We start from the raw sequence: 57,671 nt of genomic DNA, 5'->3' as shown, positions 1-57,671 counted from the left end.
CCGCCGCCTAAATGAAGCGTAACAAGTTTTAAGTCATGATAGTCCTTATTTAAAAAACGAGCGGTTTCGTGCAAAATATAACTGTGGCTAATGCCGTGTTCACCATATTTACGAATTTGATAATTCTTGGAATAATCATACGGAATCGCATAAAGGGCATTTTGTTCTGGCATATCTAGGTAAAATTGACTGTCAAAAACGGCAATTTGCGGCGTTGATTCTGGTAGAACTTGCATTAAAGTTTCGATGCACGCAACCTGAACGGGATTATGAAGCGGGGCATATTTATTTAAAGCCTTTAAACGGTCTAAATTTTTAGTAGTGATTTGGGTAGGTTGCTTGAAGGTTGTGCCTCCAGCAACCACGCGATGTCCGACGGCAGCAATGTCAGTCACATCTTGAATTAAGTGAAGGTGTTTTAATTGATCGAATAACAGCTCCACGCCTTGTTGGTAAGTTAAATTGGCGATTTGTTGAGAAATTTTTTCGCCATTGCGAATAATAGTAAAAACGGCTTCGGGTGTTTGCATGCGTTCCATGGCACCCTTATTAATGAGAGTAAGGCCTTCAATATTAAAAAGTTGCCATTTCAATGAAGAACTCCCAGCGTTGATAACTAAAATTTTTTTCAAATCTACACACTCCTAATTATGCGATCGGTATCTAAACGCAATCAATTTTAAGTTTCCTGAACTCATGTAAAAGTGTAGCACAAAATAAGTGAGGATAAGTGGAACTTGGAAAAAGAAAGTGAAAATAACCGGTTTAAAAAAAAATCGATTTCGTAAGGGATTACTTGGTATAATAAATATATTAGTTAAAAAATTGGTAAGGGGGAGAGACCAAATGGCAACCTTAAATGATGTCGCAAAATTGGCAAATGTTTCAAAAATGACTGTGTCCCGCGTGATCAATCATCCAGAAAAAGTAACGGATGATTTAAAGCAATTAGTCTATCAGGCCATGCGAGAAATAGATTATCATCCCAATGTGGCTGCTAAGGCCTTGGTAAATAACAGTACACGGATTATTAAATTCTGTGTGTTGGAAGATATTGATACGACGGAACCTTATTATATGAATTTGATGATTGGGATAGCCAGAGCACTGGATGCGCAACAGTATTCCTTACAGTTAGTTACACGTAGAAACTTTGATATTGGTAATTGTGATGGTTATGTGGTGACCGGCATGCGAAAAGATGATTTTGAATGGGTTGGAAAATTAAAAAAACCACTTGTTATTTTTGGAGAAAATCGGTTTGGATTTGACTATGTGGATACTAACAATAAAGCGGGAACCTTTATGATTTCCAATTTAGCTTTAAAACGAGGGTATAAACGATTGATATTCATTGGTATGGATAGTCGAGAATCGTTTGAATATTCGCGTGAGGCAGGTTATTTACAACTTTTGCAAGAAAACCAAATGTTGCCGGAAATTCATCGCTTTGACAATCATAGTCACCTCTCTCAAAAATTTGTTGTTGATAACTGGGATAAGTTTGAACCCGATACTTGTTTCATTTGCGCGTCTGACCGATTGGCTTTGGGTGCTGAACGGGCAATTGAAAGTTGTGGCGGCCTAATTCCTAAAGATTATGGGGTTACGGGGTTTGATGGTGTCTTTTTGAATCAGGTGGCATTTCCACAAATTACAACCGTTAAACAAGCCATTGTAGAAATGGGAATGGCTTGTGGAGATCGGTTACTGGATAAGATTATGAATCATGTTGATTCAGCTGGTTCACTGATGTTTGAACCACAAATTAGTATGGGGGGCACGATTCGCGATGCAGCAAAATAATGTTATCGGTAACATCCAAAATAAGCCTTGCATTTGATAGGCTTATTTTTTATGCTTGCAAATGAAAAGGTTTTCAAAAAAGGAGGAGCTGCGATGGGTAACTGGTATGAACAAGCAATAATTTATCAAATTTATCCTAAAAGTTTTAAAGATTCTAATAATGATGGCATTGGGGATCTAGTTGGAATTACCCAGAAGCTTGACTATGTGCAAAATCTAGGAGCAAACACGATTTGGTTAAATCCCATTTTTGTTTCCCCACAGGTTGATAATGGCTACGATGTTTCGAATTATTTCGCAATTGACCCCTTATTGGGGAATATGAATGATTTTAAAGAAATGGTGACACAGATTCATAAACGCAATATGCATTTAATTTTGGATTTGCCTATCAATGATACTTCAGATCAGCATCCTTGGTTCCAGGATGCTATTGCAAATAAAGATAGTATCTTTAGAGAATATTATATTTGGCAGGAAAAAGACGGACAGCGACCTAATAATTGGGGATCATTTTTTGGAGGTAGTGTTTGGGCACCAGACCCTAAAGGCGGTTCTCAATATTATTGTCATGTTTTTGATAAAAAAATGCCTGATCTTAATTGGCAGAACCCTGAAGTTCGAAAATCGATGGCCGATATTGCTAAATTTTGGGTTGATAAAGGTGTAGATGGGTTTCGATTGGACGCTTTTATTCATATTGCTAAGGCAAATTTTGAACAACAAATTCTAAATCAAAAAGAAAAATATCCAGTTGATTCGGCTTTTTATGCCAATTTACCTGAAGTTAAAAACTATCTTAAGGATTTTGTGAAGGCAGTAAAAGCATATAAACCAGACGTCTTTTTCTTGGGAGAAGCTTCTTCCGCCGATGCGTACCAAGCAGCTGAATATACCCGACCTTCACAATTTGGGTGTGATATGGTGGTGACTTCCGATAATTATGGTGAGGTTTACCCATTAAAAGATAAAAAACTGCCAATGTTTTTCCAACCTCGGTATTTGGATGTTAAACGATTGAAAGAAACTTTCTCGATTTGGGAGGCAGTGTTATCTCAAACGAGTTTGCCCGCGTTAACCTGGGGTAATCATGATATTAGTCGCGTTTTGGATCGCCTGCACGTTGATGAAAGTGATCAAGATTTACCCAAAGCGTTGGCCGCCTGCATGTATTTGCAACGGGGTGTTCCCATTATTTATTACGGTGAAGAGATCGGCATGCGTAATTTGAAGTATAAAAAATTAAAGGATTTTCATGATCAAAGGGGCGTAGATTTAATCCAGTTTATGCAGGAAAAGGGATACTCGGATCAAGAGATTATTGATCTTTTAAATCAACAAGACGAAATGACGGCTAGGGGACCCTTCCAATGGCAGAATGACAAGTACGTCGGTTTTTCTACCCATCATCCGTGGAATTGGGCAGAACATAATGAAGTGACGGCGGCAGAGTCATTGCGGGAAAGTGATGGTCAGCTGGAATTCTATAAGGCACTATTGAAAATCAAAGCTTCGCCACTTTTTGAGGCAGGAAGCTATTTGTTACTAGATACGCAGCCTCAAATTTATGCCTATGAACGAAAGTTAAATAAACAAAGGGCCTTTGTTATTGTGAATTTTGGTACGCAGACGGTGAAATATCGTATTCCAACTCTGAAAGTTGTGCATACGTTACTTTCCAACAAAGCGAGTTCACTAGTTGACAATGTCGTCACAATTGAAGCACATGGCAGTATTGTAATTGAAGAAAAGTAAGTGAGGTAAAAGTAATGGCTGATGATACAAGTGTTGAACTTCGTAAGTTGCAAATTTATAGTGTGTTTGTTAGAAATCATACCAAAGAGGGAACTCTAAGGGCATTAGAATCAGATTTACCCAGAATAAAAGAATTGGGAACAGACTTTATTTGGTTATTACCTATTAATCCAGTTGGTCACACGGGCCGCAAGGGAACTGTAGGCTCACCCTATGCCATTCAGGATTATCGTAAAATTGATCCTGCTCAGGGAACTTGGGATGATTTTGTTCACTTGGCGGAGCAAATTCACCGCCAAGGAATGAAGTTAATGATTGACATCGTTTACAATCACACTTCACGTGATTCGGTGCTATTAAAACAACATCCGGAATACTTTTTGCACGATAGCCAAGGAAAATTATTTAATAAAAATCCAGAATGGTCGGATGTGGCTGAACTTGATTATTCTAATCATGATTTATGGCATTATCAGATCGAAACTCTAAAACAATATGCAAAGATCGTGGATGGCTTTCGTTGTGATGTAGCGCCGCAGGTTCCCTTGCCATTCTGGTTAGAGGCACGCAAAGAAGTGTCGGAGGTAAAGTCTGATTTAGTTTGGTTGGCAGAATCAACGGGCGGTGACTACATTCGTGAAATTCGTAGTAAGGGTTATTGGATTTCTTCAGATGGCGAAATTTATCGCGCGTTTGATCTTGCGTATGATTATGATATTGATCAAGATTGGCATGATTATCTGGCTGGAAAAATCTCATTGAATGAGTATGTAAAGACATTGAATCGACAAGACATTATGTATCCAGCCAATTATGTGAAAATGCGTAATCTTGAAAATCATGATAATCCGAGAGCACATGAATTAATAAAAAATGAAAATGATTTGTTGAATTGGACTGCTTTTTCTGAATTTCAGAAAGGAGCCACTTTGGTTTATGCGGGGCAGGAGTTTGGGTTGTCCCACACACCAAGTTTATTTGAGACAGACAAATTAAATTGGAATACAACTATCGATCTGTCGAAATTAATTAAACAAATGCATAAATTAAGCCAAGATACCATTCAAGTTGAGGGGACTTATCAACTAAAGGATGCTGGTAATGATATTGTAATGGTTGACTATAGTAAAAATGAGAAACAAAGGCTGGGAATTTTTTCTTTGCATAGCAATAGTGGCATTGTTAAAACTAGCTTTCAAGATGGAAACTATCGTAACACTATAGATGGAAGTTTGGTCATGATTAAAAACGGCATTATTCACGTTAGTGGGAGCCCAATTGTGATTGAAAATATTGCTATTTAGAGACGAAAGTCTGGGTAAACGATTTAAAGAGTGAAAAAAAGCTGTTACCGGTAACACTCAGAAAGCGCTTGCATAACAGTAATTATCCTGCGTACAATGAAATGCGTAAGGACGAAATAAAAAAATTACAGGGAGGTTCTTATTATGAGTCATAAGTTTTGGAAACATCTTGCAACAGTTACGATGGTGGCTGGCGCAGCACTAACATTGGCAGCTTGCGGAAATAGTAACGCAAGTAAAAAGAATGTTAAGATTACCATTTTACAAGGGAAGGTAGAAAATAATAAGCAATTTAAACAAATTGCTTCTCAATACGAGAAATCACATCCTAATGTAAAAATTGAAGTTACTTCTATTGGCGGTGGGACACAATATGATCCAGTTCTAAAAACTAGAATTTCATCTGGTAATGCGCCGACGATCTTTAGTTTAGCAGGTCCGGCTGATGTTAAACAGTTCAAAGCTCACGAAGCTGATTTGTCTGACACAAAGGCTGCCAAAGCAGCTCAACCTGGAACTTTAAGTTCTGTTAAGACTGACGGGAAGACGGTTGGCTTACCATTTAACGTTGAAGGTTATGGATTTGTATATAATAAGAAAGTCTTTAGAGAAGCAGGAATTGATGCAACAAGTTTAACAACCTATGCTAAATTACAGGCGGCTGTTAAAAAGATCGATTCCATGAAGACTAAGTTAGGAATTAAGGGTGTCTTTGCTTTACCTGGTAAGGAAGCTTGGATTATGTCTGACCATTTAGCTAACTTGTACATTGGTCAAGATTTCAAAGGGAATGCTTTGAAGCTATACAATTCTAAGACAATGCCATTTACCAAGAATGCTGACATGAAACAAATGCTTGATTTACAGAGTACATACTCTATCAAACCAGTAATGCAAATGGATTACTCAGCACAAGTTAACCAATACTTCTCACAAGGTAAAACAGCTATGATTCAACAAGGTGATTGGATTTATCCTACTATTGCACAAATTGATAAGAAATTTGCTAAAAATGATGTTGGCATGATTCCAATTCCTGTTAAAGGTGAAGAAGGTAAATTACCAGTTGGAACATCATTATACTGGGCCGTTAACAGACAAAAATCTTCAGCAGAACAAACAGCTGCTAAAAACTTCTTGGATTGGTTATACACCTCTAAAGCCGGTAAAAAAGATGTTGTAAATACATTACACTTTGTACCAGCTTACAAAGGTTACAGCAATTTCAAGATGCAAGATGCATTGACACAAACTGTATTTAAGTATTCAAATGAAAATAAGACCATCGGCTGGGCATTCCCTGGATATACTGGTACTTCATGGGATCCAGATGTTGCACAACCAAACTTACAGAAGTATCTATCAGGCAAACAAGGCTGGGCTGCTACTGTAAAGAATATGCAAGATGGTTGGAAGAAACAACAAGCAAGCAGTTCGAATTAATAAATAAAAGAGGGTAATGTAACATGAAAAACCGTAGTCTTTCATTTTGGCTGTTTCTGACGCCAACCCTCGTTGCGTTAGCCTTGGTTGTCTTTATTCCAATGTTAGAAGGATTGTTTTATTCCTTTACAAATTGGGATGGATTGTCATTTACCAAAATGGTGGGATTTCAAAATTACATTACGTTACTTCACGATAAGGCGTTTGTTAACGCCTTTTGGTTTACAGTTGCGTTTGTAATCGTCACCGTTATTGCACTTAACGTAATCGGGTTAGGTTTAGCACTTTTAGTTACACAGAAGTTTAAAGGAAGTAACTTCCTAAGAACCGTATTCTTTATGCCAAATATGATTGGTGGATTGATCTTGGGATTTATCTGGCAATTTATCTTCACCCAAGGATTTAGTGCATTAGGTAATGCACTTCATGCTGGGTGGCTACAGAATTGGTTGACAACCGAGCACACTGGATTTTGGGGATTAGTCATTGTAACGGTATGGCAAATGAGCGGATATATTATGATTATCTACATTGCTTATCTACAAAATATTCCTCAAGAAATTATCGAGGCCGCCGAAATTGATGGCGCTTCCGCATGGCAAAGATTTACTAAAATTACTTTTCCAATGATTGCACCAGCTTTTACCGTTTGTATGTTCCTGACACTTTCTAATGGATTCAAAATCTATGATCAAAACCTTTCGTTAACTGGTGGTGGTCCATACAATTCAACCCAGATGTTAGCTATGGATATTGTAAATACTGCTTACAATTCTAGTAATTTTTCTTTAGCAGAAGCAAAGGCGATTATCTTCTTCATTATCGTCGCAGCCATTTCGCTAATCCAAGTCTTCTATAATCGTAAACGGGAGGTGGATATGTAATGAGTAAGAAAAGTACACATTTGGTTGCTATTTTTGGTGCTTTAATCGGATTGTTATGGTTATTTCCCTTCTATATGATTGTGACTAATTCCTTTAAGACACCAAAGGGAATCTTTGCTTCCGTACTTGCATTGCCACATCCAGCAACCGGACATAACTACGTAAATTCGTTTAAGGCCTTGGATTTTATTGGATCATTAACTAACTCGCTCATCATTACCGTTTGCAGTGTGTTGTTAATCATCCTTTGCTCCTCAATGGCAGCTTATGCATTACAACGTAACCACAGCAAATTAAGTAGTGGTTTACTGTTACTCTTTATTTCAGCGATGCTGATTCCGTTTCAGTCAGTTATGATTCCTTTGACTGCCAATTTTGGTGGTGTACACATGTTAAACATGTACGGTCTAATGTTCATGTACTTAGGGTTTGATTGCAGCCTATCTATTTTTCTTTACCAAGGCACACTATCAAGTATTCCTTTCGCAATGGATGAGGCGGCCGAAATGGAAGGTGCCAGTCGCTGGCAAATCTTTTACAAGGTGATCTTTCCAATGTTAAGTCCGATGACCGTGACAGTTGCAATTTTGAATATTATTGCGATTTGGAATGATTATTTGTTGCCATCGTTGGTACTTCCACAAATTCAATATACCATTCCGCTTCAGATGTTTAATTTCTTTGGTGAATACACTAAGCAATGGCATTTAGCGTTAGCCGGCATTACGCTTTCAATTATTCCAGTTATTGTCTTTTATCTGGCAGCACAGAAATGGATTATCAAAGGTGTCACTGACGGAGCTGTTAAGTAGAATGAAAATGAGGAGTTGGGATTTACAGTGATTAATTTAAAAACAAAAGGTGGTCAAAAAATTTTAGCTGCAGGCAATTGGGCTTGGTCGCTCTTTACAATTAATTTTGCATGGTTTTTAATTAATTTTTCCGTAATTCTAACACTCATTGTTTTGGGAAGTTTTGAATTAAATGTTGGATTTATAATGATTAACCTGATTTTAGTTGTGATGTTGACGATATTTACGGTTCCTAGCTTAATGGCAACTTTTCGAACGGTTGAGGATTGGCAAGTTAATGGAAGTGGCTCGTTCTTTAAAGAAGAAATTATGAATTGGGTGCAGATGTTGCGCAATGTCAAACTCAATTTATCTTTTGCGGGTGGTTTGGGACTTTTGATTTTCTTTAACAAATTATCTTTTGGACTAGTACTCCCACACATGTTTGTGCTAACTTCTTCAATAATTCTGCTAGCAATGTTGCTGATAACAAGTTTTAAGGTAGGTACTGAAGCAACACAATCTTTCACAGAGTTGTGTTTAGACTTTCCAGTGAAAATAATTGTGGCAACGGTCATACTGATCACATTATTAATTTTAAATTTAGTTTTACAATTAGCATTCTTGATTGTAATATGCAGTGTTTCTCTTTCGGTTTTTATCGCATATCGAATGTTTGGCGGAAGAGTGGAAAAGAATGATTGACTTTGGGATGTGAATGACCACATCTAGATTGGTTCATAGGTTTACCTATGATTACTGAAAGTCAAAAAATCAAAATGAGGGGCGTTTCAAATGGTACAAATTAATTTAGATCACATTTATAAACGCTATCAAGGCAATACTGACTATTCAGCTAGCGACATCAATTTAGCTATAAATGATGGTGAATTTATAGTCTTTGTTGGGCCTTCCGGATGTGGAAAATCAACCACATTACGTATGATAGCAGGCTTGGAGGATATTACTAAAGGCGACTTTAAGATGGACGGTAAAGTCATGAATAAAGTGGCACCTAAGGATCGAGATATTGCGATGGTGTTCCAAAATTATGCGCTTTATCCACACATGTCGGTTTATGACAATATGGCCTTTGGATTAAATATTCGTAAAAATGATAAGGCAGACACGAAAAAACGGGTTGATAACGCGGCTAAGATTTTAGGATTAACTGATTATCTGAAGAGAAAACCAGCAGCACTCTCTGGTGGACAACGCCAACGTGTTGCTTTAGGAAGAGCGATTGTACGTGATGCAAAACTATTCTTATTAGATGAACCTCTTTCTAACCTGGATGCTAAGCTTCGTGTTCAAATGCGAACTGAAATTGCACAACTTCATCAACGTTTAGGCAGAAACTTTATTTATGTGACACATGATCAAGTTGAAGCTATGACTATGGCAGATAGAATTGTCATTATGAATGAGGGACGTATTCAACAAGTCGGGACACCTGCACAATTATATAATGAGCCAGTCAACAAGTTTGTGGCTGGGTTTATGGGGTCTCCTGCGATGAATTTCTTTGAAGTCAAAATAGATGGTGGTTATGCAGTCGGCGAGGGTGGACTCAGAGTTGCCATTCCTGGTGGCCAACTTAAGACATTGCAGTCAAAGGGCTATGATGGCAAGACAGTGACCTTGGGTATTCGTCCAGAAGATATTCATGCTGAAGAAGTTGCCTTACAAACTTTCCCAGATGCAGTTATAGATGCTACAGTTGAAGTTTCAGAGTTATTGGGATCTGAATCGATGCTTTATTCACGCACGGGATCAACTGATTTTATTGCTAAAGTTAATTCCAGAGATTATCACGAACCTGGTGATACGCTGAAAATGGCATTTGAAATGACGAAAGCTCACTATTTTGATGATGAGACTGATAAAGCAATTATTTAGATCGAATACAAAAAGGGATTGGGCGTAAGTCTTGCCTGATCCCTTTTTAATAGAGGAGGAGATTCATTCATGCAACGAACTTTTGAGATCGATCCATGGAAGATCGTTACCCATAAACTCGATAAAGCGAATAAGCGACTTCAAGAGTCCATGACCAGCATTGGCAATGGTTACATGGGAATGCGAGGAATGTTTGAAGAAGACTATTCTGCTGATACGCATTCTGGGATATATATTGGTGGTGTATGGTTTCCTGACAAAACGGTTGTTGGGTGGTGGAAAAATGGTTACCCTAAATATTTTGGTAAGGTGATCAATGCCGTAAATTTTGATAAAGTCAATGTTTGGCTAAATGACCAAAAATTAGATTTGGCTACGACGCCTATCAAGGACTTTGAATTGTCTCTCGATATGAAGACCGGTATTTTGACCCGTCAATTTACAGTGGACAATCAGGAGACACAGGTGCGCTTTACAATTCAACGCTTTGTCAGCGTGGCACAAAAACAATTGTTTGATGTGTCGTATCAGGTTGAAAACTTGGGATCACAGCCGGTTACCATTAGAATTGTTTCTGAAATAAATGCGGATGTTTCTAATGAGGATGCTAACTATGATGAAAAGTTTTGGAATGTCAAAACGAAAGCCCAAACAACGGACAGTGGGTATTTAATTGCAGAAACGAAGCCAAATGACTTTGGTACACCGCAGTTCACTGTGGGGACGCAAATGACCCATCAGACTGATCTTAAGGCCGTTCAGACAGCAGAAACAGAAAAAAATGTTGTGAATACTTTTGAAGGCACATTGGCAAATCAAGAATCAAGTCAGTTTGAAAAACGCGTGATTGTGGTTACTTCTCGTGATTATGATGACGATGCGACGCTCAAAGCTGGCATGGAAGTTCTTAGCCAAAAAGTAGCTGCTCAAACTCACCAACAACTGGTGACAGAGCAAAGTGTTGAGTGGGCTAAACGTTGGGCAAAAGCTGATGTTCAAATTTCAGGAGATGATGCTGCGCAACAAGGCATTCGTTTTAATTTGTTTCAGCTATTCTCAACTTTTTATGGTGAGGATAAGCGGCTTAATATTGGACCAAAGGGCTTCACAGGAGAAAAGTACGGGGGTGCCACTTATTGGGATACGGAAGGTTTCGCACTACCTCTTTACTTATCCTTAGCGGATCAAAAAGTCTCAGAAAACTTGTTAGAATACCGCCATAACCAGTTGGCAGGCGCGTTCCATAATGCTCGTGAACAAGGGCTTAAAGGCGCACTGTACCCAATGGTGACGTTTAATGGTATTGAAAATCATAATGAATGGGAAATTACCTTTGAAGAAATTCATCGTAATGGCACAATTGCGTACGCAATATACAATTATACACGTTACACGGGGGATGAGACCTACCTTAAAACCAAAGGGATTGATGTTTTAACCGCTATTTCACGCTTTTGGGCGGATCGTGTGCACTGGTCCAAACGGAAAGGTGTCTATATGATCCATGGTGTAACTGGCCCCAACGAGTATGAAAATAATGTCAATAACAACTGGTATACCAATCTTCTTGCTCAATGGACGTTAAAATATACGCTTGAATCTTTGAAAAAAGTAAGTGATAAAAAAATTGCCGATTTAGCAATTTCTAAAGAAGAAGAAGCTCAGTGGCAAGATATCATTCATAAAATGTATTTGCCAGAAGATAAAAAGCTCGGTATTTTTGTACAGAACGATTGTTTCTTGGATAAAGATTTGCAACCGGTTACATCAATTCCGAAAGACCAGTTACCTATTAATCAACATTGGTCCTGGGACAAAATATTGCGTTCACCGTACATCAAACAAGCTGATGTGCTACAAGGAATTTGGTACTTTATCGATAAATTCCCAGAAGACGTGAAGAAACGTAATTTTGACTTTTATGAGCCTTTGACAGTCCATGAATCCAGTTTGTCGGCCTGTGTTCATGCCATCTTGGCAGCTGATTTACGATATGAACAAAAAGCAGTTGAAATGTATGAACGAACCGCGCGACTAGATTTGGATAATTATAACAATGACACAGTTGACGGCTTACACATAACTTCAATGACTGGTAGTTGGTTAGCAATTGTGCAGGGATTTGCCGGGATGCGTGTGTCAGGCGATCAATTGTCGTTTAAACCGTTCTTACCAAAAAAGTGGACCGCTTATCAGTTCCGGATCAACTTCCGCGGTCGGTTGATTGAAGTCCGTGTAGATACGACAGGAACTAAAATTAATTTATTAAAGGGGCAACCCTTGAAAGTCCAACTAAATCAAGAAGTTGTTGCGCTTAAAGGAGGCGACTAGCATGCAAGGTGTCCTATTTGATTTGGATGGTGTAATTACGGACACGGCAAGATTTCATTTTAAAGCGTGGAGTCGTTTGGCCAAAGAAAAATTGAATGTGACCCTGCCGGCCAGTTTTGAGAGTGACTTGAAAGGCATTAGCCGGATTGATTCTATGAATCGAATCTTGAAATTTGCTGGGATGAAGAATGAGTATACAGCTGAAGAAGTTAATGAACTTGCTCAGACTAAAAATGAGTTGTATTTAAATGAGATCAGCAAGTTGACGCAGGCCGATATTCTACCTGGAATTGAAAATTTACTGGACGAATTGGCAGCTAACCATGTGAAATTGTCGGTTGCTTCTGCAAGTAAAAATGCGCCGTTTATTCTTGAAAAGTTAGGGTTGAAACAACAATTTGATGCCATTGCCAATCCAGCAAAAGTGAAACATGGCAAGCCAGCTCCAGATATTTTTATTGAAGCGGCTAACCAAATTCATTTGACACCTCAGCAATGTGTGGGGATTGAAGATGCCAAAGCTGGCGTGGAAGCTATCAAAGCAGCGGGTGCCGTGGCAGTTGGTGTGGGCGATGCTAACGAACTGCATGAGGCAGACAGTGTTGTGGGCAACACCAGTGAGCTGACTTATTCAGTCTTGAAACAAGCATTTGAAAAATAAAAAATGAAGTTGTGGTTGAAAAAATCACAACTTCATTTTTTTGAAATACAATTTAATTTAAGGTGTAAGCTGTTTGATAAATCATGGGATTATCTGGTGTGATCACAATATTGCCAAAATTAGGATGGTTGGGCGCATCTGGCAGCATTTGTGGTTCAATTGCAAGCCCTAACTGAGAAGTCATTTTGCGAGTCCCATCAACTAAAAAGTCACCTTCAAAACCAGTTGTGGAAAAGACAATAAAAGAATTGGCATTTGTGTGAATTCCCAGTTTTCTTCCTGATTCTGGATCTTTCAAGCTTAGTTGTGGCTGCAATGAACTTTGTGGATTGAGTTTGAAAGGTGTGTCCAGTCCGTTAGGTAACTTACTGAGAGCCAAACCGAGGTTTTGAGGTTGGCGAAAATCATACGGCATATCAGCGACAGACAAGAACTTTCCAGTGGGCAGCTTGTTAGCATCGGTTTCGGCAATAGTATCGGCATTAATTCGGATTTCGTGGTTGTCTACAACGGCATGTGCATTGCCCGATAAATTAAAGTAGATATGGGTTGTCGGGTTAAATAAGGTTGTTTCAGAAGTGTTGCCAAAATAGGTAATGGTAAATTTGTTTTTTTGATCTAAAACAAACATAGCAGAAATTGAAAGCCGACCAGGGTAGCCGTTTTCACCGGCAGGACTAATATAACGGAGTACGACACCAATTTGTGAATCAGTTTTGATTAATTTGATCAAGTTCCAATGAGTATAACTAAGGGAAGGGTGTTCACCACCATGCATATGATTGGGGGTACTATTAATGTCGAGTTGGTGGCCTTGCCAAGAAGCATTAGCAAGTCGGCCGGCCACGCGAGCCACAGTAGCGCCAAAGTAATCATGGTGCTGCAAGTAGGAATGGGAATGCATGAAACCCAAAGTAATATTTGCCACGTGACCATTTTTATCAGGCGTATTGATTGCAACGACTGTGGCACCAAAATCACTAATAATCACAGAAACGTTGTGGTCATTGGTTAAGGTGAACCATGTGGCTTGATTGTGAATTTGTTGATTAATTTCCATGTTAAAGTCCTCCATTTATCTCTATAGTTTAAGCATACCGCAAACGTTTTCAATAAGAAAGAAACGACCTTAACTTTAAATAGATTAAAATGATGGTGTAAAGTTGCGTTTGTGGGTGGTAACGCTTAAACTAAAAGGCATATTGAATGCATTGGGGGAGCTCTCATGAAAGTAAACTGGCAACAATTATTTTTTAACATTTTAAAATTTATTGGAATGTTCTTTGTTTATCAAATTAGTACACTGCCACTTGGACTTGCTTATCAATTACCGAATAATCCAATTTTTGTGTCAGTAGCGTTCGTGATGTATCTAATTACGATGGGCTTCATGTTGGTCTTATTTATCCAAATGTATACCACGCAATTAAAAACGGATAATCCAGCTCATTTTGGTCGAACAAAACTAACCAAAAAAATCGGGATTTTTATGGGAATCATTTTGATTTTATGGATTCTTTTTTTGGCTTTACAAATTTGGTTAAGTCGAATGAGTGCTTTACCAGAATCCGAAAATCAAGAAACAGTAATGGCCTTCGCCAGAGCTATTCCATGGTGGATGGGCTTAGACGCTGTTATTTTTGGTCCGATTATTGAAGAACTTTTATTTCGAGGTTTGTTCTTTAATTGGTTTTTTAATTCTGAGGACAAACGAATTCGGTTGCTGGGTGTTTTTTTGAGCGGTGCCATTTTTGGGGCCGTCCATGATGTGAGCAGCTTATTGAGCTGGTTTGTATACGCGTTAATGGGCTGGTTGTTAGCGATCACGTACGCTTATACAAAAGACATCCGTTACAATATTGGGCTGCACATGTTCAATAATATTATTTCGTTAATTTAGTAATAATCGGGAAGATTGAAACAGATTCCGTAACCGGTCATAATGAAGTTAAAGACAAATTCAGATTTTTAGATGGGAGTTTTGTTTATGGAAAAACATTGGTGGCAAGAAGCGGTTGTCTATCAAGTTTATCCGCGTAGTTTTCAAGACACGAATAATGATGGTATTGGTGATTTAAATGGGGTCACACAACACTTGACGTACATTAAGAAATTGGGTGCTGACGTGATTTGGTTAAATCCAATTTATCAATCACCCAATGATGATAATGGGTATGACATCGCCGACTATCAAAAAATCATGAAAGAATTTGGCAGTATGGCGGATTTTGACCGTCTTTTAACTCAAGCACATCAAATGGGGTTAAAAATCATGATGGACTTAGTTGTTAATCATACTTCTGACGAGCATCAGTGGTTTGTAGAAAGTCGAAAAGACCGTAGTAACGCCTATCGTGACTATTATATTTGGCGCGATCCCAAAAATGACGAAGCGCCTAATAATTGGCAAAGTGCTTTTGGCGGTTCTGCCTGGCAATATGACAAAAAAACGGAACAATATTATTTACACTTGTTTTCCAAAAAACAACCAGATTTAAATTGGGATAACCCCAATGTGCGGCATTCTGTTTTTGACATTATGCGTTTCTGGTTAGACAAAGGCGTAGATGGGTTTCGGATGGATGTCATTAATTTAATTTCCAAGCCGGAGGGTCTTCCGGACGTAAAGAGTGCGGGACAGCAAAATTTAGCAGCAAATGGGCCTCACGTGCATGACTACCTGAAAGAAATGAATGAAGCGGTTTTATCACACTACGACGTAATGACGGTTGGTGAAACACCGAATGCAACGACGCGGGATGCCATTCGGTATACTGGATTTGATAGCCACGAATTAGAGATGGTCTTCCAGTTTGAACATATGGGGCTTGATGCCAATGATAATCCTGAAATAGGTAAGTGGAGCACGAATCGTGTGAAGTTGACGGACTTAAAGCAAGTCATGTCTAAATGGCAAACTGATTTAGAGGGTAAAGCTTGGAATGCCTTGTATTGGAATAATCATGATCAACCACGTGTTGTGTCACGATTTGGCAACGACCAAGCTAAGTATCGCGTGGTTTCTGCAAAAATGCTTGGCGCAACTTTACATTTTATGCAGGGAACCCCGTATATCTACCAGGGTGAAGAGTTAGGAATGACAAATGCCAAATTTCGAACGTTAGATCAATATCAAGATATTGAAAGCCTTAATGCTTATCATGAGTTAGTGGATCAAAAGCAGTTAGTCTCCTCCCAAGAAATGTTAAACGATCTTAGACATTCTTCGCGTGATAATGCCCGCACGCCTATGCAGTGGGATGAAAGTGAAAATGCAGGTTTTACCCAGGGAACACCATGGTTAGCCGTAAATACAAATTTTAAAAAAATTAATGCTAAGCAAGCTATTGATGATGAAAATTCGGTCTTTAATTTTTATCGCAAAATGAATCAGTTGCGCCGGCAATATGACATTATAGTGTATGGCGATTATCAATTATTAGATCCTGATGATGACCAGGTCTGGGCATATACACGTCATTTTGGGGATCAGGACTTACTTGTCATTAGTAATTTTACCCAGAGAACGGTCCAGCGATGGTATGAGTTAAGTCAACAAAGTAATAAGGTAGAATTGATTGGCAATTATGCGGATGATCAAAATGAAACACTTCGTCCATATGAATGTAAAGTTTATTTAATTCAGTAGGACATGCATTTATGCCAATTAGTTGTATAATGAATCCTATGAATTGAAAATCACTGAATATTCAGTGTGGGAGGTTTAGAATGCTTTACCAATATCCAACGTTAGCACAGATCAACGAAACCGGACATGCAATCCAGGTTAATGAAGATAGTATTATCCAAAAATTACCTCATTTAACTGGAGTCGATTACTTTGTGAAAAGTAAAGATCAACATAACTATTATGTTTTTATTGATCGCGGGGACCAAGGTGGAGCAGTCATTCATGCTGATAACTATAGCGACTTAGGATTTTTCTTGATTGAAACGCCATTATCGGACTTTTATTTGGATATTAATCCAGATACCAGTTTAATTGAAATGTACGATGGAGCTGGAGTTGTCACTGATTTTTCAGATGCAGTTGAAAAAGATGAAATCCAAAAGATGTTGCGTACGTATCAGGACGCCTCGGATTCCGAAATAGAAGCAAGTAGTGTGTACAAAGAACTAGACAAATATGTAAGTCAATATTTGGAATTGGACGATGATACCGAAAAAAATGTGAATTTAGCTATTATTCGGATTGCCATTTTAAGTATTGAACAAACAGTGTTGAGTGATTAACTAGACCGTTTTTGAATCGTAAGATACCAAAAGAGAGGCTGGGGGTTCCCCAGTCTCTCTTTTTTGTGTTTAAACGCTAGTTTTTGTGGTTAGAATTGTCGTCCTTATCAGAATCGGTTTCTGGAATCAATTCTTTATCATTTAAGCGGGATAAAAGGTTGTAAAGGGCACCATACAGATTGGCATCGCTTTTAAAGCGAGCAGTTAAAATCTCAGGGACAGCCACAGTTTTACGTAATAACGAATTTTCATCACGAAGCAGTTGAAGTTGGTGCTTAATTTCAGGAACAAGAATACTTTCGCTACTAATACCCCCACCAATAACAAACCGACTAAGATCTAGGACAGCTTGAATGTTAACAATCATGTAAGCAATTCGGCGACAGTATTGTTCGAAAAATTCACGAGCGACTGGTTCCCCATTTTGGATGGCTTTAAATACGCGCATCCCATCATTACGATCGGCAAAATCGAGTTTTTCAGCAATGCCATTAATCATTTTAACAGCAGAGGCAGCTGAAAACATTAAATTATCGGGATTTTCAGGTTCCCCATTTATTTGGGATAACATAAAGCTGAGATTACCGCCTTGTGCATTAGATCCATGCCACAGCTGGTCATTTAAAATAATGCCACCATCGACTGCATTTCCCAAAATAATTGCCGCGCCATTATGGATGCCCTTCAAATTGCCTAACCATAGTTCTGCAAGAGCTGCTGATTTACCACTATTTTCCATGCCCACCGGTAAGTCATAACGATGATTAATAATCTTGCTGAGGCTGAGGCCATGCAACATGGGCAGTGCACCGCCATGATAAATAATTTGTGCTTTTTGGTCGATCCGGCCAGGCACACTAAAAGCAACCCCCTTGATATTAGGAAGGACTTCATTAATAACATCATAGATTTTTTTTAAAAAAGTATCCACACTATCACGTGGGGTATTAAATTGGGACTTCACCTTTAGGTTGCCCCCATGATCAATAAGGGCGTACTTCGTATAAGTAGCACCGATATCAATACTTAGGTAATCCTTGTCTGGCTCATAGTTCATTTGATTAATCCCTTCTTCTTCTCAATAAAGCTATTATAGCGCAGTTGGTAGCGATCTCACAATGGCATTTCAATATTGATGTGTGCTTGTTGTGTCATATGATAGATTAATATTGTTTCTAAACTTGATTATGTACTAAAAGTATATAAATTTAGTTTTCTGCGCTGCGTGAAAGATTTGAGTTGCTATTCTTAAATAACTCTTTATACTAAAAGTATCCAAACGATGAGGAGAAATCTATGAAAACAGCAATTGTAACGGATAGTTCAGCCTATTTAACTGCGCAACAGGTCAAAGAAAATGATGTGATTGTTGTGCCAATTACAGTTATTTTTGGTCAAGAAACTTTCCTGGAAAATATTGATATCGATGATCAACTCTTTCATGAGAAGCTTCAGAATTCTGGCCTGATGCCGTCTACCACACAAATTACATTGGGACAAATGCAAAAGGTGTTTGATAAATTAATTGCTGAAAAGTATGATGAAGTGATTTGTATTCATCTATCTAGCGGGATCACAAGTTTTATAAATAATCTGACTGAATATGCCAAAACGATTGATGAGATACATATCATTCCGTTTGACTCACGAATGACGAGCCAAGGGGAAGCTAATATGGTCTTGTTGGCAGCAAAATTACGTCGCGAGGGTAAAACTGGCGATGAGATTGTCCCTTATTTAGAACGGCTGCGTGAAAGTACCAAAGTTGACTTCATGGTCGATAACTTAAGTTTTTTGATGCGTTCAGGCCGAATCACAAATCGGTCTGCAATTATGGGCAATTTGTTGCGAATCAAACCAATTTTGGATATGAATGAGAATGGTCAGATTGTGGTACAAAGTAAAGAGCGAACACGTAAGCGAGCACTCAAAAAAGTTTTGGAAAACCTGCATTCTGATTTGGACCGTGCAGAATCTGATTATCGTGTTTCAATTATCTATGGGATTGACCGAGAGCTGAGTTCAAAATGGGAAGAAACGATAAAAGAAACTTTTCCGAGTGCCATATTTGAAAGCAATCAACTAGGACCCGTCATTATGTCACATACAGGTGAAGAAATTGTCGGTGTGATTTGGGGAAAAGACTGGCAAAAAATGGAAATTGAAAAGTAAAGTCCTTATATATGAATATTGAAAATGACGTATCTCATCCTTCTGGGGTGAGATTTTTTGTTTGGGTAATTGGCATAGTGGCATGACACTTTTAAAGTGACTAGATTTGCTAAGGTTATTTTTAGCTTGAGAAAGCTTCCTAATAATGTTATATTGTTAAAATTGAATTAAAAAATGAGGAAGGAATGCTAAACTATGAAACCAATTATTGCGATAACTGCTGATATTCGCGTTGCAGATTCCGAAATTATTAATGAACGACGTGCTGATTTTGCTCCCAGAGGTGCTGTAGATGCCGTTTTAGCAGCAGGAGGCTTACCAATTGTGTTGCCTTATACTAGTCCTGAGCTTGCTCATGAACTAGTGAAAACCTTCGATGGGTTAATTATTCCTGGAGGACCGGATGTGGATCCGACTTTTTTTGGGGAGGAACCTATTCCAGAAATAGGGCGCACATATTATAAACGTGATGCGTTCGAAATTGCACTCATTAAGGCAACGATTGAGGAGAAAAAACCAATTTTTGGAATTTGTCGAGGTCTTCAAGTGATCAATGTGGCAATGGGTGGAACTGTTTTTCAAGATTTGGCGGCGCAAGATCCAACTTGCAAAATTCGTCATGCACAAGCCGCCCCTGGAGAGTTTCCAACCCATCATGTGACTATTGCGCAACACAGTCGCATAACGAAAATTCTTGATACAACCCGCGATTATGTGAACTCACGCCATCATCAAGCTGTACGCAAGGTGGCGGTTGGGCTTGAAGTGACAGCTCAAAGTGATGATCAAGTGGTTGAGGCGGTTGAATCCACACAAGGTGCTGAAATTTTGGCAGTTCAATGGCATCCCGAAAACATGTGGCGGGAATTTCCAAAACAGTTGGCGTTATTCAAGGATTTAGTGAAACGTAGTCAACGGTTTTAGAAAAATCGTAAAAAAGGAAGGAAATGTCGCGAATGGAAACAGAAAAACAAAAGATGGGATTTTGGAGTATTGTCCTTTTAGGCATTAATGGTATTATTGGCTCTGGAATTTTTTTGCTACCTAACCAAGCTATGAAACTCATTGGAACTGCAAGTATTGGTGTTTTTATTTTCGACGCCCTACTTGTTGCAAGTATTACGGTTTGCTTTGCAGAGTGTGCCTCCTTGTTTAAAGTAAATGGGGGACCGTACATATATGCTAAAGCAGCTTTTGGCGAATTTATTGGTTATGAAGTTGGGTTTGTGACTTGGGCTATCAGAATTATTGCGGAAGCAACCATGGCGGTTGCCTTTGCTACGGCTCTGTCAGGAATAATTCCAGCTTGGAATACGACATTTTCTAAAAACCTGATTGTTACTATTGTCATTATTGGGTTGGCACTAATGAATATTTCCGGTGTAACTATTTCTAAAATTGTGAATAATATTGTCACTATTGCTAAATTGTTCCCGTTGGTGTTGTTTGTTCTCATTGGTTTTTTTGCAATTAATGGTAGTCATTTTCAGCCATTATTTCCAGGTGGTAACTATCAAAGTGGCTCATTTGCGGCAGCAGCAGTTTTACTCTTCTATGCTTTTACCGGGTTTGAAGGGTTGGTTGTAGCGGCTGGTGATATGCGTAAGCCAGAAAAAAATTTACCGCGAGCTATTTTGTTAGTCATTAGTTTAGTGACGTTATTTTACGTACTGTTGCAAGTTGTTTCAATTGGAATTTTGGGCCAAAATCTTGGGGCATCTACTGCACCAATTCAAGAAGCATTTGGCAAAATTGCGGGAAGCTTTGGCACAAGTTTGGTGGCAGCAGGAACCATCATTTCAATTGGCGGTATTTGTGTGGCCTCGTCCTTTATTACCCCACGTTCTGGAGTTGCAATGGCAGAAAATGGAATTATGCCAGCTGTTATCGGTAAACGAAATGGCAAGAATGCACCATATGTTGCAATCATTATTTCGGCCACCATTTCGCTCTTAATTGCTTGGTCAGGGACGTTCGAAACACTGGCACAAATTAGTGTGGTGTCCAGATTCGCCCAGTATATTCCAACTTGTTTGGCAGTAATTGTGTTTAGATACACACGTAAAGAACAGACGAGAACATTCAAAATACCTGGTGGTTGGATCATTCCGGTTGTTGCGATTCTAGTGAGTGGCTGGTTATTAATTCAAGTAAACGTGTCTCAATTATTATTCGGGTTTGGAGCCTTATTAATTGCGGTACCATTTTATTTGGGATTACGTAAAAATAAGGCGAGCTCCAAAAAATAGAAAAAACGAAGCCTAACTATAAAGTTGGTCTTCGTTTTTATTTTGTGGAAAATTTAAACGCAATTAGATGTCGGTTTAAAATTCTTCGTAGACAGCTGGATCTTGATCTTTCGTTCGCCCATCTGGCCGATCTAATCCAGTAATGGCTTGCATTTCTTGATCAGTAAGTTGAAAGTCAAAGATTTGGATATTCTCGCGTTGCCGAGCTGTTGATGCAGACTTTGGCAAAGGCATTACCCCAAGTTGAATTTCCCAGCGGAGAATGGTTTGTCCCACTGATTTATGATGCGCAGCGGCAATTTTTTCAATTGTAAGATCTTGTAAGACAGCGTTTGCCCGTCCGAGTGGGCTCCAAGCCTGAGTCACAATATGATGTGCGGCATCATATTGACGTTGTGGATCTTGTGAAAAGTAGGGATGGAGTTCTACTTGATTGACGGCGGGGGTTACTCCGGTGGCATCAATGAGTCGATCGATATGTTCTGGTAAGAAATTTGAAACGCCAATAGAGCGTACAAGTCCCCATTTTTGGGCGTCAATTAAAGCTTTCCAGGCTTCAACGTAATGGTCTTCTTTTGGATTCGGCCAGTGGATTAGATACAAGTCAAAGTATTTTAATCCTGTTTGATACAAAGACTCCTGAATGGTGGTCAAGGCCTCATCGTACTGGTGATGTCGACCTGGCAGTTTGGAGGTTACCATGATTTGTGAACGAGGGATATCGCTTTGGCGTATCGCTTCTCCAACAGCACCGTGATTTTCATAGTTATAAGCAGAATCTAAGGAACGGTAGCCATTATCAATGGCACTACGAACGGCACTGACCCCCGTGGCACCGTTTAATTTATAGGTACCAAATCCAATTTGTGGGAAAATAGCACCATCATTTAGTTTAATTTGTGGAATGATATGACTCATGTAAACATCTCCTAAAAGTATTAGAATTAGCAATTCATTAAAGCGGTTTGAAATGAAAACGTTCTATAAATATAGCATAAGCTAAGTTGAGATGGCATGCAAAAAATAACTATTAAATCAGGGTTCTAAAAACGGGGTAGAATGCGGGGATGAGGTGAACTTGTGTCTCAGGATTTCCTAATGATTATAATAAGCATTAAGCTTGTGAATTGGCCTAGAGATTTGCTATGCTAATTTTGTAAACAAATCTTGTTTTTTGTAGAGAGGCGTTTATAGCAACAGCTAAGTGATCACTGGTTGATGTTAAAACTCTAGACAGAAAAAAGGAGTGAGTAGCGATGTTTGGATGGCTATGGGCTTTAATTATTGGTGGAATTATAGGTGCCATTGCGGGTGCAATCACAAGTAGAGATTTGCCAGCAGGCTGGATCGGCAATATTGTCGGGGGTCTGGTGGGTGCTTGGTTGGGGCAGTCCTTATTAGGCACATGGGGGCCTCAGCTGGCAGGAATGGCGTTGATTCCCTCGATAATCGGCGCGATTGTGGTGGTGCTGATAGTATCAGCAATTTTTGGAATGAGAAAAACATAAGTGAACGTAGTAGGTCGATAAGACTAGAAAAATAGGCGAGGCGGAGGCTAGGAGAATTCCTAGCTGGGAGCCTTGCCTATTTTTCTAGTCTGACCTACGGAGTTGTCCTCAAGCTCAGCGGAAAAAAGGAGAAAAGGGAAACCGTGCGGAGGCTAGGAGAATTCCTAGCTGGGAGCCTTGCCTATTTTTCTAGTCTGACCTACGGAGTTGTCCTCAAACTCTGTGGAAAAAAGAGAAAGGGAAACTGGGCGGAGGCTAGGAGAATTCTTAGCTGGGAGCCTCGCCTATTTTTCTAGTCTGACTGACAGTTGCCAAACCAGAAAAAACACATCCCTCGCAAGGAGAGATGTGTTTTAGAATTAGAAATTAATTTAAGAATTAAGCATGAGTGACATCGGCCACTGTTTCTTCTTCTTTTTCAGAATAACTATTTTCAGCTTTGATAAGACGGGCACGTTCCTTTTTGTTGTACCATGGGGAAGTTGTAAATGCCAAAACATCGTTAATCAAGTAAATAGAACTGTTTACAAACATTGCAAGTGTTGCGGATCCCTGACGGAAGGAAATGAACCAAAGTACCATTTGTGCAATTCCTGAAGCCACCCACCAAAAGTATTGGTTGTTGTAACGTAGGAAGCAGATAACACCGGCCGTTAAGCTAATGGAGAAGCTGATGGCGTCAACCCAAGGACGAGGATCGTTTGTAAAAGTACCGATTAAGTAACCAGAAACGAAATAGACAATGATAGTAGAAGCTAAAGCAACGAACCAGGTTCTACCGGTGAATTTACGAATCTTAGAAACCATGTTGACGTTCCAGTTGGCACTCATTAAGACGGGTAAGTCCAAAGTGACCACATAAGCTAACTGTTCTGCCATACTTAGGTAGTTTTTTGCAGCAAAACCTGTAATAATAAAGCAGAGGGCAGATAAAAGTCCTAACCATCCGTTAACTGATTTAGCAGCATTAATTGCTAGAATACATAAAACACCTAACGTCGTTCCGATGAAGGTTGTGATCGTCAAGGCTGTAATTGGGGCATTGACAAGCGTCATGATTTGACAACCAAGACTGAAAAAGAATAAATAATAGTTTTGTTGTGGCCATCCTTTTAATTGATGAGCCAAAAAATGTAAGTAATTAGACATATAATCTTCTCCCTAGCTTAAATTCTTCATATACGGCCGTATACTACATGTTCTGATTTCAAAATCAGAGAACACTATATATTGTATCTCCAATTAAAAAAAATGAAAGTCTTGATTTTATTTTTTTTTTGCGTTATGTAAAACAATTTAACAGATAGCTAATTTTAATGGCAAAATTATTTTAAATTATAAGCAAATTTTAGGAGGTGAGCAAAATGGATTTTAATTATTGGGGGAGCATTTGCTTAGCCATCTTTATGACACTTTGGATAACGGATCGCAGGAGATTTCTAAACGGATATTTTTTAATGGCAGGACTTATTTGTTTTGTCATCGCTGTTTGGCAATGGCTGGAAGGTATGCAAGTGCCATGGGTACAAGCACTTCTTTTAGTTTTAACGCTTGCTTTTACCGGTCTCATTCCAGTGGCGCTATTTCTCTTTGCGTTAGCTTGCATTCTTTACAGTCGCCGGCTTATTCATGAAATGGGACGTCAAAAAGGATATGTTTTATTGGCGTTAGTAGGCTTTCTAATATGGGGAATGCTGCTTGTCACGTTACTAAATGTTTTGTTTGTTCATAATAGATTTTTATGGTTTTGTTTGGGGATTGGCTACCTGGGCATTGCTTACTTTACAGTGGGGTTTTTGGCTTATTTAGTGGCTTCTTTACTTGATGAATTACCAGTGGCTTATTCTGTAGATTTTATTGTGATTTTAGGAGCGGGTCTGCTCCCTAATGGTAAAGTTTCCAAAATTTTAAAACAACGTTTGGACAAAGGCATTAGCCAGTACCAAAAACAATTAAAACGTGGGGCTCATCCACAATTTGTTGTTTCCGGTGGGCAGGGTCCTGATGAAATCATGCCTGAATCACAAGCCATGGCTAATTATTTGATGACACAAGGAATTCTTGCAGACCAGATTATTCAGGAAAATAAATCTACCTCAACTTATGAAAATTTGCGAAATTCACAAATTTTGATGACAAAGAACAAAATCTTTCATCGAGCAATTTTTGTGACCAACAGTTTTCATGTCTTTCGGGCAGGCATTATTGCTAAAAGGCTACATACCACGATGACCGGGGTTAGTGCGCCGACTTCTATATATTATTTACCATTTGCAATTTTTCGCGAGTATTTAGCCTTAATAGTGATGTTCAAGTGGGTACACCTTGCCGTCTTAATTTTATGTATGATTGGATATTTAATCTCTTGGTTATTCATTTATTAATTAGTTAAGGAACATGGTATAATGTCGTCAAGGAGGAGAAAATCATGACCTTACAATTAAGTATTAAGCGGAGTTTAGTTGCAGCGACTGCGGTCACCATGTTGTTTTCATTATCAGCGTGTGCCAAAAGCAGTCAAAGTGGGACTTCAAGTAGTTCATCAGTATCTTCCACTTCGAATCGGAGCAACCAACAAAAAGTTGCTAAATTATTTAAAAAAGCACAGAGACAAATTGAAAACGGGCAAAATGATGAAGCTTTAACAACTTTGAAAAGGGCCCAAAGATTAGACAGTGATAATGCCAAGGTGAATGAGTTATTAGCTAATGTTCAAAATTATTTATCTGCCAAGGCAGCTTTGAATGAAGGGGACACTTCTACTGCCCAATCTAACTTATCTAAAATGACGTCAGAGCAGACCAAGAATAACGCGCTGACTTCTCAGGCTAAGGACTTGAATACTCAGGCTAGTCAATTGAAACAGGCCAATACACTTTATCAAAGTGCCTATGATGCTGTTTCAAATGGGTATTACGAGACCGCTAAGGCTAAGTTGGCGCAATTGAATGCACTCCCTTCAACTGTGAAAGCTATCAAGAGTTTACAGGACCAGGGGAAAGCACTCACAAACCAAATTAATGCTAATCAAAACAGTTCATCAACGAGTCAAAATGCAAGCTCAAATGCAACAAACAGTTCGAGCTCGGCATCGACAGGTAGTCTAAGTGATGACCAAAATGATAGTATTATTCAATCTTTCCAGAGTGCAGCTGGTATCACGGCTCAAACTGGAATGTCATTTGGGGTTAGTCAGATCGGCACGAATGAGTATCAAATTGAAGTTCGGCAAAGCAATTCAACGAACACCGTTGGGAGTTTAACTGGTATTTACCGTTATAATTCACAGACCGGCAGTGTGTCAAAGTTGAATACAATTTCCGGAAAGTATGAATCAAATTAGTGATGACCTAAATGTAGACATACAAAAAAACCGTCGGCTTGAGAAAAGAATTTCTCGATGCGACGGTTTATTTATTGAAATCTTTGTGTTTGAGATGAATCGCAACCACAAATGTTAAGACAACAGCTAAGCCCATCACAAGAAAAAAACCTAATGACGAGCTTTTTCCTGGCATGCCGCCTGTGTTCATGCCCCAGATGCCAGCAATGAGGGCAGGAACTGAGATGATTAGTGCGGCGGAATCTAAATATTTCATCAAGTGATTAAGATTGTTATCCATCATATCGGTAAATAAACCACCAATCGTTTCTAATAAATCACGATAAACATGAACTAATTTGTCTGCATGTCGTTGGCGCAACTTAATATCGTAGATCAAAGCTTCATCTTCCACGCGGTTGATAAAGCTTTTTTCTTGCCATAAAACCGAAAGTGTCTCGGCCTGATCTTGAAGGGTGTGATCTAAATAGACAATGCGGCGTTCTGTGTCTGCAAGCCTAAAAAGCTCAACATTTTCGGTTGTTCGGCGTGCAGCTTGGTCTAATTCATCAATAATTTTTTTGAGTTCGAAAAGTTCTTTAATAAAATGCGTATAAGTCATTAGAATCGCAAATGAAATGAGACGCTGGGCACTTGTCGTTTCAGGGCCGTATTTTTCCAATAAACGATCTACAAAATCCGAATTGCCGCTTACATGGGTGATCAGTAACTCATCAGAAATGACGAAAGAAACAGGTTCAAGCCGCGTTTCAATTTTCTGTTTGGTATGAGCCGAAAGATTCATTAAAACAAGTGAATAGCTGTCCTGAAGGTCTGTCTTATTGAGTTTTTCAAAGCGTGTTACTTCTTCAGCTTGATCGGCACCAATAAAAATATCATTGGGAAGCTTGAATTGCTCAATGACAGCTTGGATTTCATTTTGAGAAGCATTTTTTAAAACAAGCCAATTGGCTTGTTTGGTCGATTTTGTTTCAACAATGCCGCTTTCAGAAATTTGATAAGTGATGATCATCGAATTTTCCTCCTTAAGAAAAACCATAATGACTTGTCAAAATGTATGTAAAGACTAACTTTATTATGGCAGAAAATTGGTCACTTAATGAAAGAATTTGCTTATTTTAATCATTAGAAAATGTTGAGCATCTTGTTTGGAAAGCCAATGAGAGTTCGTTATTCTAGAAGTATCAAAAGGGAATCCTTCATACTGCTAAAAAACTGTTAAAGGATTCTGCTACTTTGATAGCAAGTGTCGAAAGAACCGACGAAAACAAATGGAGAAGGAGGAAAGTAAGAGCTATGAATGAACCAGATTTGAAAGATCCACGCTATTTGTACCAAACAGAAGGCTTTGAAAAACAAGATCAACCCACGCCGGCTCTCCAAGCAAATATGCAACCTATTCCTGATTGTGGTGAGAAAAGTTATCAAGGTAATCATAAACTAGAAAATCGCCGTGTTTTGATCACTGGCGGAGATTCGGGAATTGGGCGAGCAGCAGCTATTGCATTTGCTCGTGAAGGGGCAGATGTTGCTATTCAGTTTTTCCCGGGTGAAGAACAGGATGCCGATGAAGTGGCTCGGATCGTTAAAGAAGCTGGTCGCAAGGCATTGATACTTCCCTGCGATCTGCGTGATGAGCAGGCACCTGAGGAGTTGATTGCCAAAACTATTGCCGAATTTGGTGGCATAGATACGTTGATTCTGAACGCGGCGCAACAAATTTCGCAGCCTTCATTAGAACATTTAACATCTAAGCAGGTTCACGATACGTTTCAGATAAACATCTTGGCAATGTTTGCGATTGCTAAAGCCGCATTACCACATTTATCAGCTGGCAGCAGTATTGTCACGACGACTTCCATTCAGGCGTTTAATCCGAGTGATCATTTAATGGATTATGCGGCGACCAAGGCAGCAATTGCTAATTTTACGGTGAATCTGGCAAAGCAGGTAGCCGCAAAAGGGATTCGTGTCAACGGTGTTGCTCCCGGACCAATTTGGACGCCACTGCAATTGGATAAAGGACAACCCAAAGAAGCCTTACCTAAATTTGGTCAGGACACACTGCTAAAAAGAGCTGGCCAGCCAGTTGAATTAGCACCCGTTTACGTCTTTTTAGCTTCAAACGATGCCAGTTATGTGACGGCACAAATATACGGTGTTACCGGTGGTGAGGCAATTAATTTATAGGAGGACGAGTAGATGAATAAATTTTCAAAAACGCTCCTCATTATTTTTTCGTTGCTTTTCATGACCGTTTGCGTGTTCGCTGTTTCTGTGACTTGGCCATGGGCGCAAAATTCGGAAATATGGGGAAGCATTAGATACTTTTTCACAACCAACTACTATGCGTATAGTGCCATTTTTTGGATTGCGATAGCGTGTTTAGTGGCGTTTATTGTGGGTATCTTAGTCATTCTTTTTTACCCCAAAGCCACCACGACCTTTACGTTGAAGGATGATCGTGGCAAGTTAAGCGTGCATAGCCGTGCCATTGAGGGTATTGTGCGTTCGATGTTAAATGAGGATGATTTCATAAGAGCACCGAGGATTAAAGTTCAGACATTGAATCATCGAATTAAAGTTAATGTGAAGGGCAGCATCAAACGAACTTCTGCTTTGGTTGACCATGCAGATGAGTGGTCGGCAAGCGTGGAAGATCGCATTAAAAACCTTGTGGGACCGCATCATTCCGTAAAGGTGTATGTAAGACTAGAACGGTACCAACCACGTGATACGCCAACTTCTAATAAAGTTCGCGTTGAGTAGAGGAGGTTGCAAATGGAAAAAATGTTTGAAACTTATAAACTTCCCATCATTGGTGGCGTAATCGGATTAATTGTGGCACTTTTGTTTGTGACAATCGGCTTTTTTCAGACCTTACTCATCATTATTTTAATGGGGGTAGGAATCGCTATCGGGCTGTATCTAGACAAAAGTCATTTACTGGATGACTATTTGAACGATAAACAATAAAGGGAGGCTATTCAAATGAAAGAAAAAGAACTTATTCAACCTAACGCATCAAATCAGGCAGGACAAAAAAATCAAATGAATAAGAGGGATCAAATGAATACACGAACAGGCTCACAAACACAAGATAAGATGCAAGCAAATACTGATATCAGAGGCGAATTGACATACGATGACAAGGTTGTGCAAAAAATTGTAGGCATTGCACTAGAAGAAATTGATGGTTTGCTAACGGTGGATGGTGGCTTCTTTTCCAATATCAAGGACAAATTAGTGAATACAGACGACGTTCATTCTGGTATTAATGCAGAAGTCGGCAAGAAACAAGTGGCGCTTGATATGGATATTGTGGCGGAATATGGGAAAGATATTGAACATATTTATGATCAAATGAAGGAAGTCATCACACGTGAAGTGAAGGAAATGACACACTTGGATGTGATTGAACTAAACGTGAATGTGGTTGATGTCAAAACACGTGATGAATATGAAGCAGATAGTGAAACTGTACAAGACAAAGTCACAAATACAGCTAAAAAAACGGGTGATTTCACTTCGAAAAAAGCTGATCAAGCCAAACGAGCAATGGATAAAGGGCGTCATAAAGTAGAAGAAGCAAGTGAACCACGCGTAGAATAATGAAAAAATAATTGATAGGTGAGGCAGGAGTAGAGAAATCTACTCCTTTTTGGTTATTTATCTTTAAAATTTAGTTTAAGAGAAGCAGCATACCAAAGTATAATTCGGGTTGTTTTATAATGACGGTAGGCTTTGTTACAATAAAAAGCAAAAAGACTATATGATGAAAACAAGTTTTGATTTTAGAGTGAGCTAAAACAATGATTCGTAATGGGGAAAAAGGAAAGCATACATAAATTTGATTGAATAACATTCTAAATGGTAGGCTGATATTCTGTTTGGAGGCGCAACATGGTAAGAGTAATGATCGTTGACGATCATCCAATTTATAGGGACTGTTTAAAAACAGTTTTTGCAGACAAAAAAGATTTTACAATTGTTGCTGAAGCAGAAAATGAAAACGCAGCATTGCAGTTATTGAGCTCTGACTAAGATACCCAACTGGAATATGGCTGTGGCTTTGAGTTTGCGGTATTGCTTTAAAATAGGGGTAGTTCACGCGGCCGTCAACTAGCGTGGCCAACTGATTAGTTAATAGGGTTTTTACTGCTAATTTGGGTGGTATAATACCTTCTTTTGAAATCCAAACTGTGTTGTTTTTCCAGGAAAATTCAACAAAAGTCATGCCGGTATTTAGACTGGCTTCCCGTGTGACATGAATGGATGCGCCATGCAAGGGCCTTGCATGGCACATCACCGTGGTTGTATGGCCAGATCATCCCTTTGTAAAGGCCGTCAAAGCGCGCGGTCTGATCAATGGTTGCATCATAAGCCACTTCTAGCATTTTAATTACGTATACATCATAGTTACTATCTGACATAAGCTCACCTCAACTGATATATTCTAAGCTAATTTTAACATTAAACCATTAGAAAGATTACTATTTTTAAGTGCTTTTGATTGGATTACTTATTTTTGTCTTATCATTTTAATAAGCATTGGTCACGTGGTAAAATTAAGAAAAAAGAAGCGGGAGGACGATGATGTTAAACAGATTTCGAAAAACGACATTTTTCGGGTTCGTCGCGATTTTTTGGCGTCGCTATAAAAAAGGAAACATTTCAAATAATAGTATTGTGTTAGCTTATTACACTTTACTCTCCTTTTTTCCATTGCTCCTGTTAATCGGAAATTTAATTCCATTATTGAATTTGCCGGTCCAAACTGTTTTAAAATATGTGCATCAAATTATGCCAGAAAATATTTATACAATTTTGCGTCCGTTAATAAAACAGCTATTAACGACAAATAGTGGTGGTGTTCTTTCAATTGGGGTGGTAGTGGCATTGTGGTCTGCTAGCAAAGGAATTAGTGCTTTTCAACAGGCTTTGAATGCCACTTATGATATGGAAGGGACCACAAATGCTATCTTAATGAGAATTTTATCGTTTTTGATCGTTTTATTATTTATGGGAGCACTAGTTATCATCGTGTTGTTTTTTTCATTTGGTCAGCTTTTACTATCTTATCTTGCCCCAGTACTGAATTTGTCCCAGGAGTTGGTGGGTTTGCTGGAATTTATTAAGTGGCCAATTATGGTGCTTGGGGTGTGGCTGATTTTGACAATTTTGTACATGATTATTCCGATAGCCAAAGTGCGTTGGCGATATGTCTGGGTTGGCGCACTCTTTTCGATGATTGCTTTAGTCATTTTAACGCAATTTTTCACACTGTATTTACATTATTTTGGTGGGGCAGTCACCACTTACAAAACAATTGGGACGTTTATTGTCATCATGCTTTGGTTAGATTTCTTGGCCGAAATTCTGCTTATTGGTGGCGTGATCAATGCTACCGTACAGGAAAAATATAGTCATCAACCATTTGAACCCAAAATTAGTCAATTAAGAAAACAGACTTGAAGGAAAATTAACTGGTATAATACAAACATATAATAAGGTCATATTTTTTGACTGCAAATAAAGGTGTGAAAATTACGAATTTTATTAAAACACATAAAGCATTAACAACCGATATTGTTCTAGTTTTGATCGGTCTTATTGACTGGATAGTTACTCGAAATACGATTGCGACTAGTAACCACTTCTTTATGTTAGGCTTGGCATTATTGCTGATTGGGGTAATTTTTGTTTTGGAACGTGGGCATTTACTCACCGGGTGGTTCAAAAGACCTGCAAAAGGTGAAGAAAAGTTACCGCAAAAAAAGATTGATGTTCACAAAGTTGGACGTCTTAAAAACAGCCCAATTGTGATTACGAGACCGGCAAAATATTTTTTACATGTCGGTATTTTTACAATTGTGATGAGTATTTTAATTTCATTTATATAAAAAATCGAGAACTTTCTCAAATAGAGGAAAGTTCTCGATTCTTTATTTTAGTGCATAAGTGAGGGCTACGCATCTAAAACAAATTTTTGAATGGCATGCGCCACCCCATCGTTTTCGTTGGTATCTGTCACAAAAGTAGCTAATTGTTTTGCCTCGGGGATAGCATTACCCATTGCAATGGCAGTTCCAGCAAATTGTAACATGGATAAATCGTTTCCTTGATCTCCAATGGCCATCACGTTTTCAGGCTTGAAGGTGAGTCGCTTAGTCAAGTCAAGGAGTGCATTTCCCTTGCTGGCAGACTTATTAAGAACTTCTAGGAAATAGGGTTCGCTTTGAACAAAATAATACTTATCTAAAAATTTTTGAGAAATTTTGTGCCGCAAAGCCGTAATTTTTTCCGGGGGATCAATGAACATGCCCTTGGGAATTTTTAAACTATGGGGCATTTCACTGACCTCACGATAACGAATACCCATCCGAACATAAAAACTTTCGCCAATCGTGTATGGGCTTAAATTTTTATTGGCCGTATAAATGTGATTTTCAGTTTCTACGTGAAAATGGCTGCGTAATTTACGGCTTAAAGCTTCAAGATCCGTGTAATCATCGTAATTTAGCGTATGACGGATAATAACGCGTCCTTCAATTGTCTGAACTAGCGCACCGTTGTAAGTGATCACATATTGATCATCACCAGCTAGGCCCAGGGTCTTTAAATGTTCTGCAACGCCTGTTAAAGGTCGGCCAGTGCAAAGCACAATTTTGACACCAGCTTGACTGGCCTGATTGATGACCTTGACGGTTGCGTCACTTATTTTTTTATCATCAGTTAAAAGGGTGCCATCCAAGTCAATGGCGACAAGTTTGATTTTCATTACAGCTATACCTCCTTTGGACGAATAAGATTTCCATTATTAATATAGGACTGAAATTCTTGATAAATTGGATAAAAAAGTTCACTGGTATCAGAAGCAAGCATTTTCTTTGGGAAAAAGAAACGTTGATCGCCTGAAACACGACCAGTAATTGCCGCAACCAGGGCGCTGGCCGTCGACAATTCCACTAAACTACCATCATGCTGCATCAGTTCGATTTGGGTACGTGGCTTTTGGGTGCTAGGATCATAGGCATCATAAGGCAAATCATAGCTGTCATTGATGGCGGTGTAATAAGTACTGTTAAAACCAGCCTTTTCGATGAGCTGTCGTAATCTAGGAAGCAAGTATTCGGAATTTTGCGTAAAGCGAACAGATTTCAGAGGGATTCTATTCAAGAAGCGATTCGATAAATCTCTTAAAACTGGATCTTTATCGTCCTCCCACTGTTGAAAATAGGTGTTTAATACTCCATCATCCAGTCGCAAATAATCGGCTACCGTTGCGGTATGCTTAAAAAATGGCATTAAAAAATAGGGAATAAAGTCTCGTTGCTGTTCTAAAGTATTCTGATTTTGGCCATAAACTTCGTTTGCACGTTGGAGAAGATGACTTAAAATCATTTCCATAGAACGTGAAACCGGATGGAAGTAAACCTGCAGATACATTTGAAAACGGCTCACAATGAAATCTTCAACTGCATGAATGCCACTGATTGAAAAGGCAATACCGTCTTTATAAGGGCGCATAACGCGTAAAATACGGGTCAAATCAAAAGTACCATAGTTAGTGCCAGTGTAATAAGAATCTCGCAAAAGATAATCCATCCGGTCGGCATCAATTTGACTAGAAATCATTTGAACCACTTGAGGATTCGGATATTTGTGGGCAATGACACTGGCAACCTCAGCAGGAAATTTGGGTGACACGCGTCGCAAGACTTGATTAACCTGTGTTTCAGGATCTGTGATGATGTGCTCGGTATAACTTTCATGATCAGTATGGAAGATATGCTCAAAAGTATGTGAGTACGCACCATGACCAATATCATGAAGTAAAGCCGCACACAGTGTGACGAGACGTTCTGAATTATCCCAAAGGCCATCACCGGGCTTTTTGGAAGGGTAATTACGTTCGAAACTGTCACAAATACGGCGAGCCACTTCATAACAGCCTAAGGAATGAGAGAAGCGGGTGTGTTCGGCACCGTGAAAAACTAGCGATGTGGTGCCTAGTTGATGAATACGTCTTAAGCGTTGGAATTCTTTGGTGTTAATTAAATCTAAAATAACTTGGTTTTGAACATAAACGTAATCGTGAACGGGGTCGCGAAACACCTTTTCCATTGGTAAAAGTTGATTCCGATAATCCATGAAAATAGGCTTCCTTCCATCTAAATTTATTGATTAAACTAAGTATAACAATTCAGTCCCGATAAAGCCAAAACGCTATGATGAATGATACTTTGGGTTTATACTAATAGAGAAGCTATTTTTGGGAAAAGAGGGTGTTTGTTTCGATGGATGAACTTAATACTGGCGTACCTGTGGCCATTCATTTGGATACCTATATTACGCAAGAAGGAGAACAATCTCATTTTACGTTTGATGAGAAGGGTCAGCTTTTTCAAATGGGCGATTCAATTTATATCCGGTATCAAGAAACTGAAGAGCAAACCAATAAACAAGTTCCAGTTACAATGAAGATTGATGATGACGGCGACGTTTTGTTAACACGGTCTGGAGAAAATAAATTACGGTTACGATTCAGCAATGGCAAACGAATTCAAGCGCGCTATCGTACACCATATGGCATTTTGCCAGTTGATACTGTGACACCGTTTTTGGAAGTCCGATTGCGTGATCGTCCTTTTTCGGGGACGGTCAAAGTGGACTATCAGTTGTTTGCAGGGGAAAGTTTATTAGGAGACTACAGAATTAGATTGCAATTTACAGCTTAGGTAATGTATTATAGGGAGTAGACTGTTGAAAGGACGTGCACCAGTTTGGATTTGAAAATTTTTGATGGTCAGGATAAAACAGAGCTTTCTTTAATTGAGGTTGCGCATGCAATTCTTGCACAACACGGAGATCCCATGGCATTTGTGGATCTTGCTAATGAAGTTCAACAATATCTTGGCAAAACCGATGAAGAATTCCGCGATCGCTTATCACAATTTTATACTGATTTAAACACTGATGGTAGTTTCATTTCTTTAGGAGACAATAGCTGGGGATTACGTACGTGGTATCCTTTTGACTCTATTGACGAAGCTATTATTCATGCAGATGAAGACGAAGATGATGATCGTCCAAAGCGTAAGAAGCGTAAGAAGGTCAATGCTTTCTTAGCTGATGCAGCTGATGACGATGATGTCATTGATTACGATGCTGATGATCCAGAAGATGATGATGTGGTTGCCGATGATGACGATGACTTCGATTCTGATGATGATGACGATTATACTGATACCAACAAAGATGATGATAGTGACGATTTGCCAGATGATGATTTACCTGATGGCATTGAAGGCCAGCTATCAGAGTTAGATGATGATGACGATTCGGATGACGATGATTAATTCACTGACTTAAGCTTGACAATTAAGATGTGAGCTTGTATTATCTTTATTGGGCGCTTTGCTATGTGCAAAGACAACAGTACGGATTTTAATGTGCTCCCTATTCCAAATGAATAGGGAGCATTTTTATTTTTTTGAATGTCCCTAAAAAACCTCAAAGGAGTTATAAAATGACTAAGTATATTTTTGTCACCGGTGGTGTTGTTTCTTCGCTTGGTAAAGGAATTGTAGCAGCTTCTCTTGGCCGTTTGCTTAAGAATCGCGGTTTAAAGGTTACCATTCAGAAGTTTGATCCCTATATTAACGTAGATCCTGGAACAATGAATCCTTATCAACATGGGGAAGTTTTTGTGACAGACGACGGTACTGAAACGGATCTTGATTTAGGTCACTATGAGCGGTTTATCGATAATGATTTGAACAAGTATTCAAATGTGACAACGGGAAAAATTTATTCTGAGGTTTTGAAAAAAGAGCGTCGTGGTGATTACTTGGGCGCAACTGTTCAGGTGATTCCTCATATTACCAATACAATTAAAGAAAAAATCATGCGTGCAGGTACCATTACGGATTCCGATATTGTGATTACAGAAATTGGTGGGACAGTTGGCGATATTGAATCACTGCCATTCTTAGAAGCTTTGCGTCAAATGAAGAGTGAAGTGGGTTCGGAAAATGTGGTTTATATTCATACTACATTAATTCCTTACTTACGTGCAGCTGGTGAAATGAAGACGAAGCCAACTCAACACAGTGTTAAAGAATTACGTGGGGTAGGAATTCAACCAAATATTTTGGTGGTTCGGACAGAAAAACCAATTACGCAGTCCATGCGCAATAAAATTGCCTTATTCTGTGACGTAGATCCAGAAGCTGTGATCGAATCTCGTGATGTGGATAACTTGTATCAAATTCCGTTAAATTTGCAGGCTCAAGGAATGGACCAATTAGTGGTTGATCACTTTGGCTTGAAGACACCAAAAGCTGATATGGAAGCTTGGCGCAAAATGACGGCACACGTTCGAAATGATTTGGACCATGTCATTAAGATTGCTTTAGTGGGTAAGTATGTGGCGTTACAAGATGCATATATTTCCGTTTCCGAAGCGCTTAAGCATGCTGGTTATCCGGTCAATGCCAAAATTGAGATTCAAAAAGTGGATTCTGAAAAAATCACGCCAGAAAACATTACTGAAATTTTAGGTAATGTGGATGGCTTAATCGTTCCTGGTGGATTTGGAGATCGTGGTATTGAAGGGATGATTACAGCCATTCAATACGCACGTGAACATGACTTGCCATTCTTAGGCATTTGTTTAGGTATGCAAATGGCCTCAGTTGAGTTTGCGCGAAATGTATTAGGATACAAAGATGCTAACTCCACAGAAATGGATCCCAAAACTAAGCACAACATTATTGATTTGATGGCTGACCAAGCTGATGTCCACAATATGGGTGGAACACAACGTTTAGGGCTGTATCCATGTAAGTTAAAAGCGGGTTCCGTGGCAGCTGCGGCCTACAATAATCAGGATGTCATTCAAGAACGTCATCGTCATCGCTTTGAGTTCAATAACCAATATCGTGATGAAATGCAGGAACATGGTCTGGTCTTTTCTGGAACCTCTCCTGATAACCATTTGGTAGAAGTGATTGAATTACCAGAGAAAAAATTCTTTGTGGCTTCGCAATATCACCCAGAATTTTTATCACGCCCACAACGACCAGAAGGCTTGTTTAAGGCATTTATTGAAGCAGCAAATAAATAAAACTAAAATAACTTTGTAACTAGGTTATAAAGCAGTAACTTTTAGTAGGAGACCGAAGAAAATCGTTACTTTTTCTTCGGTCTTTTTTTAACACAAAGTTAAGAAGTAAAGGTTGTGGGAAGTGGCTGCTAGCTTGACAACCCTGCTTCGGGTTAATAACTGACTTTTTTTAAATTAATGGTTGTTTTTTTGATATAGGTTATTTATGATTAGAATTGACTGTACAATTATTAGCATGTTGATAAGTGAGGAAAGTACACATGAAGAAAATGGTAATCCGTGGCGGACAACAACTTTCCGGTGAAGTAACCATTGGCGGTGCTAAAAACAGCACGGTAGCTTTGATTCCAGCTGCAATACTAGCTGACACCCCTGTCCGCCTGGACTCAGTTCCTGACATTTTGGATGTTCATAACTTAATGATTATTCTTGAATCTATGAATGTGCATTCAACGTTTGAAAATGGTGTCATGGAAATTGATCCAACTCATATAATTGAAAGTGCCTTGCCTAGTAAGGCCATTAAAAGTTTGCGTGCTTCCTACTATTTTATGGGGGCATTGCTAGGTCGATTCAAACGTGCCACAGTAAGTTTTCCGGGTGGAGATAATATTGGCCCGCGTCCCATTGATCAACATATCAAGGGGTTTAAAGCACTAGGAGCGACCGTTAACGAAAAAAATGATTCTGTCTATATTACAACTGATTCCAGAGAACTGCATGGGGCACATATCTTTTTAGACGTGGTTTCAGTAGGTGCGACAATTAATGTGATTTTGGCTGCAGTTAAAGCACATGGACAAACTACTATTGAAAATGCAGCTCGTGAACCTGAAATTATTGATTTAGTGACTTTCTTGAATAGTATGGGCGCTAAGATTCGGGGAGCCGGTACGGACGTCATTCGTATTGATGGTGTTGACAGTCTGGGCACTGATGCCACACATACGATTATTCCAGATCGTATTGAAGCTGGGACATATCTATCTCTGGCTGCTTCGGTTGGTACAGGCATTCAGATTAACAACATTATTCCGGAGCATTTAGAATCCTTTAATTCAAAATTACTCGAACTCGGTGTTGATTTGGTTGTGGATGAAGATAGTATTTTTGTACCAGAAGCCACGAATCTTCACGGGATCGAAATTAAAACCAATCCCTTTCCAGGATTTGCGACTGATCTTCAGCAACCAATCACGCCTGCTTTGTTAAAAGCACAAGACAATAGTGTCATCGTGGATACTATTTATCCTAAACGAGTTAAGCACATTGCTCAGCTGCAAAAAATGGGAGCAAATATTCGGGTTGAAAATGACATTATTATCGTGGCCCATACGGAACAGCTCCACGGTGCCGAAGTTGAAGCCGGTGAAATACGTGCTGGGGCTGCCTTGATGATTGCAGGACTTATGGCAAATGGCACGACAACGATTAATAAAGCCGAAAATATTTTACGTGGCTATGATCGCATTGTCTACAAATTACAACAATTGGGTGCCGATATTGAGATTGTTAGTGATGAAGAAGAAAGAATTAAATAGAGGTAAAGCATGAGCGATTTTTTGACAATGGCGGAGCTTCAAAATATGACGCTCAAAAAAATTTATGGATTTGCACGTCAGTTTAAGATTCCGTACTATGGGCAAATGAATAAGGCCGAATTATCTTTAGCAATTATTCGTGCACAAGCTAAAGAACAAGACTTCGTAGAGATGGAAGGCGTTTTGGATATCGTCTCGCAGGAAGGCTTTGGCTTTCTGAGACCTATTAATTACGGACCATCTCAAGAGGACATTTATATTTCAGCGTCTCAGATTACCCGTTTTGGTCTGCGAAATGGGGATCTGGTGACTGGTAAAGCAAGGCATCCGAAACCTTCGGAACGATACTATGGTTTGATGCACGTAGATCGTGTGAACGGTAAAAATCCGGAAGAAGCCAAGCAACGTCCTCATTTTCCTGCACTTACACCAATTTATCCAAAGCAACAAATCAAATTAGAAACAACCTCGAAAAACCTAGCTACCAGATTAATTGATATTTTCACACCCATCGGTTTCGGCCAACGCGGTTTGATTGTGGCACCGCCTAAGGCTGGAAAAACCACCTTATTGAAATCAATTGCAAATGGAATTGCAACCAATTACCCGAAAGTAAAACTAATTGTTTTACTCATTGATGAACGACCCGAAGAAGTTACGGATTTGGAGCGTTCCATTAAGGGTGAAATTGTGTCGTCAACGTTTGATAAGGAACCAAAGAATCATATTCGTGTCTCCGAATTAGTTTTACAGCGCGCGTTACGTTTAGTAGAAGATAAAGAAGACGTCGTCATTTTGTTAGATTCCATTACACGCCTGACACGTGCCTATAACTTAGTCATTCCACCAAGTGGACGTACGCTCTCCGGTGGTATTGATCCTGCAGCATTCTATAAGCCCAAAAAGTTTTTTGGTGCCGCACGGAATATTGAAGAGGGCGGCAGTTTGACCATTTTAGGGACGGCATTGGTTGAGACGGGGAGTCGTTTGGATGATGTGATTTACGAAGAATTTAAGGGAACCGGTAATTCTGAATTAACATTATCACGCGAACTGGCAGAGCGACGAGTTTTTCCGGCGCTAGATATCAAACAGTCTGGTACTCGTAAAGAAGAATTGCTACTTTCGCAAAAAGTATTGGATCAAATTTGGCGGATTCGCCGGGCAATGGTTGGCGATTCACTAGAAACAACGGAACAACTTCTGCAGTTTTTGCGTAATACCAAAAATGATCGTGACTTTTTACAAGATATTGAAAATGTGAAGTTTAAATCAACTACACGACGTCGCAATTCGAGGTAAAATATTGTTACTTGAAAAGGCATTGTTAGCTAGTAAGGCCAATTTGGCTACTAAGCCAGACGTCACAAGATTTGTTGGTGATTTTTGACAATTGTGGAGTTGCGTCTAACAAATATTCATGATATTATAGTGGACGTTGACTAATTAGTATAAATAACTATGTCTCAGTAAATGACTCATGGCAAAGGAGCGTAATTATAATGAAAAAAGGAATTCATCCAGATTATCACGAAGTTGTTTTTCAAGATTCAACAACTGGTTATAAGTTTATTTCTGGTTCTACCCAGACTTCTGATGAAACCATCAAGATGGACGATGGGAAAGAATATCCATTAGTTCGTGTTGAAATTTCTTCTGATTCACACCCATTCTACACGGGCCGTCAGAAGTTCAACCAAGTCGACGGAACAGTCGATCGTTTCAACAAGAAGTACGGTTTTTCAGACGACAACAAATAATAGTAAAATTAAAAAAGCTCGAATCAGCATTACCGCTGATATGAGCTTTTTTAATTTGCTTTTTTTTGTTCTAATCGCGAGACAATCTGAACAAGAATAAAATTTAATGCAACTAATACAGAAGTAGAAATAAAAACGGCACCGTAATCAAAGGATCCAGATACAGCAGAGCCAATTAGAGGACCCGACATATTTCCTAAAGCTTGAAACGATTGGTTCCAGCTAAAAACTCTTCCGGTGACTTCTGCTGGAGAACGTTTAGACAGGATGGCTTGCACAGCGGGCAGCATGGCACCATCTGAGATGCCCACCATAAATCGGAAGAAGGCTAGCAGCCAAACAGAATTCACAAAAGCCATGGGGATGTACATGCAGATGGCAAAAATAAAACCAATTGACAGAATTTTTTCTGTACCAATATGATCTCCTAGTTCACCCAATCGTGGTGCAGAGAATAATGTGGCAATGCCAGGAACGGCGGCCACCACACCGGCTACTAAAGTGACGGGGCCGATTCCTTGCATAAGTTGACGTACATATAAACTTAGAATTGGGGTAATGGAATTGTTAGAGGCTTGAATAATCATGGTTGTTAAAAACATGCCAAAAACAATTTTAGGATTTTGTAATTTACCAATCACTTCTTTTGTAGACAGCGGTTTGGCACGTTGAACAGGATGAAAATGTTCGTGTACAAAAAAATAACTGAGGAAGAAAACAATTAATAAAACAGCACCAGTTATAAAAAAAGTAATCCGATAAGAAAAGAATTCAGCTAAAAGCCCGCCAAGCAATGGTCCAATTAAATTTCCACTGACATAGCCGGTGGATAAGGTGCCTAAGGCTAACCCGCTTTTTTCTTTTGGGGTTTCGGTGGCCAGCAGTGCGTTGGCATTGCTGATGTAACCGGAGAAGAAGCCTTGGATCATCCGTAAGGCAATCAGTTGCCAGATATTAGACACCAGTCCCATAGCACCAATCACAAAGGCCATACCTAGTGAGGCACGTAAAATCATCAATTTGCGCCCTTTACTATCGGCTAAGCGTCCCCAAAGTGGTGAAACGAAAGCGGTCACCAAATAAGTTGCAGAATATGTAATCCCACTGTAGAATGAGAGTTGTTGTTTGGAGAACTGGCCAAGTGTATCCACGTAAAGCGACAAGAAAGGCATGACTTCGCTAAATGCCATGCCGGCCATAAAGGTTCCAAACCAAAGGACAACTAAGTTCTGTTCCCAAGGTGCCCGCTTTTTAAAAATGGTTTTTTTAAATTTTGAAAGCAAAGTTATCCTCCTTTAAAAAAGTTTTAATGAGTTAAAAACTATATTTATTAGGATACCACTATTCGAGAACACAGGGGAGAAGAAGTATATGCAAAGAAAACAACATCGTGTGAGAAATTGGCTAACAACTTTTTTGATCTTTTTATTACTGCTAGTTAGTCTGGCACTGATTTTCAATGAACAAATTAAGAACTGGTTGGTGGATTCCTATAAGCCACAAATCACACAACAAACAATTACGAAGAATAAGCATAAAAAAGCAAGTTATAATTTTAGAAGTGTCAAATCACTCGACTTTCAGACCGTGGCAAAGGCCCGGGCCAATTCATCTAAGCTAAATGTGGTCGGAGAGATTAGCATTCCGCAAGTGAAGCTTAATTTGCCCATTGCAAACGGCGTGACGAATGAAAATTTAGCGTTAGCAGCTGCGACGTTGAAAGCGGACATGAAGATGGGCCAAGGCAACTATGCTTTAGCTGGGCATCATATGGTACGCAAGGATATTTTGTTTAGTCCGTTGTACTGGAAAATGCGCCCAGGTATGAAGATTTACGTCACGGATTTAAAACGTATTTATACCTATAAAGCAACAGAGCGAAAGTTTATTGCGGCTACCAGAGTTGATGTGATTAATGATGTGCCTAATCAAAAATTAATTACGTTAATTACCTGTGATGCGACGGGGGCCAAACGTTTGATGATTCGAGGAAAATACGAAAGTTCCATGGCATATAAGAAGGCACCAAAGAAAATTCAGAGCAGTTTTTCTAAAAATTTCAATAATAAATAAAAAGGGCTAGAAAAAAGTATTTTAACTTCAAACATAGCCTTTTCCGCGATTCCGACTAATAAAGTTTGGAAACCAAAAGCGACTGAAATAAAATTTCAGTCGCTTTTTTATGTCACTTTTTATGGCTTAGAAAAGCTACCCAATCAACCACACCAGCATTTATCTGCTGATAGGCGGCTTCGAATTTGTGCGTGTACCAGGGATCGGGAACGTCAGCCGCCGAATTTTCTGGAGCAACGGACATAAAGAGCCTAATTTTAGATTTTGCATAATCGGGCGCTAATGCCTTTAAATCACGGACATTTTGATGATCCATACCAATGATCCAATCAAATTTTTCAAAATCAGCTTGTGTGACTGGTCTGGAAATAAGTGGGTTGTGAGCCACATGATGTTTTTTTAAAACGGCTAAGGTTTGTGGATGAGCGGGGTTTCCGGCTTCCCAATCACTAGTACCGGCGGAGTCCACCCAAAATTGATTTTGTAACTTTTGCGCAACTAATTTTTGTTGAAAGATTGCTTCAGCCATCGGAGAACGACAGATATTACCCAAGCAAACAAATAAAATTTTTTCCATAAAACCACCTAATATTAAATATTGTTTGAATTCAGTCCTTTAGCTTTATAAACGATCGAGCGTCTGGTATTATCAAGGTATCAAAACGTAGAGGAGAATTCGTATGACAACAGGAATAGTAATCGCAGTGATTGTCGTCATTTTAATTGGACTGTTTATTTTATTATATAACAATCTGGTTAAAGCCAGTACCTATACTCAAGAATCATGGAGTCAGATTGATGTGCAATTAAAACGGCGTAATGATTTGATCCCCAATTTAGTTTCAACTGTACAAGGGTATGCATCTTATGAAAAGAGCACTTTAACAAAGGTTGTAGAGTTGCGTAATCAATTAGTGGCCGCAACCGGTACACCACAGAGTACGGCTGCAGAACGCACACAAACAATGGCTTTATCGGATCAATTAAGTAATCAGCTAAAAAGCGTTTTCGCTTTATCAGAGAACTACCCAGATTTAAAGGCCAGCGCGGAATTTAGTAAGTTAATGGAAGAACTCACCAATACCGAAAATAAAATTGCGTACTCACGACAACTGTATAATTCAAGTGTCGCGACCTACAATATGAAGCTACAGACTTTTCCAAGTAACTTTGTGGCGAAAGTCACGAGCTTTAAAGAGGCTACTTATTTACAGGTGCCTGAAGAAGAAACCAAAACCCCAGAGGTATCCTTCAAAAAATATGAGGATTTATAAAAGTGTTCGCTAAGCAAGGAGTGGTTAACGTTGCTATTTCAACAAATTGCACAAAATAAACGACGCACCATTTATGTGATGATCGGCTTTACGTTACTGGTCCTCTTAATTGGTGGTGCGTTGGGGTATGTTTTCTATGATAGTGCGATTTCGGGACTCATCATGTCGGCAGTGATCGCAGTCATCTATATGGGAATCATGATTTCACAGTCCACTTCGGTCGTTATGCGCATGAATCATGCCCACGAGGTTAGTGAACAGGAGCAGCCTGAGCTTTGGCATATTGTTGAAGATATGGCTTTAGTGGGTAAAGTGCCCATGCCCAAGGTTTATATTATTGATGATCCCAGTCCAAACGCGTTTGCCACGGGTAATGATCCTAAACATGCTGCTGTTGCCGTTACAAGTGGTATTATGCAACGATTGAACCGAGAAGAAATGGAAGGCGTTTTAGGGCATGAGATTTCTCACGTACGTAACTACGATATTCGGTTGCAAACCATTGCCTTAGCGTTATCTGCAGCTATCTCAATGCTTGTAAATATTGGGATGCATTCATTTTGGTGGGGCGGAGGTCGTCGCCGAAACAATAACGATTCTGAGGGGGGAAGTGCGCAAATTATTCTCTTAATCCTATCAGTTGTGTTGATTATACTGGGGCCAATTGCGGCTTCTATTGCCCAAATGGCATTGTCACGGAATCGAGAGTACTTAGCGGATGCTTCGAGTGTGGAATTGACTCGAAATCCCCAAGGACTCATTCATGCCTTAGAAAAAATTTCTGATAGTCAACCGATGCAAGCGGCGGATCCGACTAGCTCAGCGCTGTACATTTCTGATCCCTTGCGTAAAAAGGGGGGAATATCGCATTTGTTTGATACACACCCGCCCATTGCAGATCGAATTGCAAGACTTGAAAAGATGTAAGTCATTTGCTGAAAACTAGCGTACAATGATTAGGTGAACGATAAAATATTGAAAGTGAGCTATTAAGATTATGCGGGATGATTTCGTATATATCCACTTGGAGCCCATTGCAAACTTGATTTATTCAAGAGGACTAAGTGTTGAAGATTTCTTACGTGGCATTCCAAGAATACCAACGCATATTTTGGTGTTGAATACACCGGTAAATGATAATTTAAGTATTGATAATCATACACAATTGAATACAGTGAGCGGGACGTTTAATATCCGTAAATATTTGACCAACCCTAAGGCGGATCACGTGAGCTGGTTAGATTATTCACGTCCGGAAGGATTAGACGAATTACTTCCAGAAGAAATTGCTGAATTGTTATATTTGGGGCACATGCATACACATTACACAACACCATTTTCTTATAAGTTACAAAATGACTTTGTGTTTTTGTCACTGGCCAGTAAACAGCTTAAAATTTATTATCGGCAGCTGAAAAACTTTTATCCGGTTTTAAACGGCTCGCTTATCCGACATACACGGCAGTCGTTTAATGAGCGACGAATGTTTAGGCGATATGAAAATTTTGCAGATATTCCACAAACGCTGCTACGCCAATTAACGCCAATTTTAAGCAGTGGCATTATTTTTGCTTTTGACCAAGCATTCGAACAGGAAAAGCAATATCGAATTCCAATTTTAGTGGTGAAGGACAATGCCCAATCACCTATCTATCGGAGTCGCACATCACTTTATACCCAAGCAACCCAAGTGGCTGTGTTACGGTACAATATGATTAGTGGACACTGGCATTTGGTGATTACGGATTCGAGTGCGTTTGAAGACGATCAGTTTTATTAATATTGTAAAAAACTAAAGTAAAAATTGGGCGACATGTTTGTTTTTCAAGTTACAGTTTTGGATAAAAGGGACTGTGAATTGATACAAACAAATATGAAGTTCAGTTTTTTTATTTCAATTCAAAATGGCGAAGAATTTGAATGTGGTATAATTTAAGGGTTCTAAATTAGAGATTAGGAGAATGGATAAAATGAAAATGCAGTTGACAGAGATTGCCAATGCGATTGGAATTGATGACGTACCTGAGAGCTGGCAGGAAATTACGATTGCAAACGTTGAGTTTGATAGCCGCAAGGTACGACCAAATTCATTATTTATTCCATTGAAAGGTCAACGAGATGGTCATGACTTTGTGGATAACGCAATAAAGAACGGAGCAGTAGCCACTTTGTGGGCCAAAGATCATCCTAATGTGCCCAGCGCCTATCCGGCATTAATTGTTGATGATCCACTCGCAAGTTTACAAAAGCTAGCTGTGTACTATTTACGAAAAATCAATCCCAAAGTGGTCGCAATTACTGGTAGTAATGGGAAAACCACGACCAAGGATATGACAGCTTCATTGCTAGAAACACAGTTCAACGTGGTAAAAACAGAAGCTAATTTTAATAATGAGATTGGGGTTCCAGTTACCCTACTAAATATGAATGCCAATACTGAGGTTGTCGTGGTTGAGATGGGGATGGATCGCCCTGGTCAGCTTGATTTCTTGAGTAAAATGGCTCAACCAGACACGGTAGTTATTACTATGATTGGGGAAGCCCATATTGAATTCTTCGGTTCTCGTGATAAGATTGCGGATGCCAAGATGGAGATTACCGATGGTTTAAAAGAAGATGGTTTGTTTATTTATAATGGAGACGAACCACTCTTGCGTGAGCGCAGCAAACAAGTTGAACAGCAGCAATATACTTTTGGTAGCAATGCGGCTGACGAATTGTTTGCAACCAATATTCAAACTGCACGGGATCATACCACTTTTGAGATTAATTTAGTACCTAACCAGACTTATGAGATTCCCATGATTGGTGAGTATAACGTGATGAATGCGCTTGCTGCGATTGCAGTAGCCAAAGCCTATCATATCGATCCTGCCCAGACAGTTGCTGCACTTAGGAACTTTAGGGTGACACATAATCGAACGGAATGGGTATCGGGAAAAAACGGCGAATTAATCTTGAGTGATGTCTATAATTCCAATCCAACGGCGGCTAAAGAGGTCATTAGCTCATTCAGTCAAACAGAAACTAAAGGAAAACGGTTTGTGGTTTTGGGCGATATGCTGGAACTGGGAGAACAGTCGGATGAAATGCACGCGAGTCTTCGTGCATACTTGGATCCACAGCTTATTTCGGAAGTTTATTTAGTGGGAACCCATATGAAGGCTTTAGCTGAAGGCTTGAAAAATAAATATGAAGCAAATCAAATTCATTGGTATGCTGTAAATGAAGAAACACAGTTAATTGAGGATTTGCAGGTAAAACTGACAAATCAAGATGAGGTTTTGATTAAGGGAAGCCATGGGATTCACCTTGAAAAGGTTTTATCGGCTTTACAAAAGGCAGAATAGTCAAATTAAGCAAACTGGCCTAATTGGTCTGGTTTGCTTATTTATATTCACGGGTGTATGATGTTAAGGTTATGTTTATAGCAGTGACTTCTCAGAACCGCAGGATAAAAGGACGGATTTTCTTTTGGATTCTGACAGAAGCACTTCACGATTTCACTAGGAGGAAAATTATTTGAAGTTTACAGATTTTGATTTATCGGATGAGTTGCAAAAAACCATTCAAGAAAGTGGTTATGAAGAACCAACCCCGATTCAGGCACAGACTATTCCCCACGTTTTAGCTGGTAAGGACATTATTGGCCAGGCTCAAACAGGAACGGGAAAGACAGCGGCCTTTGGATTACCTATCTTGGAACATGTGGATACTGACAATCCAAACGTTCAGGCATTAGTAGTTTCCCCAACTCGGGAACTTGCCATTCAAACTCAAGAAGAACTCTACCGTTTAGGAAGAGCCAAACATGTTAAAGTTCAAGTGGTCTATGGTGGTGCAGATATTCGTCGCCAAATTAAAAACCTAAAGAGCCATCCCCAAATTATTGTTGGAACACCAGGACGTTTATTAGACCATATTCGTCGTCATACAATTAAATTGGAAAATGTTCAGACATTAGTGCTTGATGAGGCCGATGACATGTTGGACATGGGCTTCTTGCCAGACATCGAATCAATTATTTCAGAAACACCAGATAGTCGTCAGACACTGTTGTTCTCTGCAACGATGCCACCTGCAATGAAGAAAATTGGGGTTAAGTTCATGACTGACCCAGAACAAATTACAGTTAAGTCTAAAGAGCTTACAGCTGATTTGGTCGATCAATATTACATTAAATCAAAAGAATTTGAAAAATTTGATATGTTGACCCGCATTTTAGATGTTCAAAATCCAGCACTGGCCTTGGTATTTGGCCGTACAAAACGCCGTGTGGATGAAGTTTCTCGTGGCCTTGAAGCTCGTGGTTATAATGCTGCTGGTATTCACGGCGATTTGACGCAACAACGCCGTTCCAGCATTTTGCAAAAATTCCGAAATGGACAAATTGATATTCTTGTGGCTACTGATGTAGCAGCTCGTGGATTAGATATTTCGGGTGTGACACATGTTTATAACTATGACATTCCACAAGATCCTGATAGTTATGTTCATCGAATTGGACGTACGGGTCGTGCCGGTGCTCATGGTGTTTCTGTCACATTTGTGACTCCTTGGGAAATGGATTATCTTCGCGAGGTTGAAAAGCTTACAAAGAAGCGCATGTTGCCACTTAAGCCACCAACAAATGATGAAGCCTTCCAAGGCCGTGTGGCAATTGCAGAACAAGAAATTGAAGATCTTGTGACTAAAACACAAGATGATCAATTTAGTGATCAAGCCAAAGAATTATTAGAAAAGTATACCCCAGAACAATTGGCGGCTGCTTTACTAAATAGCAAGACAAAAGCTGATTCTAGCCAAGTTAAGGTGCGAATCACGCCTGAACGACCATTGCCAAAACATAAAAAGGGCAATGGGGGTAATTATCATGGTAATGGCGGTCACCGTGGTGGCGGCTATCGTGGTAATAACAACCGCCATGGTAATGGTAATTATCGTGGCAACCGGGATCGTGATAAGTATGGTAAGTCCGATCGCAGTCATGGAAATTACAAGAAGAACAGTGGCAGTAGCCATGGTAATAGTAGCAATGGCAATCGCCATTCTTCGTCTAACCGAAAATTTACGATTCGTGAACATAACTAGTCAGTTAAGTTGAAATTGAATTAGTAAGTCAAAAATGCGGGTCCCGCAACTCAATAAATGAGTTTGAGGGACTCGCATTTTTTGGTTTAATAATGTGAATGGATTTCACTTTGCATTGAGAAAGATGAAGTTTACTTTCTTTAGAGTACGTTCTACACTTGAAAGGATGATGTCATTACGTCAATAAATAAAAATTGACCAACGTCTAATTTAAATCTGATAGAATGAGGGTAACTTAACTTGGAGATGAGTCTATGATTTATGGAATGGGAATTGATCTTACTGAAATTGATCGTGTCTTTAAAATCCAAGCGCGCTTACCTAAGTTTGCACAACGGGTTTTAACTGAAAAAGAACGTGCAGTCTATCAAAAGCTAACGCAGAGGCGTGCCGCAGAATTTTTAGCGGGCCGGTTTTCGGCTAAGGAAGCGTACAGTAAAGCGTATGGCACTGGGTTAGGCACACAGATAGGATTTCAAGATATTGAAATCCTTGATGAGCCGTCCGGAAAACCTGTCGTTAGAAAGCAGCCGTTTACTGGGATAGCGCACGTTTCTATATCGCACACGAGTCAATTTGTCATGACACAAGTTATTTTAGAACAGGAAGGATAATATTTTTATGAACGCAGGGATTCATCGACCAACTATAATTCAAGTGGATGCACAAGCTATTCGACAAAATATTCAGCAAGAACGACTACGTATGCAATCGGGAACGGATTTATTTGCGGTGATTAAGGCCAACGGTTATGGTCATGGTTTACTTCACGTGGCACGCTACGCACTGGAGGCCGGGGCAACCGGGTTTTGTGTGGCCATCTTGGACGAAGCATTAGCCCTGCGTGAAGCGGGTTTTACACAGCCCATTTTAATTCTGGGTATTGTGGCACCTCAATACGCACCATTACTTGCAGACCAACACATTTCGGTGGCTGTGGGGAGTCAGCAATGGCTAGAAAAAGCCGACGAATTTTTACAGGATGGTCAAAAAGTACGCGTCCATCTCGCCCTGGATACGGGAATGGGTAGAATTGGGCTTCAGGAACCTGCAGAATTAGAACGCGTAGAAGCTTTTTTAATTCAGCACAAGCTGCAGTTTGAATTCGAAGGAATTTTTACACATTTTGCGACGGCAGACGAGTTGGATCAAACGTACTTTCAGACGCAAGTGAACCGGTTTAAAGCGTTTATGGCCGTTTTAAAGCAAAAGCCGCGCTACGTTCATGTGGCAAATTCGGCAACCAGTCTGTGGCATAAAGCATGCGGGGGAAACATGATACGATTTGGCATAGCGCTTTATGGTATGAATCCATCAGGACGCGTGTTATCTGCACCTTACCCCTTAAGCCCGGCCCTGACTTTAGAGTCGGCATTAGTTTTTGTGAAAGAGCTAAAAAAAGGGCGTTCAGTGGGCTATGGTGCTACGTATACTGCTGAAAATGACGAATGGATTGGGACCGTGCCAATTGGATATGCAGATGGCTATCCTCGACGGTTGCAGGGCTTTCATGTTTTGGTAGATGGTAACTATTGTGAAATTGTTGGAAGAATCTGTATGGACCAATTAATGATTCGTTTGCCACAATCATATCCGGTGGGGACCAAAGTGGTTTTGGTTGGCAAAAGTGGACAAAATGCCATTACGATGGTTGATGTTGCAGAAGCTGCGCAGACAATCAGTTATGAAATTGCCTGTGGCTTTTCATCACGTATTCCACGAAACTACTTGCATGATCAAAAAGCTTAATAAATTTATTACCATTTAGTACGAAAACGTGATATAGTAATGGTAATTCATGAATAGCGACGGGAGTTTTGATCATGGAAATTAAACAGCAGAATCAATTGAGTACGGATAAGAATAAAGGCCTTAATATAAGCCATTTGCAAGCTTATTGTGACTTGTTTGGCGTTAGTCAAGATTCAGTTTCTGATGATGTTGTCGAAACTTATTTTACGGATCATCAATTTGACCGCGTTCAATCACTTATTGAAGGATATGCGACAATGGCTAGCTTAAATGAGCAGATTGTGCATGAGTTTCAGGCTTGTGATGATGAATGCTACAATGAATTTTTAGAGAGTTAATTAAATATAGGGGTGACAGTTGCAATGAGTGAGGCCAATATTAAACGTGGCGACATTTTTTATGCAGACTTGTCTCCTGTAGTTGGGTCGGAACAGGGTGGTATGCGCCCTGTTTTAATTATTCAAAATAATATTGGTAATCACTATAGTCCGACCGTGATTGTGGCAGCTATTACTGCTAAAATTCAAAAACCAAAGATGCCAACCCATGTTGGGATTACAGCTGCAGAGACGGGCGTAGAACGAAATTCAGTGATTTTATTGGAACAAATTCGAACAATTGACAAACAGCGACTTAAGGACCAGGTTGGGCAACTTGCGCCGGATAAAATGCGTGAGGTTGACACGGCACTGAAGGTAAGTGTGGGTCTGGCAGACAATGTGCGTCATACATAAAAAAGGTTTGAACGATTACACATAGAGAAAAAGGTTAGCGCCTGTTACGTGGCAGCTAGCCTTTTTAGTTCAACTTTTTTATTGGAAAGGAAGCAATTATGGAAATTAAGTTGGCACGTATTTATACCAAACCGGTTGATGAGTCCGGCTACCGGGTCTTAGTGGACCGTCTTTGGCCACGAGGTATTTCTAAAGTTAACGCAAAGTTAGATTGGTGGGCAAAAGAAATAGGACCAAGTACCGACCTTCGAAAGTGGTTTAACCATGATCCCCAAAAGTTTCTAGAATTTGAAAAAAAATATCAAGCCGAGTTAAATGAGAATTCATTTACGCCCCAGTTTGTCACACAAATCCAGGCTCAATTAACAACACAGAACGTCATTTTTCTATTTGGCGCGAAGGATGAAACACATAATCAGGCAGTTGTTTTAAAAGCATATGTTGAAGCTCACTTTAAAAAGTAAGCCATTTGATAATCTGCTACAAACATGCCTGCTAGGAAAAATTCGTCCTTCAGAATTCCTTCAATTTCGAAGCCGTGTTTTTTATAAAACTGAATGGCACGAGGATTGGTTGCCAAAACCCGCAAATGAAGTTTGTGAACGCCAGCTTCCTTAGCTAATTGTTTAAGGTGTTCAAGCAATTGACCACCCACACCAGCTGATTGGTATTTTTGGGTAACTCCAATTCCAAAGGTCCAAGTGTATTTTGAGGCTGTTTTAGAAGTAGCGGGATGAAAATCAATTGATCCTACTGGCAATTGGTTAATCAAAGCCACAATGGTGTCTTTAGCGGAGTGATCTTTTAAGTAAGATTGGGCATCGGGGTAATAAATGTCAACGGGCGTATTGTTATGATTCCAGATTTCATTTTCCATTTTATATAATGTTTCAGCGTCCTGGGGTGCTAAAGGGCGGATAATCAGTGTATTTTTCATAAAAGCCTCCTGAATTATGGATGATTTTATGATATCATAAAAAGGTTCGTGGTTCGCAATTATCCCACACAAAAAAACTAAGGAGGTATTTCTAATGACTAATCATCAGACGAAATCCTGGATTATTAATGCCATGGTGGCAGCTTTGTACATCGTACTATCGTTATTAGTTGGTATTTTAAATTTGGCGTCAGGTGCCATTCAATTTCGAATTTCCGAAGGACTCAATCATTTGGTGGTTTTTAACAAGAAGTATATTTGGGGCATTACGGCTGGTGTGTTGTTGTTCAATGCATTCGGTCCTGGAAACTCGATTCCAAATGTTATCTTTGGAACTGGACAAACATTATTGGCCTTGCTAATCGTGGGGTATGTTAGCCCTCGGCTACCAAAGATGTGGCAAAAAATGGCCCTAAATACGGTCTTGTTTACAGTTTCAATGTGTTTGGTAGCTCTAGAACTCAAGTTAACACTGAATCTACCATTTTGGTGGACATACTTCACAACGGCCGTTTCTGAGCTGATCATCATGACTATTACGGCACCCATTATGTATTACTTAGACCGATTCGTACACTTCAATCAGCGTATCGAAAATTAATTTGCACAAAAAAGAGACTGGAATTTTCCAGTCTCTTTCTGTATCTGAACTTGAATAGGCAAATTGGATCAAAAAGGCTAACTTATCCACTTGGCTACGAAAACCAGACGATGTAAAAAAAGACTCTATCGGTTTTCTGGGTTGCCATAGCAACTTATTGCTTTAGTGTTTTAAGTCGAGCGTCGCATGCTTGAAGAAAAGTACCTTTTTTTTCGTTTTTTTATCACGAATTTTAAATACGATCGTAGGACTGTAAATCTTCAATTTCGGGTACCCGGAATTCTTTACGTTCTAGATTATCCACAATACGGTCTAATTTTTTCTTGCCAACATCAGATGGCAACGTAAAGAGTGTTCGGTGAACTAATTCGCCACCTTGAGCATCTAAGGACATGACACTGGCAATCGAGGTGTACTTAGTGATAATCTTAGCCATTGAAGCTAAATCGCCACGTTCGCCACTTGAAACGACCGTTAGCACATAACTGCCGACATTCACATTCCAAGATTGAGAAAGCATATCTAGTAAACGTGCATGGGTCAAAATCCCATAAAAATGATTATTGTCATCCAAAACTGTAATGTACGGTAAGTCTTTGATTGAAAAGAAGACATTAAAGAACGCTGCGTTTACCGAAATAAATTTGGTCGCATTCTTTAATAAGGTAGTCACAGGAAGGCTCATATCGCCACCTCGAGACTTATGACGATAAATATGCATTTTGTAAATGTTTCCACGGAATAATTGACCAGTTTCATCTAATATTGGCACACAGCGAAAGCCTGAATCCTCAAGAATTTGTAACGCTTCTTCCAAAGTAGCGTCCTCTCTCACAGTGGTCAAACGTTCTTTGGGTTTAACAAGTGATTTTAAGAGCATATAACATCCCTCCAACTGAATAGTAATCTTCACAGCCTTAATGATAGCATGTTTTCAAAAAGAGTGCGATAAGATAATAAAAGTTTCTCATTATTTTATCACACTCTTTTTAGTTTTTTTTAAAAAACGATCACGGGTGTTCCTAAGGCAACTAACTTGTATACCCGTGGCATCACAGATGGCGGCGTATTTACACAGCCGTTGGAGCCGTGAGTTTTATACCAATCACCACCAAAGGTTGGTTGCCAGGAAGCGTCATGAATACCAATTCCTGTATCATCGATGGGCATCCAATAACTAACTTTTGAAGCGTATGCACTACCATCGGCCTCTTTACCCCGGAGTGTGGAGTGGCGTTTCTTTGCCCAAACGGACCAGACACCGGTTGTCGTAGTTTGCTTAGGAGGCAGACCCGTGACGACGTTTGTTTTTAAGACTAATTTACCTTTTTTATAAATGAACATTTTTTGATTTTTTTTATCAACCTCAACGTAGGTATTTCCTAAAATCTGTTTATTGGTATTATAACCGGTACCTTGAGTCAATGGTTGACGGGTAAAGTCTTTCCCACTCAAAATGGCTGCACTTAAAGCTGCACTTTCATCGGTAATGCGGAAACTCCATCCAAATAGGCCACCATTTACAGTCACTTTACCTCGCAAAGTGCTCGTGAAGGTCTTGGGTTTACCGTACGTTTTATACTTGGCATTCAGCTTAGAAACATAGACTTGTACCTGAGTGGGGTCTAAAGAAAGTTGCTGGTTTTGATAGGTTAACCAATTGGCAATGGTCTTTTTGGGAATTCTAAAATGATACCCAGCAATATTATAGATAGCTTTTTCGCTTAAAATAGCCGTTGCTTGGGTGGCTGCTCGCTGTGCTGCCGTGTTTTTGGAAGAATGATGACTCAGATAAGTCGCACTTGTGAGCGTCAAAGCTGTTTGACCAAGTGATAAAGATTTTTTCAACTGTTGTGTTAATTTTTTCGGATCAATTCGATTTCCCTGGCTAGCCCGTACGAGCTTAACATGCCCAGCTGCAACTGTTAAACGCGCACTTTTTCCTGCAGCCCGATGACGATTTAGGCGGGCAACGTGTTTGGATACGATTTGGCTAAGCTTTTGATCATTCTGAGAAAGGTTCAAAGTGGAAGAATGACTTGCTTGTGCACTATGAATAAAGGATAGTGGCCACGTAAATGGGTTTTGGTTTTGAAGAATCCTTTTTAAAGGCGTGAGAGAATTTAATTTTAAATTCACACTCCGAAGGTTAAAAGAAGTCAACGTGCGACCCTTTTCTTTAATTACGAAGTCCTTTTGCAAAAGGTGAGTGTTAATTGTTTTTTTGGCCTGACTCAGTGACTGATTCCCAATTTGAATATTTGCCACTTTTGTGTTGGGCAGGAATCGTTCATTATGAGAAAAATGGTAGGTGCCAATCCCGTACGCGAGGACGAATAGTAGGGCAATAATTCCTAAGATTCGGCCAAAGTGGTGAGTGTGATGTGTCATTGTGATTCTCCTTAAACGTTTTGATATTATAATTTAAGATACTGCAAAAATTAGGAAATCGCAATGCTTCTATAAATATGAGTTAATAAAAAATCGACCATCTACGAATTGGATTTCGTAAATGATCGATTCGTCATTTAAGGATTAAATGAACTTATTTTTCTAAGTTAGCCAAACCATCATTCAAAACTTTCTTCAAAGTTTTAGCAGAAGCAGCCATCTTTTGCTTTTCGTCAGCATTCAATGGTGATTCGATAACACGAACCAAACCAGAGCCATTGACTACAGCTGGTGTTCCGATATAAATGTCCTTCAAACCATCATATTGGCCGTCCATGTATGCACCAACAGGGAGAACAGCATTTTCATCACGTAAAATTGCTTTTGAAATACGTGTCAAGGCAGTGGCAACACCGTAGAAAGTGGCACCCTTCTTGTTGATGATTTCATAAGCTTTGTTACGAACATCGTCTTCGATTTTAGCAAGATCGTCAGTTGAAACGCCTTCTTCTTTAGCAATTTCAAGTAATGGTTTTGTACCGATAGTAGCAGCTGAGTATCCAGCAAATTCTGAATCACCATGTTCGCCCAAGATGTAAGCATCCACAGAAGCAGGTGAAACGTTGAATTTCTTACCAAGAGCCACACGTAAACGAGCGGTATCCAATGAAATTCCTGAACCAATAACTTTCTCCTTAGGGAATCCTGAGAATTTCCATGTTGCATAAGTTAAAATATCAACTGGGTTAGCAGCAACCAAGAAAATACCATTGAAGCCAGAGTCAACAACTGGTTTAACGATTGTTGATAAGATCTTCAAGTTCTTGTTTACAAGGTCCAAACGAGTTTCTCCAGGCTTTTGAGGTGCGCCGGCTGTAATAACAACTAAGTCCGCATCCTTGCAGTCTGAGTATTCACCAGAATAGATCTTCTTTGGTGAAGTGAATGGTGTGGCGTCTTCAAGGTCAAGTGCATCTCCTTGAGTACGTTCCTTGATAACATCGACAACAACGAATTCTTCAGCGATTCCTTGTTGAGCCATTGCAAATGCAAAGCTAGAACCAACAGCGCCATCGCCGACTAAAACAACTTTTTGATGATTTGGTGTATTAGACAAAATATGACATCCTTTCAATTTGTAATTTCAGCTACTAGTATACCACGTTCAGCATTGGTTTCGCATTCACTAATTAAAGTTTCCACAAAATTTAAGTTTAATAGAAAAAATGAATAAAAATGACCTACTATAGCCAACTTCACAAAATAATCATGCTCATAGTATTAAATAATGGGTTATCGTTATAGTGGAGGGGTGAGTATGAAAAGAAAAAATGGTTATCAATATTTGGAGTGCTAGTTATTATCGTATGTGGCGTAGTTGCATACGTATATTTAAATTCTGATATGTATACCGTTAATCAAGTGAATTCCAAGATGGATAGCATGATTAGAGAGAAGAATTATAAGCAAATGAAATCTGTTGCTAATAATAAGCATACATATATCTTTTTAAGAAGTCTGTCTAGCAAAGATAAAGTTAGCGATACTTCAAATTTTCAAGGGGGGTCTGACAAAAATGCATATTACGTTACGGCAGTAAAAAGCCAAAAACTAGCTGTCTATATGCGTAAAACAGGAGTAGTCAGTTGGGAGATACGTCATGTCGAAAAACAATAAAAAATTATGTTTGTAATTGCTATAGGAACTGAAGTTATAATTTGATACAAACATATAAAAGCACGTTCGAAAAAAGTAAAATTTATTCGGAGGTGTTTTTATTATGACAAATAATTGTTATTCCTATGAAACGAAACTTGAACAGTCCGGCTTCTAAACAGTGGCATGAGTGGCCGAAAAATATGCCAGACTCTCGGGCTGAAGAGTGATGGATTAATTTACACTTGGCGAAAATGAATTCGAAATGGAGAATATTATCGACTAAGTCAGGTACAGGAAAAACAATATAAGTACCAAAAAGGAGTGTTA

Annotated in this window: 59 protein-coding genes and 1 riboswitch (1 of these 60 running past the window's edge); of the genes, 45 read left to right on the top strand and 14 right to left on the bottom strand. The window is 39.3% G+C overall.

The genetic code is table 11. The features are described 5' to 3' along the window. Window positions 1-632, bottom strand: the 5' portion of a protein-coding gene (locus tag IV80_RS08220; RefSeq protein WP_057752073.1) for an acetate/propionate family kinase. Its footprint begins 562 nt before the window's first position; the window shows 632 of its 1,194 coding nt (coding positions 1-632); its start codon is at window positions 630-632; its stop codon lies beyond the left edge, outside the window. A gap of 214 nt (window positions 633-846) precedes the next feature. On the opposite strand from IV80_RS08220, the gene IV80_RS08215 reads away from it, so the two are divergent. From IV80_RS08215 to pgmB, 10 genes are all read left to right on the top strand, one after another. Beyond that, on the top strand, window positions 847-1,806 hold the full coding sequence (locus IV80_RS08215; RefSeq protein ID WP_057752070.1) for a LacI family DNA-binding transcriptional regulator: 960 nt from the start codon (window positions 847-849) through the stop codon (window positions 1,804-1,806). Window positions 1,807-1,899: 93 nt separating this feature from the next. Further along, complete coding sequence (locus IV80_RS08210; RefSeq protein ID WP_057752067.1) at window positions 1,900-3,561, top strand: glycoside hydrolase family 13 protein; 1,662 nt, start codon at window positions 1,900-1,902, stop codon at window positions 3,559-3,561. Between the two features lie 14 nt (window positions 3,562-3,575). After that, window positions 3,576-4,865, top strand: a complete 1,290-nt coding sequence (locus IV80_RS08205) for an alpha-amylase family glycosyl hydrolase (RefSeq protein ID WP_057752064.1) — start codon at window positions 3,576-3,578, stop codon at window positions 4,863-4,865. 144 nt (window positions 4,866-5,009) lie between these two features. Continuing rightward, window positions 5,010-6,308 (top strand): ABC transporter substrate-binding protein, encoded by a 1,299-nt coding sequence (locus tag IV80_RS08200; RefSeq protein ID WP_057752061.1) that lies wholly within the window; start codon window positions 5,010-5,012, stop codon window positions 6,306-6,308. 23 nt (window positions 6,309-6,331) lie between these two features. Beyond that, window positions 6,332-7,192 carry a carbohydrate ABC transporter permease gene (locus tag IV80_RS08195; RefSeq protein ID WP_057752058.1) on the top strand — a complete coding sequence of 287 codons (861 nt, stop codon included), beginning with the start codon at window positions 6,332-6,334 and terminating at the stop codon, window positions 7,190-7,192. Next, window positions 7,192-8,004, top strand: coding sequence for a carbohydrate ABC transporter permease (locus IV80_RS08190; RefSeq protein ID WP_057752055.1), 813 nt, complete (start codon window positions 7,192-7,194; stop codon window positions 8,002-8,004). Before IV80_RS08195 ends, IV80_RS08190 begins: the two co-directional genes overlap by 1 nt. A gap of 27 nt (window positions 8,005-8,031) precedes the next feature. Then, window positions 8,032-8,688: a hypothetical protein gene (locus tag IV80_RS08185; protein WP_057752052.1), complete on the top strand. Its 657-nt coding sequence runs from the start codon at window positions 8,032-8,034 to the stop codon at window positions 8,686-8,688. A 90-nt stretch (window positions 8,689-8,778) separates the two neighbouring features. Next, window positions 8,779-9,882 carry an ABC transporter ATP-binding protein gene (locus IV80_RS08180; protein WP_057752048.1) on the top strand — a complete coding sequence of 368 codons (1,104 nt, stop codon included), beginning with the start codon at window positions 8,779-8,781 and terminating at the stop codon, window positions 9,880-9,882. Between the two features lie 69 nt (window positions 9,883-9,951). Further along, complete coding sequence (locus tag IV80_RS08175) at window positions 9,952-12,213, top strand: glycoside hydrolase family 65 protein (RefSeq protein WP_057752046.1); 2,262 nt, start codon at window positions 9,952-9,954, stop codon at window positions 12,211-12,213. A gap of 1 nt (window position 12,214) precedes the next feature. After that, on the top strand, window positions 12,215-12,874 hold the full coding sequence (gene pgmB / locus IV80_RS08170) for a beta-phosphoglucomutase (protein WP_057752043.1): 660 nt from the start codon (window positions 12,215-12,217) through the stop codon (window positions 12,872-12,874). A gap of 52 nt (window positions 12,875-12,926) precedes the next feature. On the opposite strand, the gene IV80_RS08165 is transcribed toward pgmB, so the two are convergent. Further along, entirely contained in the window at window positions 12,927-13,934 is a 1,008-nt protein-coding gene (locus tag IV80_RS08165) for an aldose epimerase family protein (RefSeq protein ID WP_057752040.1), read from the bottom strand. A 165-nt stretch (window positions 13,935-14,099) separates the two neighbouring features. Between IV80_RS08165 and IV80_RS08160 the strand changes: the two genes are divergently transcribed. The 3 genes from IV80_RS08160 to IV80_RS08150 all read left to right on the top strand — a co-directional run bounded on the left by IV80_RS08160 (window position 14,100) and on the right by IV80_RS08150 (window position 17,128). Next, complete coding sequence (locus tag IV80_RS08160) at window positions 14,100-14,774, top strand: CPBP family intramembrane glutamic endopeptidase (RefSeq protein ID WP_057752037.1); 675 nt, start codon at window positions 14,100-14,102, stop codon at window positions 14,772-14,774. Between the two features lie 87 nt (window positions 14,775-14,861). After that, window positions 14,862-16,523 (top strand): glycoside hydrolase family 13 protein, encoded by a 1,662-nt coding sequence (locus IV80_RS08155; protein WP_057752034.1) that lies wholly within the window; start codon window positions 14,862-14,864, stop codon window positions 16,521-16,523. A gap of 80 nt (window positions 16,524-16,603) precedes the next feature. Next, entirely contained in the window at window positions 16,604-17,128 is a 525-nt protein-coding gene (locus IV80_RS08150) for a hypothetical protein (RefSeq protein ID WP_057752031.1), read from the top strand. A gap of 76 nt (window positions 17,129-17,204) precedes the next feature. Here the strand turns inward: IV80_RS08150 and IV80_RS08145 are convergent, their stop codons facing one another. Next, complete coding sequence (locus tag IV80_RS08145; protein WP_083490572.1) at window positions 17,205-18,185, bottom strand: ROK family protein; 981 nt, start codon at window positions 18,183-18,185, stop codon at window positions 17,205-17,207. Window positions 18,186-18,424: 239 nt separating this feature from the next. Here IV80_RS08145 and IV80_RS08140 point away from each other — a divergent pair, with 239 nt between their 5' ends. The 3 genes from IV80_RS08140 (at window position 18,425) to IV80_RS08130 (ending at window position 21,549) form a co-directional block, all read left to right on the top strand. Beyond that, a complete protein-coding gene (locus IV80_RS08140) occupies window positions 18,425-19,300 on the top strand; it encodes a DegV family protein (protein ID WP_057752028.1) in 876 nt (291 codons plus the stop codon). Between the two features lie 195 nt (window positions 19,301-19,495). Then, window positions 19,496-20,224, top strand: a complete 729-nt coding sequence (locus IV80_RS08135) for a gamma-glutamyl-gamma-aminobutyrate hydrolase family protein (protein ID WP_057752025.1) — start codon at window positions 19,496-19,498, stop codon at window positions 20,222-20,224. 23 nt (window positions 20,225-20,247) lie between these two features. After that, on the top strand, window positions 20,248-21,549 hold the full coding sequence (locus tag IV80_RS08130; RefSeq protein ID WP_057752022.1) for an APC family permease: 1,302 nt from the start codon (window positions 20,248-20,250) through the stop codon (window positions 21,547-21,549). 75 nt (window positions 21,550-21,624) lie between these two features. Here IV80_RS08130 and IV80_RS08125 read toward each other — a convergent pair whose 3' ends face one another. Beyond that, window positions 21,625-22,467, bottom strand: coding sequence for an aldo/keto reductase (locus IV80_RS08125; RefSeq protein WP_057752019.1), 843 nt, complete (start codon window positions 22,465-22,467; stop codon window positions 21,625-21,627). Window positions 22,468-22,805: 338 nt separating this feature from the next. Between IV80_RS08125 and IV80_RS08120 the strand changes: the two genes are divergently transcribed. After that, complete coding sequence (locus tag IV80_RS08120) at window positions 22,806-23,057, top strand: GlsB/YeaQ/YmgE family stress response membrane protein (RefSeq protein WP_057752016.1); 252 nt, start codon at window positions 22,806-22,808, stop codon at window positions 23,055-23,057. Between the two features lie 378 nt (window positions 23,058-23,435). Here the strand turns inward: IV80_RS08120 and pnuC are convergent, their stop codons facing one another. Then, complete coding sequence (pnuC, locus tag IV80_RS08115) at window positions 23,436-24,206, bottom strand: nicotinamide riboside transporter PnuC (protein WP_057752013.1); 771 nt, start codon at window positions 24,204-24,206, stop codon at window positions 23,436-23,438. A 215-nt stretch (window positions 24,207-24,421) separates the two neighbouring features. Between pnuC and IV80_RS08110 the strand changes: the two genes are divergently transcribed. Together IV80_RS08110 and IV80_RS08105 are read left to right on the top strand one after the other, a co-directional pair. Further along, window positions 24,422-25,441, top strand: coding sequence for a YdcF family protein (locus tag IV80_RS08110; protein ID WP_057752010.1), 1,020 nt, complete (start codon window positions 24,422-24,424; stop codon window positions 25,439-25,441). Between the two features lie 44 nt (window positions 25,442-25,485). Beyond that, window positions 25,486-26,400 (top strand): hypothetical protein, encoded by a 915-nt coding sequence (locus IV80_RS08105; RefSeq protein ID WP_057752006.1) that lies wholly within the window; start codon window positions 25,486-25,488, stop codon window positions 26,398-26,400. A gap of 67 nt (window positions 26,401-26,467) precedes the next feature. On the opposite strand, the gene IV80_RS08100 is transcribed toward IV80_RS08105, so the two are convergent. Continuing rightward, window positions 26,468-27,412, bottom strand: coding sequence for a magnesium transporter CorA family protein (locus IV80_RS08100; protein ID WP_057752003.1), 945 nt, complete (start codon window positions 27,410-27,412; stop codon window positions 26,468-26,470). Between the two features lie 284 nt (window positions 27,413-27,696). Between IV80_RS08100 and IV80_RS08095 the strand changes: the two genes are divergently transcribed. The 7 genes from IV80_RS08095 to IV80_RS08065 all read left to right on the top strand — a co-directional run bounded on the left by IV80_RS08095 (window position 27,697) and on the right by IV80_RS08065 (window position 32,303). After that, complete coding sequence (locus IV80_RS08095) at window positions 27,697-28,590, top strand: SDR family oxidoreductase (RefSeq protein ID WP_057752000.1); 894 nt, start codon at window positions 27,697-27,699, stop codon at window positions 28,588-28,590. Window positions 28,591-28,602: 12 nt separating this feature from the next. After that, window positions 28,603-29,169: an alkaline shock response membrane anchor protein AmaP gene (amaP, locus tag IV80_RS08090; RefSeq protein ID WP_057751997.1), complete on the top strand. Its 567-nt coding sequence runs from the start codon at window positions 28,603-28,605 to the stop codon at window positions 29,167-29,169. Window positions 29,170-29,181: 12 nt separating this feature from the next. Further along, a complete protein-coding gene (locus IV80_RS08085) occupies window positions 29,182-29,376 on the top strand; it encodes a DUF2273 domain-containing protein (RefSeq protein WP_057751995.1) in 195 nt (64 codons plus the stop codon). A 93-nt stretch (window positions 29,377-29,469) separates the two neighbouring features. Further along, window positions 29,470-30,012, top strand: a complete 543-nt coding sequence (locus tag IV80_RS08080) for an Asp23/Gls24 family envelope stress response protein (protein ID WP_147186338.1) — start codon at window positions 29,470-29,472, stop codon at window positions 30,010-30,012. Between the two features lie 291 nt (window positions 30,013-30,303). After that, a complete protein-coding gene (locus IV80_RS10015) occupies window positions 30,304-30,444 on the top strand; it encodes a helix-turn-helix domain-containing protein (RefSeq protein ID WP_083490571.1) in 141 nt (46 codons plus the stop codon). 552 nt (window positions 30,445-30,996) lie between these two features. Beyond that, entirely contained in the window at window positions 30,997-31,875 is an 879-nt protein-coding gene (locus tag IV80_RS08070; protein ID WP_057751989.1) for a YihY/virulence factor BrkB family protein, read from the top strand. 47 nt (window positions 31,876-31,922) lie between these two features. Next, window positions 31,923-32,303 (top strand): DUF3899 domain-containing protein, encoded by a 381-nt coding sequence (locus IV80_RS08065; RefSeq protein ID WP_057751986.1) that lies wholly within the window; start codon window positions 31,923-31,925, stop codon window positions 32,301-32,303. A 65-nt stretch (window positions 32,304-32,368) separates the two neighbouring features. On the opposite strand, the gene yidA is transcribed toward IV80_RS08065, so the two are convergent. Together yidA and IV80_RS08055 are read right to left on the bottom strand one after the other, a co-directional pair. After that, on the bottom strand, window positions 32,369-33,181 hold the full coding sequence (gene yidA, locus IV80_RS08060; protein ID WP_057751983.1) for a sugar-phosphatase: 813 nt from the start codon (window positions 33,179-33,181) through the stop codon (window positions 32,369-32,371). 5 nt (window positions 33,182-33,186) lie between these two features. Further along, the gene (locus tag IV80_RS08055; protein ID WP_057751980.1) at window positions 33,187-34,554 is read right to left on the bottom strand and encodes an HD domain-containing protein; all 1,368 of its coding nucleotides are present in this window, start codon (window positions 34,552-34,554) and stop codon (window positions 33,187-33,189) included. 146 nt (window positions 34,555-34,700) lie between these two features. Here IV80_RS08055 and IV80_RS08050 point away from each other — a divergent pair, with 146 nt between their 5' ends. The 6 genes from IV80_RS08050 (at window position 34,701) to IV80_RS08025 (ending at window position 40,832) form a co-directional block, all read left to right on the top strand. After that, window positions 34,701-35,141, top strand: a complete 441-nt coding sequence (locus IV80_RS08050; RefSeq protein ID WP_057751977.1) for a YwiB family protein — start codon at window positions 34,701-34,703, stop codon at window positions 35,139-35,141. Window positions 35,142-35,186: 45 nt separating this feature from the next. After that, complete coding sequence (gene rpoE / locus IV80_RS08045; protein ID WP_057751974.1) at window positions 35,187-35,762, top strand: DNA-directed RNA polymerase subunit delta; 576 nt, start codon at window positions 35,187-35,189, stop codon at window positions 35,760-35,762. 170 nt (window positions 35,763-35,932) lie between these two features. Then, window positions 35,933-37,531: a CTP synthase gene (locus IV80_RS08040; RefSeq protein WP_057751971.1), complete on the top strand. Its 1,599-nt coding sequence runs from the start codon at window positions 35,933-35,935 to the stop codon at window positions 37,529-37,531. A gap of 260 nt (window positions 37,532-37,791) precedes the next feature. Then, complete coding sequence (locus IV80_RS08035; RefSeq protein ID WP_057751968.1) at window positions 37,792-39,072, top strand: UDP-N-acetylglucosamine 1-carboxyvinyltransferase; 1,281 nt, start codon at window positions 37,792-37,794, stop codon at window positions 39,070-39,072. Between the two features lie 9 nt (window positions 39,073-39,081). Then, window positions 39,082-40,374 (top strand): transcription termination factor Rho, encoded by a 1,293-nt coding sequence (gene rho / locus IV80_RS08030; RefSeq protein ID WP_057751966.1) that lies wholly within the window; start codon window positions 39,082-39,084, stop codon window positions 40,372-40,374. A 200-nt stretch (window positions 40,375-40,574) separates the two neighbouring features. Continuing rightward, on the top strand, window positions 40,575-40,832 hold the full coding sequence (locus IV80_RS08025; protein WP_057751965.1) for a type B 50S ribosomal protein L31: 258 nt from the start codon (window positions 40,575-40,577) through the stop codon (window positions 40,830-40,832). A gap of 50 nt (window positions 40,833-40,882) precedes the next feature. Here IV80_RS08025 and IV80_RS08020 read toward each other — a convergent pair whose 3' ends face one another. After that, window positions 40,883-42,115: a multidrug efflux MFS transporter gene (locus IV80_RS08020; protein WP_057751963.1), complete on the bottom strand. Its 1,233-nt coding sequence runs from the start codon at window positions 42,113-42,115 to the stop codon at window positions 40,883-40,885. An 88-nt stretch (window positions 42,116-42,203) separates the two neighbouring features. Here IV80_RS08020 and IV80_RS08015 point away from each other — a divergent pair, with 88 nt between their 5' ends. Then, window positions 42,204-42,905 (top strand): class A sortase, encoded by a 702-nt coding sequence (locus tag IV80_RS08015; RefSeq protein WP_057751962.1) that lies wholly within the window; start codon window positions 42,204-42,206, stop codon window positions 42,903-42,905. Between the two features lie 112 nt (window positions 42,906-43,017). Here the strand turns inward: IV80_RS08015 and IV80_RS08010 are convergent, their stop codons facing one another. Next, on the bottom strand, window positions 43,018-43,482 hold the full coding sequence (locus IV80_RS08010; RefSeq protein ID WP_057751959.1) for a low molecular weight protein-tyrosine-phosphatase: 465 nt from the start codon (window positions 43,480-43,482) through the stop codon (window positions 43,018-43,020). Between the two features lie 103 nt (window positions 43,483-43,585). Between IV80_RS08010 and IV80_RS08005 the strand changes: the two genes are divergently transcribed. The 10 genes from IV80_RS08005 (at window position 43,586) to IV80_RS07960 (ending at window position 52,220) form a co-directional block, all read left to right on the top strand. After that, window positions 43,586-44,179 (top strand): LemA family protein, encoded by a 594-nt coding sequence (locus IV80_RS08005; protein WP_057751957.1) that lies wholly within the window; start codon window positions 43,586-43,588, stop codon window positions 44,177-44,179. Between the two features lie 30 nt (window positions 44,180-44,209). After that, window positions 44,210-45,106 carry a zinc metalloprotease HtpX gene (htpX, locus tag IV80_RS08000; RefSeq protein WP_057751953.1) on the top strand — a complete coding sequence of 299 codons (897 nt, stop codon included), beginning with the start codon at window positions 44,210-44,212 and terminating at the stop codon, window positions 45,104-45,106. Between the two features lie 115 nt (window positions 45,107-45,221). Continuing rightward, the gene (locus IV80_RS07995) at window positions 45,222-45,959 is read left to right on the top strand and encodes a hypothetical protein (RefSeq protein ID WP_236699591.1); all 738 of its coding nucleotides are present in this window, start codon (window positions 45,222-45,224) and stop codon (window positions 45,957-45,959) included. A gap of 190 nt (window positions 45,960-46,149) precedes the next feature. Next, window positions 46,150-47,529, top strand: coding sequence for a UDP-N-acetylmuramoyl-tripeptide--D-alanyl-D-alanine ligase (locus IV80_RS07990; RefSeq protein ID WP_057751946.1), 1,380 nt, complete (start codon window positions 46,150-46,152; stop codon window positions 47,527-47,529). Between the two features lie 172 nt (window positions 47,530-47,701). Beyond that, window positions 47,702-49,270 (top strand): degradosome RNA helicase CshA, encoded by a 1,569-nt coding sequence (gene cshA / locus IV80_RS07985; protein WP_057751943.1) that lies wholly within the window; start codon window positions 47,702-47,704, stop codon window positions 49,268-49,270. A 254-nt stretch (window positions 49,271-49,524) separates the two neighbouring features. Then, the gene (gene acpS / locus IV80_RS07980) at window positions 49,525-49,884 is read left to right on the top strand and encodes a holo-ACP synthase (protein ID WP_057751940.1); all 360 of its coding nucleotides are present in this window, start codon (window positions 49,525-49,527) and stop codon (window positions 49,882-49,884) included. Window positions 49,885-49,891: 7 nt separating this feature from the next. Continuing rightward, the gene (alr, locus tag IV80_RS07975; RefSeq protein ID WP_057751937.1) at window positions 49,892-51,019 is read left to right on the top strand and encodes an alanine racemase; all 1,128 of its coding nucleotides are present in this window, start codon (window positions 49,892-49,894) and stop codon (window positions 51,017-51,019) included. 74 nt (window positions 51,020-51,093) lie between these two features. After that, window positions 51,094-51,360 carry a hypothetical protein gene (locus tag IV80_RS07970; protein WP_057751935.1) on the top strand — a complete coding sequence of 89 codons (267 nt, stop codon included), beginning with the start codon at window positions 51,094-51,096 and terminating at the stop codon, window positions 51,358-51,360. 24 nt (window positions 51,361-51,384) lie between these two features. Beyond that, on the top strand, window positions 51,385-51,756 hold the full coding sequence (locus tag IV80_RS07965) for a type II toxin-antitoxin system PemK/MazF family toxin (RefSeq protein WP_057751932.1): 372 nt from the start codon (window positions 51,385-51,387) through the stop codon (window positions 51,754-51,756). Window positions 51,757-51,854: 98 nt separating this feature from the next. After that, complete coding sequence (locus IV80_RS07960) at window positions 51,855-52,220, top strand: DUF488 domain-containing protein (RefSeq protein ID WP_057751929.1); 366 nt, start codon at window positions 51,855-51,857, stop codon at window positions 52,218-52,220. Here IV80_RS07960 and IV80_RS07955 read toward each other — a convergent pair. Further along, entirely contained in the window at window positions 52,205-52,693 is a 489-nt protein-coding gene (locus IV80_RS07955) for a GNAT family N-acetyltransferase (protein ID WP_057751926.1), read from the bottom strand. The two genes, IV80_RS07960 and IV80_RS07955, sit on opposite strands and share 16 nt — an antisense overlap. Before the next feature lie 42 nt (window positions 52,694-52,735). Next, window positions 52,736-52,780, top strand: a riboswitch (PreQ1 riboswitch). A gap of 7 nt (window positions 52,781-52,787) precedes the next feature. Between IV80_RS07955 and IV80_RS07950 the strand changes: the two genes are divergently transcribed. Beyond that, the gene (locus tag IV80_RS07950) at window positions 52,788-53,294 is read left to right on the top strand and encodes a QueT transporter family protein (protein ID WP_057751923.1); all 507 of its coding nucleotides are present in this window, start codon (window positions 52,788-52,790) and stop codon (window positions 53,292-53,294) included. Between the two features lie 232 nt (window positions 53,295-53,526). On the opposite strand, the gene cbpA is transcribed toward IV80_RS07950, so the two are convergent. From cbpA to IV80_RS07935, 3 genes are all read right to left on the bottom strand, one after another. After that, complete coding sequence (gene cbpA, locus IV80_RS07945) at window positions 53,527-54,174, bottom strand: cyclic di-AMP binding protein CbpA (protein WP_057751920.1); 648 nt, start codon at window positions 54,172-54,174, stop codon at window positions 53,527-53,529. Between the two features lie 119 nt (window positions 54,175-54,293). Then, window positions 54,294-55,685 (bottom strand): L,D-transpeptidase family protein, encoded by a 1,392-nt coding sequence (locus IV80_RS07940; protein ID WP_057751917.1) that lies wholly within the window; start codon window positions 55,683-55,685, stop codon window positions 54,294-54,296. A 154-nt stretch (window positions 55,686-55,839) separates the two neighbouring features. Beyond that, on the bottom strand, window positions 55,840-56,802 hold the full coding sequence (locus IV80_RS07935; protein WP_057751914.1) for an L-lactate dehydrogenase: 963 nt from the start codon (window positions 56,800-56,802) through the stop codon (window positions 55,840-55,842). A gap of 326 nt (window positions 56,803-57,128) precedes the next feature. On the opposite strand from IV80_RS07935, the gene IV80_RS07930 reads away from it, so the two are divergent. Beyond that, entirely contained in the window at window positions 57,129-57,362 is a 234-nt protein-coding gene (locus IV80_RS07930; protein ID WP_157048834.1) for a hypothetical protein, read from the top strand. Window positions 57,363-57,671 lie beyond the last annotated feature (309 nt).

Source organism: Pediococcus cellicola (assembly GCF_001438655.1).
GTDB classification, from domain to species: domain Bacteria; phylum Bacillota; class Bacilli; order Lactobacillales; family Lactobacillaceae; genus Pediococcus; species Pediococcus cellicola.
Note: the sequence above shows the minus strand (reverse complement) of the source record. Positions and strands in the feature narration are given on the sequence as shown.

What these genes read in the sequence shown, in the direction of transcription:
- IV80_RS08055 (WP_057751980.1), bottom strand. Translation starts at nt 34,554, where the DNA reads ATGGATTATCGGAATCAACTTTTACCAATGGAAAAGGTGTTTCGCGAC.
- IV80_RS08085 (WP_057751995.1), top strand. Translation starts at nt 29,182, where the DNA reads ATGGAAAAAATGTTTGAAACTTATAAACTTCCCATCATTGGTGGCGTA.
- IV80_RS08180 (WP_057752048.1), top strand. Translation starts at nt 8,779, where the DNA reads ATGGTACAAATTAATTTAGATCACATTTATAAACGCTATCAAGGCAAT.
- IV80_RS08135 (WP_057752025.1), top strand. Translation starts at nt 19,496, where the DNA reads ATGAAACCAATTATTGCGATAACTGCTGATATTCGCGTTGCAGATTCC.
- pnuC (WP_057752013.1), bottom strand. Translation starts at nt 24,206, where the DNA reads ATGTCTAATTACTTACATTTTTTGGCTCATCAATTAAAAGGATGGCCA.
- rho (WP_057751966.1), top strand. Translation starts at nt 39,082, where the DNA reads ATGAGCGATTTTTTGACAATGGCGGAGCTTCAAAATATGACGCTCAAA.
- IV80_RS08105 (WP_057752006.1), top strand. Translation starts at nt 25,486, where the DNA reads ATGACCTTACAATTAAGTATTAAGCGGAGTTTAGTTGCAGCGACTGCG.
- amaP (WP_057751997.1), top strand. Translation starts at nt 28,603, where the DNA reads ATGAATAAATTTTCAAAAACGCTCCTCATTATTTTTTCGTTGCTTTTC.
- IV80_RS08190 (WP_057752055.1), top strand. Translation starts at nt 7,192, where the DNA reads ATGAGTAAGAAAAGTACACATTTGGTTGCTATTTTTGGTGCTTTAATC.
- IV80_RS07950 (WP_057751923.1), top strand. Translation starts at nt 52,788, where the DNA reads ATGACTAATCATCAGACGAAATCCTGGATTATTAATGCCATGGTGGCA.
- IV80_RS08070 (WP_057751989.1), top strand. Translation starts at nt 30,997, where the DNA reads ATGTTAAACAGATTTCGAAAAACGACATTTTTCGGGTTCGTCGCGATT.
- IV80_RS08080 (WP_147186338.1), top strand. Translation starts at nt 29,470, where the DNA reads ATGAATACACGAACAGGCTCACAAACACAAGATAAGATGCAAGCAAAT.
- IV80_RS08200 (WP_057752061.1), top strand. Translation starts at nt 5,010, where the DNA reads ATGAGTCATAAGTTTTGGAAACATCTTGCAACAGTTACGATGGTGGCT.
- IV80_RS08210 (WP_057752067.1), top strand. Translation starts at nt 1,900, where the DNA reads ATGGGTAACTGGTATGAACAAGCAATAATTTATCAAATTTATCCTAAA.
- IV80_RS08120 (WP_057752016.1), top strand. Translation starts at nt 22,806, where the DNA reads ATGTTTGGATGGCTATGGGCTTTAATTATTGGTGGAATTATAGGTGCC.
- IV80_RS08150 (WP_057752031.1), top strand. Translation starts at nt 16,604, where the DNA reads ATGCTTTACCAATATCCAACGTTAGCACAGATCAACGAAACCGGACAT.
- acpS (WP_057751940.1), top strand. Translation starts at nt 49,525, where the DNA reads ATGATTTATGGAATGGGAATTGATCTTACTGAAATTGATCGTGTCTTT.
- IV80_RS08155 (WP_057752034.1), top strand. Translation starts at nt 14,862, where the DNA reads ATGGAAAAACATTGGTGGCAAGAAGCGGTTGTCTATCAAGTTTATCCG.
- yidA (WP_057751983.1), bottom strand. Translation starts at nt 33,181, where the DNA reads ATGAAAATCAAACTTGTCGCCATTGACTTGGATGGCACCCTTTTAACT.
- IV80_RS07955 (WP_057751926.1), bottom strand. Translation starts at nt 52,693, where the DNA reads ATGAAAAATACACTGATTATCCGCCCTTTAGCACCCCAGGACGCTGAA.
- IV80_RS08005 (WP_057751957.1), top strand. Translation starts at nt 43,586, where the DNA reads ATGACAACAGGAATAGTAATCGCAGTGATTGTCGTCATTTTAATTGGA.
- IV80_RS08215 (WP_057752070.1), top strand. Translation starts at nt 847, where the DNA reads ATGGCAACCTTAAATGATGTCGCAAAATTGGCAAATGTTTCAAAAATG.
- IV80_RS08015 (WP_057751962.1), top strand. Translation starts at nt 42,204, where the DNA reads ATGCAAAGAAAACAACATCGTGTGAGAAATTGGCTAACAACTTTTTTG.
- IV80_RS08125 (WP_057752019.1), bottom strand. Translation starts at nt 22,467, where the DNA reads ATGAGTCATATCATTCCACAAATTAAACTAAATGATGGTGCTATTTTC.
- IV80_RS07960 (WP_057751929.1), top strand. Translation starts at nt 51,855, where the DNA reads ATGGAAATTAAGTTGGCACGTATTTATACCAAACCGGTTGATGAGTCC.
- IV80_RS08100 (WP_057752003.1), bottom strand. Translation starts at nt 27,412, where the DNA reads ATGATCATCACTTATCAAATTTCTGAAAGCGGCATTGTTGAAACAAAA.
- IV80_RS08165 (WP_057752040.1), bottom strand. Translation starts at nt 13,934, where the DNA reads ATGGAAATTAATCAACAAATTCACAATCAAGCCACATGGTTCACCTTA.
- IV80_RS08130 (WP_057752022.1), top strand. Translation starts at nt 20,248, where the DNA reads ATGTCGCGAATGGAAACAGAAAAACAAAAGATGGGATTTTGGAGTATT.
- cbpA (WP_057751920.1), bottom strand. Translation starts at nt 54,174, where the DNA reads ATGCTCTTAAAATCACTTGTTAAACCCAAAGAACGTTTGACCACTGTG.
- IV80_RS08010 (WP_057751959.1), bottom strand. Translation starts at nt 43,482, where the DNA reads ATGGAAAAAATTTTATTTGTTTGCTTGGGTAATATCTGTCGTTCTCCG.
- IV80_RS07940 (WP_057751917.1), bottom strand. Translation starts at nt 55,685, where the DNA reads ATGACACATCACACTCACCACTTTGGCCGAATCTTAGGAATTATTGCC.
- IV80_RS08140 (WP_057752028.1), top strand. Translation starts at nt 18,425, where the DNA reads ATGAAAACAGCAATTGTAACGGATAGTTCAGCCTATTTAACTGCGCAA.
- IV80_RS08025 (WP_057751965.1), top strand. Translation starts at nt 40,575, where the DNA reads ATGAAAAAAGGAATTCATCCAGATTATCACGAAGTTGTTTTTCAAGAT.
- IV80_RS08195 (WP_057752058.1), top strand. Translation starts at nt 6,332, where the DNA reads ATGAAAAACCGTAGTCTTTCATTTTGGCTGTTTCTGACGCCAACCCTC.
- IV80_RS08035 (WP_057751968.1), top strand. Translation starts at nt 37,792, where the DNA reads ATGAAGAAAATGGTAATCCGTGGCGGACAACAACTTTCCGGTGAAGTA.
- IV80_RS07990 (WP_057751946.1), top strand. Translation starts at nt 46,150, where the DNA reads ATGAAAATGCAGTTGACAGAGATTGCCAATGCGATTGGAATTGATGAC.
- alr (WP_057751937.1), top strand. Translation starts at nt 49,892, where the DNA reads ATGAACGCAGGGATTCATCGACCAACTATAATTCAAGTGGATGCACAA.
- IV80_RS08095 (WP_057752000.1), top strand. Translation starts at nt 27,697, where the DNA reads ATGAATGAACCAGATTTGAAAGATCCACGCTATTTGTACCAAACAGAA.
- IV80_RS10015 (WP_083490571.1), top strand. Translation starts at nt 30,304, where the DNA reads ATGGTAAGAGTAATGATCGTTGACGATCATCCAATTTATAGGGACTGT.
- IV80_RS08050 (WP_057751977.1), top strand. Translation starts at nt 34,701, where the DNA reads ATGGATGAACTTAATACTGGCGTACCTGTGGCCATTCATTTGGATACC.
- IV80_RS08145 (WP_083490572.1), bottom strand. Translation starts at nt 18,185, where the DNA reads ATGAACTATGAGCCAGACAAGGATTACCTAAGTATTGATATCGGTGCT.
- IV80_RS08205 (WP_057752064.1), top strand. Translation starts at nt 3,576, where the DNA reads ATGGCTGATGATACAAGTGTTGAACTTCGTAAGTTGCAAATTTATAGT.
- IV80_RS07965 (WP_057751932.1), top strand. Translation starts at nt 51,385, where the DNA reads ATGAGTGAGGCCAATATTAAACGTGGCGACATTTTTTATGCAGACTTG.
- IV80_RS08160 (WP_057752037.1), top strand. Translation starts at nt 14,100, where the DNA reads ATGAAAGTAAACTGGCAACAATTATTTTTTAACATTTTAAAATTTATT.
- IV80_RS08110 (WP_057752010.1), top strand. Translation starts at nt 24,422, where the DNA reads ATGGATTTTAATTATTGGGGGAGCATTTGCTTAGCCATCTTTATGACA.
- IV80_RS07970 (WP_057751935.1), top strand. Translation starts at nt 51,094, where the DNA reads ATGGAAATTAAACAGCAGAATCAATTGAGTACGGATAAGAATAAAGGC.
- IV80_RS07930 (WP_157048834.1), top strand. Translation starts at nt 57,129, where the DNA reads ATGATTAGAGAGAAGAATTATAAGCAAATGAAATCTGTTGCTAATAAT.
- pgmB (WP_057752043.1), top strand. Translation starts at nt 12,215, where the DNA reads ATGCAAGGTGTCCTATTTGATTTGGATGGTGTAATTACGGACACGGCA.
- IV80_RS08175 (WP_057752046.1), top strand. Translation starts at nt 9,952, where the DNA reads ATGCAACGAACTTTTGAGATCGATCCATGGAAGATCGTTACCCATAAA.
- IV80_RS08040 (WP_057751971.1), top strand. Translation starts at nt 35,933, where the DNA reads ATGACTAAGTATATTTTTGTCACCGGTGGTGTTGTTTCTTCGCTTGGT.